The organism is Halogeometricum sp. S3BR5-2, from assembly GCF_031624635.1.
Taxonomy (GTDB): Archaea; Halobacteriota; Halobacteria; order Halobacteriales; family Haloferacaceae; genus Halogeometricum; species Halogeometricum luteum.
Map to the genome: position 1 here is coordinate 658,456 of NZ_JAMQOQ010000002.1, position 54,136 is coordinate 712,591.

General features: G+C 69.2%; 62 protein-coding genes and 1 tRNA gene (2 of these 63 running past the window's edge). 32 read left to right on the forward strand and 31 right to left on the reverse strand.

The features are described 5' to 3' along the window. The 4 genes from NDI79_RS09865 to NDI79_RS09880 form a co-directional block, all read right to left on the reverse strand. On the reverse strand, window positions 1-652 hold the 5' portion of the coding sequence (locus tag NDI79_RS09865) for an RNA-guided pseudouridylation complex pseudouridine synthase subunit Cbf5 (protein ID WP_310928296.1). Its footprint begins 221 nt before the window's first position; only the first 652 of its 873 coding nucleotides appear in the window; it begins with the start codon at window positions 650-652; its stop codon lies beyond the left edge, outside the window. A gap of 3 nt (window positions 653-655) precedes the next feature. Continuing rightward, window positions 656-1,234 carry a (d)CMP kinase gene (gene cmk / locus NDI79_RS09870; protein WP_310928297.1) on the reverse strand — a complete coding sequence of 193 codons (579 nt, stop codon included), beginning with the start codon at window positions 1,232-1,234 and terminating at the stop codon, window positions 656-658. A 102-nt stretch (window positions 1,235-1,336) separates the two neighbouring features. Continuing rightward, window positions 1,337-2,269 carry a DUF106 domain-containing protein gene (locus NDI79_RS09875; RefSeq protein ID WP_310928298.1) on the reverse strand — a complete coding sequence of 311 codons (933 nt, stop codon included), beginning with the start codon at window positions 2,267-2,269 and terminating at the stop codon, window positions 1,337-1,339. 110 nt (window positions 2,270-2,379) lie between these two features. Next, entirely contained in the window at window positions 2,380-3,009 is a 630-nt protein-coding gene (locus NDI79_RS09880) for an adenylate kinase (RefSeq protein ID WP_310928299.1), read from the reverse strand. A 216-nt stretch (window positions 3,010-3,225) separates the two neighbouring features. On the opposite strand from NDI79_RS09880, the gene NDI79_RS09885 reads away from it, so the two are divergent. The 5 genes from NDI79_RS09885 (at window position 3,226) to NDI79_RS09905 (ending at window position 8,743) form a co-directional block, all read left to right on the forward strand. Beyond that, the gene (locus NDI79_RS09885; protein ID WP_310928300.1) at window positions 3,226-4,242 is read left to right on the forward strand and encodes a YeiH family protein; all 1,017 of its coding nucleotides are present in this window, start codon (window positions 3,226-3,228) and stop codon (window positions 4,240-4,242) included. An 89-nt stretch (window positions 4,243-4,331) separates the two neighbouring features. Continuing rightward, window positions 4,332-4,730, forward strand: a complete 399-nt coding sequence (locus tag NDI79_RS09890) for a DUF7975 family protein (RefSeq protein WP_310928301.1) — start codon at window positions 4,332-4,334, stop codon at window positions 4,728-4,730. 250 nt (window positions 4,731-4,980) lie between these two features. After that, on the forward strand, window positions 4,981-5,463 hold the full coding sequence (locus NDI79_RS09895; RefSeq protein WP_310928302.1) for a universal stress protein: 483 nt from the start codon (window positions 4,981-4,983) through the stop codon (window positions 5,461-5,463). A 52-nt stretch (window positions 5,464-5,515) separates the two neighbouring features. Continuing rightward, a complete protein-coding gene (locus NDI79_RS09900; protein WP_310928303.1) occupies window positions 5,516-7,753 on the forward strand; it encodes an amino acid permease in 2,238 nt (745 codons plus the stop codon). A 66-nt stretch (window positions 7,754-7,819) separates the two neighbouring features. Beyond that, complete coding sequence (locus NDI79_RS09905; RefSeq protein ID WP_310928304.1) at window positions 7,820-8,743, forward strand: alpha/beta fold hydrolase; 924 nt, start codon at window positions 7,820-7,822, stop codon at window positions 8,741-8,743. Window positions 8,744-9,038: 295 nt separating this feature from the next. Here the strand turns inward: NDI79_RS09905 and NDI79_RS09910 are convergent, their stop codons facing one another. Continuing rightward, window positions 9,039-10,127 carry a PAS domain-containing sensor histidine kinase gene (locus NDI79_RS09910; protein WP_310928305.1) on the reverse strand — a complete coding sequence of 363 codons (1,089 nt, stop codon included), beginning with the start codon at window positions 10,125-10,127 and terminating at the stop codon, window positions 9,039-9,041. 222 nt (window positions 10,128-10,349) lie between these two features. Between NDI79_RS09910 and NDI79_RS09915 the strand changes: the two genes are divergently transcribed. The 3 genes from NDI79_RS09915 to NDI79_RS09925 all read left to right on the forward strand — a co-directional run bounded on the left by NDI79_RS09915 (window position 10,350) and on the right by NDI79_RS09925 (window position 12,482). Continuing rightward, entirely contained in the window at window positions 10,350-11,369 is a 1,020-nt protein-coding gene (locus tag NDI79_RS09915) for an AIR synthase family protein (protein WP_310928306.1), read from the forward strand. Between the two features lie 134 nt (window positions 11,370-11,503). Beyond that, a complete protein-coding gene (locus NDI79_RS09920) occupies window positions 11,504-12,175 on the forward strand; it encodes a hypothetical protein (protein ID WP_310928307.1) in 672 nt (223 codons plus the stop codon). Window positions 12,176-12,272: 97 nt separating this feature from the next. Then, window positions 12,273-12,482 (forward strand): hypothetical protein, encoded by a 210-nt coding sequence (locus NDI79_RS09925; RefSeq protein ID WP_310928308.1) that lies wholly within the window; start codon window positions 12,273-12,275, stop codon window positions 12,480-12,482. Between the two features lie 20 nt (window positions 12,483-12,502). On the opposite strand, the gene NDI79_RS09930 is transcribed toward NDI79_RS09925, so the two are convergent. Continuing rightward, on the reverse strand, window positions 12,503-13,480 hold the full coding sequence (locus NDI79_RS09930) for an alpha/beta hydrolase (RefSeq protein WP_310928309.1): 978 nt from the start codon (window positions 13,478-13,480) through the stop codon (window positions 12,503-12,505). 88 nt (window positions 13,481-13,568) lie between these two features. Between NDI79_RS09930 and kynU the strand changes: the two genes are divergently transcribed. Continuing rightward, window positions 13,569-14,885 carry a kynureninase gene (gene kynU / locus NDI79_RS09935; RefSeq protein ID WP_310928310.1) on the forward strand — a complete coding sequence of 439 codons (1,317 nt, stop codon included), beginning with the start codon at window positions 13,569-13,571 and terminating at the stop codon, window positions 14,883-14,885. Window positions 14,886-14,896: 11 nt separating this feature from the next. On the opposite strand, the gene NDI79_RS09940 is transcribed toward kynU, so the two are convergent. The 4 genes from NDI79_RS09940 to NDI79_RS09955 all read right to left on the reverse strand — a co-directional run bounded on the left by NDI79_RS09940 (window position 14,897) and on the right by NDI79_RS09955 (window position 17,796). Then, the gene (locus NDI79_RS09940; protein ID WP_310928311.1) at window positions 14,897-15,610 is read right to left on the reverse strand and encodes an SDR family NAD(P)-dependent oxidoreductase; all 714 of its coding nucleotides are present in this window, start codon (window positions 15,608-15,610) and stop codon (window positions 14,897-14,899) included. A gap of 72 nt (window positions 15,611-15,682) precedes the next feature. Further along, entirely contained in the window at window positions 15,683-16,171 is a 489-nt protein-coding gene (locus NDI79_RS09945) for a desampylase (protein ID WP_310928312.1), read from the reverse strand. Beyond that, on the reverse strand, window positions 16,122-16,748 hold the full coding sequence (locus NDI79_RS09950; RefSeq protein WP_310928313.1) for an NUDIX hydrolase: 627 nt from the start codon (window positions 16,746-16,748) through the stop codon (window positions 16,122-16,124). The genes NDI79_RS09945 and NDI79_RS09950 overlap by 50 nt, the downstream gene beginning before the upstream one ends. 94 nt (window positions 16,749-16,842) lie before the next feature. After that, window positions 16,843-17,796: a diacylglycerol/lipid kinase family protein gene (locus tag NDI79_RS09955; protein WP_310928314.1), complete on the reverse strand. Its 954-nt coding sequence runs from the start codon at window positions 17,794-17,796 to the stop codon at window positions 16,843-16,845. Between the two features lie 5 nt (window positions 17,797-17,801). Here NDI79_RS09955 and NDI79_RS09960 point away from each other — a divergent pair, with 5 nt between their 5' ends. Next, a complete protein-coding gene (locus NDI79_RS09960) occupies window positions 17,802-18,518 on the forward strand; it encodes a PHP-associated domain-containing protein (protein WP_310928315.1) in 717 nt (238 codons plus the stop codon). 14 nt (window positions 18,519-18,532) lie between these two features. On the opposite strand, the gene NDI79_RS09965 is transcribed toward NDI79_RS09960, so the two are convergent. After that, entirely contained in the window at window positions 18,533-18,706 is a 174-nt protein-coding gene (locus tag NDI79_RS09965; RefSeq protein ID WP_310928316.1) for a hypothetical protein, read from the reverse strand. A 41-nt stretch (window positions 18,707-18,747) separates the two neighbouring features. Next, window positions 18,748-19,170: an Lrp/AsnC family transcriptional regulator gene (locus NDI79_RS09970; protein WP_310928317.1), complete on the reverse strand. Its 423-nt coding sequence runs from the start codon at window positions 19,168-19,170 to the stop codon at window positions 18,748-18,750. A gap of 97 nt (window positions 19,171-19,267) precedes the next feature. On the opposite strand from NDI79_RS09970, the gene carA reads away from it, so the two are divergent. Next, window positions 19,268-20,347 carry a glutamine-hydrolyzing carbamoyl-phosphate synthase small subunit gene (carA, locus tag NDI79_RS09975; protein ID WP_310928318.1) on the forward strand — a complete coding sequence of 360 codons (1,080 nt, stop codon included), beginning with the start codon at window positions 19,268-19,270 and terminating at the stop codon, window positions 20,345-20,347. Between the two features lie 235 nt (window positions 20,348-20,582). Here carA and NDI79_RS09980 read toward each other — a convergent pair whose 3' ends face one another. Then, a complete protein-coding gene (locus NDI79_RS09980; protein ID WP_310928319.1) occupies window positions 20,583-21,596 on the reverse strand; it encodes a GNAT family N-acetyltransferase in 1,014 nt (337 codons plus the stop codon). Between the two features lie 7 nt (window positions 21,597-21,603). Then, on the reverse strand, window positions 21,604-22,857 hold the full coding sequence (gatD, locus tag NDI79_RS09985) for a Glu-tRNA(Gln) amidotransferase subunit GatD (protein WP_310928320.1): 1,254 nt from the start codon (window positions 22,855-22,857) through the stop codon (window positions 21,604-21,606). Window positions 22,858-22,967: 110 nt separating this feature from the next. Here gatD and NDI79_RS09990 point away from each other — a divergent pair, with 110 nt between their 5' ends. Together NDI79_RS09990 and NDI79_RS09995 are read left to right on the forward strand one after the other, a co-directional pair. Further along, window positions 22,968-23,468 carry a hypothetical protein gene (locus NDI79_RS09990; protein ID WP_310928321.1) on the forward strand — a complete coding sequence of 167 codons (501 nt, stop codon included), beginning with the start codon at window positions 22,968-22,970 and terminating at the stop codon, window positions 23,466-23,468. A 172-nt stretch (window positions 23,469-23,640) separates the two neighbouring features. Continuing rightward, window positions 23,641-23,970, forward strand: a complete 330-nt coding sequence (locus NDI79_RS09995; RefSeq protein WP_310928322.1) for a DUF8100 family protein — start codon at window positions 23,641-23,643, stop codon at window positions 23,968-23,970. Window positions 23,971-24,027: 57 nt separating this feature from the next. On the opposite strand, the gene NDI79_RS10000 is transcribed toward NDI79_RS09995, so the two are convergent. Then, window positions 24,028-24,699, reverse strand: coding sequence for a metalloregulator ArsR/SmtB family transcription factor (locus tag NDI79_RS10000; RefSeq protein WP_310928323.1), 672 nt, complete (start codon window positions 24,697-24,699; stop codon window positions 24,028-24,030). 61 nt (window positions 24,700-24,760) lie between these two features. Further along, window positions 24,761-25,468, reverse strand: a complete 708-nt coding sequence (locus tag NDI79_RS10005) for a DUF1405 domain-containing protein (protein WP_310928324.1) — start codon at window positions 25,466-25,468, stop codon at window positions 24,761-24,763. Window positions 25,469-25,686: 218 nt separating this feature from the next. Between NDI79_RS10005 and gpmI the strand changes: the two genes are divergently transcribed. Then, complete coding sequence (gene gpmI, locus NDI79_RS10010) at window positions 25,687-27,201, forward strand: 2,3-bisphosphoglycerate-independent phosphoglycerate mutase (RefSeq protein ID WP_310928325.1); 1,515 nt, start codon at window positions 25,687-25,689, stop codon at window positions 27,199-27,201. Window positions 27,202-27,211: 10 nt separating this feature from the next. On the opposite strand, the gene NDI79_RS10015 is transcribed toward gpmI, so the two are convergent. Next, window positions 27,212-27,877 (reverse strand): TVP38/TMEM64 family protein, encoded by a 666-nt coding sequence (locus NDI79_RS10015; protein ID WP_310928326.1) that lies wholly within the window; start codon window positions 27,875-27,877, stop codon window positions 27,212-27,214. A 275-nt stretch (window positions 27,878-28,152) separates the two neighbouring features. On the opposite strand from NDI79_RS10015, the gene NDI79_RS10020 reads away from it, so the two are divergent. Next, on the forward strand, window positions 28,153-28,515 hold the full coding sequence (locus tag NDI79_RS10020; RefSeq protein ID WP_310928721.1) for a DUF5830 family protein: 363 nt from the start codon (window positions 28,153-28,155) through the stop codon (window positions 28,513-28,515). A gap of 46 nt (window positions 28,516-28,561) precedes the next feature. Here the strand turns inward: NDI79_RS10020 and NDI79_RS10025 are convergent, their stop codons facing one another. Next, window positions 28,562-29,758, reverse strand: a complete 1,197-nt coding sequence (locus NDI79_RS10025; protein ID WP_310928327.1) for a DUF7115 domain-containing protein — start codon at window positions 29,756-29,758, stop codon at window positions 28,562-28,564. A 131-nt stretch (window positions 29,759-29,889) separates the two neighbouring features. Between NDI79_RS10025 and NDI79_RS10030 the strand changes: the two genes are divergently transcribed. Next, window positions 29,890-30,044, forward strand: a tRNA-Met gene (locus NDI79_RS10030). Between the two features lie 102 nt (window positions 30,045-30,146). Here the strand turns inward: NDI79_RS10030 and NDI79_RS10035 are convergent. Beyond that, window positions 30,147-30,545: a hypothetical protein gene (locus tag NDI79_RS10035; protein ID WP_310928328.1), complete on the reverse strand. Its 399-nt coding sequence runs from the start codon at window positions 30,543-30,545 to the stop codon at window positions 30,147-30,149. 374 nt (window positions 30,546-30,919) lie between these two features. On the opposite strand from NDI79_RS10035, the gene NDI79_RS10040 reads away from it, so the two are divergent. Further along, a complete protein-coding gene (locus NDI79_RS10040) occupies window positions 30,920-31,354 on the forward strand; it encodes a type IV pilin domain-containing protein (RefSeq protein ID WP_310928329.1) in 435 nt (144 codons plus the stop codon). 6 nt (window positions 31,355-31,360) lie between these two features. Further along, entirely contained in the window at window positions 31,361-31,852 is a 492-nt protein-coding gene (locus NDI79_RS10045; RefSeq protein ID WP_310928330.1) for a type IV pilin domain-containing protein, read from the forward strand. A 117-nt stretch (window positions 31,853-31,969) separates the two neighbouring features. On the opposite strand, the gene NDI79_RS10050 is transcribed toward NDI79_RS10045, so the two are convergent. The 3 genes from NDI79_RS10050 to NDI79_RS10060 all read right to left on the reverse strand — a co-directional run bounded on the left by NDI79_RS10050 (window position 31,970) and on the right by NDI79_RS10060 (window position 33,255). Beyond that, window positions 31,970-32,158, reverse strand: a complete 189-nt coding sequence (locus NDI79_RS10050; RefSeq protein WP_310928331.1) for a DUF8178 family membrane protein — start codon at window positions 32,156-32,158, stop codon at window positions 31,970-31,972. 62 nt (window positions 32,159-32,220) lie between these two features. After that, window positions 32,221-32,802 (reverse strand): DUF1684 domain-containing protein, encoded by a 582-nt coding sequence (locus NDI79_RS10055; RefSeq protein ID WP_310928332.1) that lies wholly within the window; start codon window positions 32,800-32,802, stop codon window positions 32,221-32,223. 171 nt (window positions 32,803-32,973) lie between these two features. After that, window positions 32,974-33,255: a DUF8028 family protein gene (locus tag NDI79_RS10060; RefSeq protein ID WP_310928333.1), complete on the reverse strand. Its 282-nt coding sequence runs from the start codon at window positions 33,253-33,255 to the stop codon at window positions 32,974-32,976. Between the two features lie 267 nt (window positions 33,256-33,522). Between NDI79_RS10060 and NDI79_RS10065 the strand changes: the two genes are divergently transcribed. From NDI79_RS10065 to NDI79_RS10075, 3 genes are all read left to right on the forward strand, one after another. Further along, window positions 33,523-34,512 (forward strand): asparaginase, encoded by a 990-nt coding sequence (locus NDI79_RS10065; RefSeq protein WP_310928334.1) that lies wholly within the window; start codon window positions 33,523-33,525, stop codon window positions 34,510-34,512. A gap of 68 nt (window positions 34,513-34,580) precedes the next feature. Further along, window positions 34,581-35,195 (forward strand): (d)CMP kinase, encoded by a 615-nt coding sequence (cmk, locus tag NDI79_RS10070; protein WP_310928335.1) that lies wholly within the window; start codon window positions 34,581-34,583, stop codon window positions 35,193-35,195. A 53-nt stretch (window positions 35,196-35,248) separates the two neighbouring features. After that, window positions 35,249-35,533, forward strand: a complete 285-nt coding sequence (locus NDI79_RS10075; RefSeq protein ID WP_310928336.1) for a DUF8072 family protein — start codon at window positions 35,249-35,251, stop codon at window positions 35,531-35,533. A gap of 23 nt (window positions 35,534-35,556) precedes the next feature. Here NDI79_RS10075 and NDI79_RS10080 read toward each other — a convergent pair whose 3' ends face one another. Together NDI79_RS10080 and NDI79_RS10085 are read right to left on the reverse strand one after the other, a co-directional pair. Next, entirely contained in the window at window positions 35,557-36,522 is a 966-nt protein-coding gene (locus NDI79_RS10080; protein WP_310928337.1) for a DMT family transporter, read from the reverse strand. 57 nt (window positions 36,523-36,579) lie between these two features. After that, entirely contained in the window at window positions 36,580-37,101 is a 522-nt protein-coding gene (locus tag NDI79_RS10085; RefSeq protein ID WP_310928338.1) for a CBS domain-containing protein, read from the reverse strand. Window positions 37,102-37,199: 98 nt separating this feature from the next. On the opposite strand from NDI79_RS10085, the gene NDI79_RS10090 reads away from it, so the two are divergent. Then, window positions 37,200-37,865, forward strand: a complete 666-nt coding sequence (locus NDI79_RS10090; protein ID WP_310928339.1) for a ribonuclease H family protein — start codon at window positions 37,200-37,202, stop codon at window positions 37,863-37,865. 116 nt (window positions 37,866-37,981) lie between these two features. Here NDI79_RS10090 and NDI79_RS10095 read toward each other — a convergent pair whose 3' ends face one another. After that, complete coding sequence (locus tag NDI79_RS10095; RefSeq protein WP_310928340.1) at window positions 37,982-40,228, reverse strand: NADP-dependent malic enzyme; 2,247 nt, start codon at window positions 40,226-40,228, stop codon at window positions 37,982-37,984. Between the two features lie 115 nt (window positions 40,229-40,343). Further along, the gene (locus NDI79_RS10100) at window positions 40,344-41,504 is read right to left on the reverse strand and encodes a M24 family metallopeptidase (protein ID WP_310928342.1); all 1,161 of its coding nucleotides are present in this window, start codon (window positions 41,502-41,504) and stop codon (window positions 40,344-40,346) included. A gap of 96 nt (window positions 41,505-41,600) precedes the next feature. Between NDI79_RS10100 and NDI79_RS10105 the strand changes: the two genes are divergently transcribed. The 5 genes from NDI79_RS10105 (at window position 41,601) to NDI79_RS10125 (ending at window position 45,383) form a co-directional block, all read left to right on the forward strand. Then, complete coding sequence (locus NDI79_RS10105; RefSeq protein ID WP_310928343.1) at window positions 41,601-42,425, forward strand: COX15/CtaA family protein; 825 nt, start codon at window positions 41,601-41,603, stop codon at window positions 42,423-42,425. Between the two features lie 184 nt (window positions 42,426-42,609). Beyond that, entirely contained in the window at window positions 42,610-43,533 is a 924-nt protein-coding gene (locus NDI79_RS10110) for a basic amino acid ABC transporter substrate-binding protein (RefSeq protein ID WP_310928344.1), read from the forward strand. A 39-nt stretch (window positions 43,534-43,572) separates the two neighbouring features. Next, entirely contained in the window at window positions 43,573-44,403 is an 831-nt protein-coding gene (locus NDI79_RS10115) for an amino acid ABC transporter permease (RefSeq protein WP_310928345.1), read from the forward strand. Further along, window positions 44,400-45,131: an amino acid ABC transporter ATP-binding protein gene (locus tag NDI79_RS10120; protein WP_310928346.1), complete on the forward strand. Its 732-nt coding sequence runs from the start codon at window positions 44,400-44,402 to the stop codon at window positions 45,129-45,131. Before NDI79_RS10115 ends, NDI79_RS10120 begins: the two co-directional genes overlap by 4 nt. A 57-nt stretch (window positions 45,132-45,188) precedes the next feature. After that, window positions 45,189-45,383 (forward strand): DUF8106 domain-containing protein, encoded by a 195-nt coding sequence (locus NDI79_RS10125; protein ID WP_310928347.1) that lies wholly within the window; start codon window positions 45,189-45,191, stop codon window positions 45,381-45,383. Window positions 45,384-45,390: 7 nt separating this feature from the next. Here the strand turns inward: NDI79_RS10125 and NDI79_RS10130 are convergent, their stop codons facing one another. From NDI79_RS10130 to NDI79_RS10140, 3 genes are all read right to left on the reverse strand, one after another. Further along, on the reverse strand, window positions 45,391-46,452 hold the full coding sequence (locus NDI79_RS10130) for a zinc-binding dehydrogenase (RefSeq protein ID WP_310928348.1): 1,062 nt from the start codon (window positions 46,450-46,452) through the stop codon (window positions 45,391-45,393). A 58-nt stretch (window positions 46,453-46,510) separates the two neighbouring features. After that, window positions 46,511-47,458, reverse strand: coding sequence for a TIGR03557 family F420-dependent LLM class oxidoreductase (locus tag NDI79_RS10135; RefSeq protein ID WP_310928349.1), 948 nt, complete (start codon window positions 47,456-47,458; stop codon window positions 46,511-46,513). 114 nt (window positions 47,459-47,572) lie between these two features. Continuing rightward, entirely contained in the window at window positions 47,573-49,069 is a 1,497-nt protein-coding gene (locus NDI79_RS10140; RefSeq protein WP_310928350.1) for a replication factor C large subunit, read from the reverse strand. 119 nt (window positions 49,070-49,188) lie between these two features. Here NDI79_RS10140 and NDI79_RS10145 point away from each other — a divergent pair, with 119 nt between their 5' ends. The 4 genes from NDI79_RS10145 (at window position 49,189) to NDI79_RS10160 (ending at window position 52,024) form a co-directional block, all read left to right on the forward strand. Further along, entirely contained in the window at window positions 49,189-49,971 is a 783-nt protein-coding gene (locus tag NDI79_RS10145) for an SDR family NAD(P)-dependent oxidoreductase (protein WP_310928351.1), read from the forward strand. Window positions 49,972-50,046: 75 nt separating this feature from the next. Continuing rightward, window positions 50,047-50,784, forward strand: coding sequence for a hypothetical protein (locus NDI79_RS10150; RefSeq protein ID WP_310928352.1), 738 nt, complete (start codon window positions 50,047-50,049; stop codon window positions 50,782-50,784). Between the two features lie 92 nt (window positions 50,785-50,876). After that, window positions 50,877-51,308, forward strand: a complete 432-nt coding sequence (locus NDI79_RS10155; RefSeq protein WP_310928353.1) for a pyridoxamine 5'-phosphate oxidase family protein — start codon at window positions 50,877-50,879, stop codon at window positions 51,306-51,308. Window positions 51,309-51,388: 80 nt separating this feature from the next. Then, on the forward strand, window positions 51,389-52,024 hold the full coding sequence (locus NDI79_RS10160) for a GNAT family N-acetyltransferase (RefSeq protein WP_310928354.1): 636 nt from the start codon (window positions 51,389-51,391) through the stop codon (window positions 52,022-52,024). On the opposite strand, the gene NDI79_RS10165 is transcribed toward NDI79_RS10160, so the two are convergent. Then, a complete protein-coding gene (locus tag NDI79_RS10165; protein WP_310928355.1) occupies window positions 52,025-52,555 on the reverse strand; it encodes a GNAT family N-acetyltransferase in 531 nt (176 codons plus the stop codon). It abuts the gene before it with no gap. Window positions 52,556-52,635: 80 nt separating this feature from the next. Further along, the gene (locus NDI79_RS10170; RefSeq protein ID WP_310928356.1) at window positions 52,636-53,316 is read right to left on the reverse strand and encodes a metal-dependent hydrolase; all 681 of its coding nucleotides are present in this window, start codon (window positions 53,314-53,316) and stop codon (window positions 52,636-52,638) included. A gap of 157 nt (window positions 53,317-53,473) precedes the next feature. Between NDI79_RS10170 and NDI79_RS10175 the strand changes: the two genes are divergently transcribed. Further along, window positions 53,474-54,136 carry the 5' portion of a helix-turn-helix domain-containing protein gene (locus NDI79_RS10175; protein WP_310928357.1) on the forward strand. It continues 45 nt past the right edge of the window, so only the first 663 of its 708 coding nucleotides appear in the window; the start codon lies at window positions 53,474-53,476; its stop codon lies off the right edge, out of view.

Sequence of the window (54,136 nt, forward strand, 5' to 3'; positions counted from 1 at the left end):
AGAGGGCGCGTTCGGCCGGCGCGACCACCTCGCGCAGTTCGGACTCGTCGCCCTCCTCGGCGAACGCGAGGGCGTCCGAGAGGTCGTACAGCGTCGAGAGCGCGGTGTCGTCGAACGGGTCCGTCGCGGTGCGGCGGAGGTGGCCCATGTGCGCGCCCGTGCCGGCCGCGAGGCCGATGTCGTGACAGAGCTTTCTGATATACGTCCCGCTCTCACAGCGGATGCGGAGCAGGGCCTGCCGGTCTCTGACCTCCAGCACGTCGAGGTCGTACACCTCGCGGGAGCGGAGGCGGCGCGAGACGGCGCTCTTCCGGGGCGGCTTCTGGTACACCTCGCCCTCGAACTCGGCGACGACGGCGTCGAAGTCCGACGGGACGGGCTTGTGCAGTTCCAGCACCGAGACGTACTCCTTCGAGCCCTCCAAGAACACCTGCGCCATGCGGGTGGCCTCACCCAGGAGCGTCGGCAGACAGCCCGTCACCTTGGGGTCGAGCGTGCCGGCGTGGGCCGCCCGTTCGACGTCCGTCATGTCCCGCACCCACGCGGCGACCTGGTGCGCCGAGGGGCCGGGCGGTTTGTCGAGGTTGACGACGCCGAACGACAGCAGGTCGTCGACGGAGCGCTCGCCGGGGGGACCGCGGAGGTCACTCACGGTTCAGAAGTCGTACTCGACGCCCTCGACGGGGAACTTCCCCTCGTCCTCGGCGGGGTCGTAAGCGTCGACGGCGGCTTTCAGGATGTCCGGGACGTCCGACTGGCTCCACCGGGCGGTGTTGAGCGTCACGTCGTATATCGCGAGGTCGGTGATGTCGATGTTGTAGTATTCTTGGTAGCGCAACGCCTCGCTCCGGGCGCGCGCGGCCGTCTCCTCGCGGGCGCGTTCGACCGACTTCTCCTCGCGGTCGGCGATTCGGGTCGCGCGGACGTCCAGGGGGGCGTCCAGCCACAGGCGGACGTCGGCGGCGTCGCCGGCCAACCACCCGGCGAGCCGCGACTCCAACAGCACGTCGTCGCGTTCTAGGGCGATGCTCCGGAGGCGACGGTCCAAGTCGCGGTCTATCTGTCCGTCCTCCTCGGCGAGTTTGTTGAACTCGACCGCCGTCATTCCGCGTTCGGCGGCGAGTTGGCGAAAGATGTCGCCGCCGGAGATGTGTTCGAGGTCGAACGCCTCGGCGAGCGTTTCGGCGGTCGTACTCTTTCCGGCGCCCGGTGGACCGGAGACGGTGAGCAACATAGAGACTCTCGGGCGGTCCCGCTAAAAGAGGTTGTCTTTGCCGACGGGTGTGGCGCTCCGTGTCGAACGCCGCGGCGGACGAATCGAGCGGTGCGGGCCCGATTACGACGCCGACGGCGAGATGTCGATGTTGAGGCTCTTGCGGATGATCTGGGTGAACCCCATCGAGCAGAGGAAGTACCAGACGATCCACGCCTGCATCGGTCCGACGACGCCGTCGGTCCACTCGACGCTCCCGACGAGGGGTAGCACGATGTTCCCCATCGTCACGTGCGCCTCGGCGTTGCCGCCGACGCCGATGGCCCAGTACATCCAGAGGAACGCCGGGATGGTGATGAACATGATCCACACCATCGGGCGGAACTGCTCTTTGAACATCCCCAACTGGTCGCCCATCGCCTCCATCTGCTCCTCCTGGATGGCGTCGAGCGCCTCGTCGTCGCCCGCCTCGCGGGCCTCCTTCTGCCGCTTCTGGATGTCCTTCATCCGCTCCTGGTAGGCTCCCATCTTCTCCATGTCCATGAGGTTCGCCTGCAGGAGCGTCGAGTACAGCCCCGTCGCCAGCGCGATGACCATGATGACCGCGTAGAACGGCAGCAGTTCGGTCAGCGGTCCGAGGACGACGTCCATCGCGGTGCCGATGACGTCGCGGAGGGGCTTCCAGCCGTAGGCGGCGAACAGACCCACCGTGACCACCGCCGCCATCTTGTCGTACTTCGACCACGAGGAGCCCTCGTCGTCGATGTCGGCCGAGGAGGACCCCGACGACGCCGAACTCGACCCCGACGACGACGCCGTGGCCTCCTCCAGACCGGCGCGCGTCGCCTCGGGGTCGGCGAGTTCGAAGCCCTCGTCGCCGTCGACGAGGATGCCCTTCTCGATGAGCCGACCCCAGTGGCCGCTCGTGATGTCTCCTTTCACGTCGACCCACCGGACGTCGCCGTCGTCGGCCCGTTCGAGGACGGTCTCGACGGCGCTCCGCATCTCCGGGTCCGAGGAGACGAGGTCCCGCACCTTCGCTTCGATTCGTGCCATTGCCGAGAGAGTAGTTACTCACCGGTAATCAAGCTTTTACTCTCCGTCTCCGCGCATCGTCGTCGAGAACTCGCGCGGGGGAGCGAGTCGCTCCGGCGCGTGCGCCCCTCTCAGGCGTCCTCGACCACGTCGGCCACGTCCTCGAACACTTCGTCCGGCGTCTGCTCGCCGTCCACTTCGACGAGGACGCCCCGGTCGCGGTAGTGTTCGACCACGGGCGAGGTGTTCTCGTGGTAGACGTTCAGTCGCTCCCGGACCGTCTCCTCGGTGTCGTCGTCCCGTTGGACGAGTCGGCCGCGAATCTCCTCGTCGTCGGGCATGTCGAACTCGGTGTGGTAGATGTCGCCCGTGTCGGGGTCGAGGCGGCGACCGGTGAGGCGGCGGACGAGTTCGTCCTCGTCGACGTCGAGGTAGACGACGGCGTCGAGGTCGGTGATCTCCGAGAGGTACTGGGCCTGGTCGAGGTTGCGCGGGTAGCCGTCGAGGACGTACCCGTCCGCATTCTGCAGGGCGGTCTTGACTATCTCGTTGACCACGTCGTCGGGGACGAGTTCGCCCGCGTCCATGTACTCCCGCGGCGTGTCGTACTCGAAGTCCATGTGACCGATGTCCATGTCCTTGTTCGCCCGGAGGGCGTCGCCGGTCGTCACGTGTTCGAGGTCGAACTCGTCGGCGAGTCGCTTCGACTGCGTTCCCTTCCCGGCGCCGGGGGCGCCGAGCAGCAGAATGTGCTTACCCATGTTCGACCCATCCCGGGCCGTTGGTATAACGTTGAAGAAAGCGTCCGTCCTTTCGCGTTCCTCCCGCCCGGCCGCGCGGCCGTCCGACCGGCGTCCGACACGACATCAACACAGTCAGGGTCCCGCGCGAACGAAGCCCGCACAGATGCCCAACGCGACGTTTCCGACCGCCCCCGCCGTCACGCGGGCGACCCTCGACCCGGTCGCCCGTCGCCCGTGAGCGACGGCGCGGTCGCCCGGCGCGCCGGGTCGCTCGCCGCCGCCGTTCCGGGACTGCTCCTCCTCGCGGCGCTGGCCGGCCTCGCCTCCCTCGTCGCCGGCGCGGTACCCGGACTGAACGCGCTCCTCCTCGCGGTAGCGCTCGGTGCGCTGGTCGCCAACACGGTCGGCGTCCCCGACCGGGCCGCCGCGGGGGTCGGGTTCCGCGGCGTCCTCCTCGAAGCCGGTATCGTCCTGCTCGGCGCGCGCGTCGCGTTCGCCGAACTCGTCGCGACCGGTCCCGTCGTGCTCGGCCTCGCCGTCGCGGCCGTCGTCTTCGGCGTCACGTTCGTCGAGTCGCTCGCCCGGCGAGCGTTCGGCCTCCGGCGCGAGACGGCGTCGCTGCTCGCCGCGGGCGCGAGCGTCTGCGGCGTCTCAGCCGCGACGGCCATCGCGGGCACCATCGACGCCGACGGGGAGTCGCTGGCGCACGTCGTCGCCGCCATCCTGCTGTTCGACGCGGTGACGCTGGTCGCCTTTCCCGTGGCCGGCGACCTGCTGAACCTCTCCTCCCGTCAGTTCGGCGTCTGGGCCGGCCTGAGCATGTACAGCACCGGCCCGGTCACCGCCGCCGGGTTCGCCCACTCCGCCGCGGCCGGACAGTGGGCGACGGTGACGAAACTGGCGCGGAACTCGCTGCTCGGCGCCGTCGCCCTCTGGTACGCGTTCCGCTACGCCGACCGCTCGGCGGGGTCGGGGTCGCGGGCGGCGTCGCTGCTCGACGGCGTTCCGAACTTCCTCGCCGGGTTCGCGTTCGTCGCCCTCGCTGCCAACGCGGGGCTGCTCTCGCCGGCGATGCTCGCCGCTCTCGAAACCGCGAGCGACGCCCTGTTCGCCCTCGCGTTCGCGGGTCTCGGACTCGACGTCCGCCTCGGCGCGATGCGGGAGGCCGGCCTCGCACCGGTTGCGGTGCTCGGCGTATCGCTCCTCGTCGTCTCCGCCCTCGCCCTGACCGCCGTGGTGACGCTCCTGTGACCCGTCTGCGACCGCCCGCGACTCCGCCGTGGCTCCGCCGTGACTCCGCTCCCGACCGTTTTTCTACGGACGGCGACGAAGGGGTGAGCATGACCAGATTCGACGCCGACGACGCGACCGAACGCCGAAAGCTGTTCGCGGAGGCGGTGACCGCTCACCGGGAGCGCGCGAGTCCGTTCTTCACCGTCGAAGTCGACTCGGACCCCGCGGCCGACGGCGAGAACGCGCCCGCGCCGTGGGTGCAGTTCGCCGACGGGACGTTCAACATGGACGTGACCGACGAGGAACTCGAACGGGCGAAGTCGCTGCTCTCGGAGTTCCCCGAGTTCCGCATCGACAAGATGGAGTCGCCCGAAGAGTCCGAGGGAACGAACCTCCGCGTCACCGCGCGGTCGGACGCGAACCGCCTCGCGGCGTTCGTCGACCGGGTCTTCCGCGAGGTGTACGGCCGCGGCGACGACTACCGCGCGTGGGTCGCCGCCGTCTGAACCGACGGGTCTCGGAGCGTTCGACGGGGCGCCGGGGCGCCAGCGGTTTGCGAACCCCTAAAGTCGATGGGGGAGAACATCTCATCTATGACCACACGGCACACCCGTTCACGCACGTCCCGTCCGAGCGAACCGAACCGAACGCGCGGCGGATCCCACCTCGGCGGCGATGGCTCGGGAGTGTTCCCGTCTCCGTCTCCGTCTTCGTCGACGACGCTCGGCCGCCCCGTGAGCGGCGGCGGTGGTCGACATGGCTGAGAACCCCGCGGCCGGTGACGACCCCGCCACACCGTCCCTGTTCGCCCGACCGCTCGTTCCCGTCGCGGGGACGGACGACGCCGCGGCGACGGCGAGCGCCCTCCTCCCGCGCGTCGCCGCCGTCGGCGGCCGACCCGTCTTCCTCCACGTCGTCGAGAAGGCCGGCGGCGCGCCCGACAAGGCCTCCGTCGAGCAGCGGGAGGAACTCGCCGCCGAGATGTTCGAGCACGTCGAAGCGGCGGCCGCGGACGCCGGCGTCGACGCGGAGACCGAACTCCGCTACGGCACGGACGTCGCCGAGACCATCGTCGACGCCGCGCACGACGCGGACGCGACGTGCATCGCGTTCACCCCGCGCGGCGGCAGCAAGTGGTGGGACCTGTTCTCCGGCGACGTCCGCGAGTCGCTCGTGGCCGAGAGCGACCTGCCGGTGGTCGTTCTCCCGGACGTCCGCGAGGAGGGACCCGACGCGTGAGCGGCGGTCGTTCTCAGCGATTCGCGCCCGCGCCGTGCGGGGGTGACGCGGCGTGAGCGGCGGAGACGAGGAACTCGCGAAGGACCTCGGGCCCCTCGCGGCCCTGACCATCGGCGTCGGGACGATGATCGGCGCGGGCATCTTCGTGCTGCCCGGCCCCGCCGTCGCGCAGGCCGGCCCCCTCGCCGCCGCGGCGTTCGTTCTCGGCGGCGCAATCGCCCTGCTGACCGCGCTCTCGGCCTCCGAACTCGGCACGGCGATGCCGAAGTCCGGCGGGGCGTACTACTACGTCAACCACGCCCTGGGCCCCCTGTTCGGCAGCGTCGCCGGGTGGGCCAATTGGATGGGGCTGGCGTTCGCCTCGGCGTTCTACATGACCGGGTTCGGCCAGTACGTCACGACGTTCCTGCCCGTCCCCGACCTGTCGCTCGGGTTCGTCACGGTGTCGGCGGTGAAACTCGTCGCCCTCGCGGGCGCGGCGCTGTTCGTCTTCGTCAACTACGTCGGCGCGAAGGAGACGGGCAAACTGCAGAACTACATCGTCGTTACCCTCGTTGGCATCCTCGCGGTGTTCACGGCGTTCGGCGCGATGAACGCGGACCTGTCGTCCCTCAGACCCATCGTCCCGCCGGACAAGGGCATCTCCCCGCTGCTTCCGGTGACGGGGCTGGTGTTCGTCTCGTATCTCGGCTTCGTCCAGATCACGTCGGTCGCCGAGGAGATTCAGGAACCGGGCAAGAACCTCCCGCGGGCCGTCATCGGGAGCGTCCTCATCGTCACGACGGTGTACGCCCTGGTCCTCGTGACCGTCCTCGCGGCGGTTCCGAACAGCGTCGTCGCCAACAACGACACCGCCGTCGTCGACGTGGCGCGGATGCTCATCGGACCGGTCGGCGCCGCCGCGATGCTGTTCGGCGGCCTCCTCGCGACCGCCTCCAGCGCCAACGCCTCCATCCTCGCCTCCTCGCGCATCAACTTCGCGATGGGCCGAGACCGAATCGTCAGCACCGAACTCAACGAGATCCACCCGCGGTTCGGGACGCCCTACCGCTCTATCGCCATCACGGGCGGGTTCATCTTCGCGTTCATCCTCCTCGCGGACGTGGAGACGCTCGCGACCGCCGGGAGCGTCCTCCACCTCATCATCTACGGCCTGCTCAACATCGCGCTCATCGTGATGCGGACGGCCGACCCCGAGGACTACCAGCCCGACTACACGGTCCCGCTCTACCCGTTCACGCCGATTCTCGGCATGATAACCTCGTTCGCGCTCATCTACTTCTTCGCGAGCAACGTCATCCTCCTCGCCGTCGGCTTCACGGTGTTCGCGGCGGTGTGGTATCTCGCCTACGCCCGCTCGCGGGCGACGAAGCAGGGTATCCTCGGGCAGTACGTCCTGAGCCGCCGCGAGGAGGTCCCCGACGCCGCCGTCTCGGCCGCCTCCTCGGTCCAACCCGACGGCGGCACCTACCGCGTGATGGTCCCCCTCGCCAACCCGGCGAACCAGACGGACCTCATCACGCTCGCCAGCGCCCTCGCGAAGGCCCGCGACGGCACCGTCGTCGCCGTCCACATCGAGCAGGTGCCCGACCAGACGGCGCTCGAATCCGCCCGCGAACGCGGGGACTTCGCGGAGGCGGACGAAATCCTCGAACGCGCCCGCGACAGCGCCGAGACGTTCGACGTGCCGATAGAGACGCACACGATTCTCTCGCACCGCTCGTTCGAGGAGGTGTTCGACGCGGCGCGGACGTACGACGCCGACCTCACCGTCATGGGGTGGGGTCCGGACTCCCACGGCGCCCCCGGGCGCGCCGAGTCCGCCATCGACGAACTCGCCAGTTCGCTCCCCTGCGACTTCCTCGTCCTGCGCGACAGAGGGTTCGACGCCTCGCGGATTCTGGTCCCGACGGCCGGCGGCCCGGACTCGGACCTCTCGGCCGCCGTCGCGGCGACGCTCCGCGAGCGGTACGACTCGACGGTCGCTCTCCTCCACGTCGCCGACGACGCCGCCGAGGGCGAGCAGTTCCTGACCGAGTGGGCCGAGGGGCACGGCCTCTCCGACGCCGAACTCATCGTCGAGGAGTCCGACGACGTGGAGGCGTGCATCGAACGCCACGCCGAGGACGCGACGATGCTCGTCATCGGCGCCACCGAACGCGGCCTGCTCTCCCGCCTCGTCCGCGGGACGCTCGTCCTCGACGTCGTCAACGACGTTGACTGCTCGGTCCTCCTGGCCGAACGCTCGCGGGAACGCTCGCTCCGCGAGCGACTGCTCGGGAGGGAGTGACGCGGGCGGGCACCGACGTTCCCGCTCCGCGGGAGGGTATTTCCCGGCGCGCGACGTACTCCGTTTATGCCATCGAGAGCCTCCGCTTCCGCCGTCGACGGCGGCGTCACGCCGGATGTGTTACAGCTACGAGCCGAGTCGACGCTCCTCGACGTCGGCGACGTTGATCTGCACGTCGTCACCGCCGGCCCGGAGGACGGCGAACCCGTCGTGCTCCTCCACGGCTTCCCGGAGTTCTGGTACGGCTGGCACGAGTACGTCGAACCGCTCGCCGCCGAGGGCTACCGCGTCGTCGTCCCCGACCAGCGCGGCTACCACCTGAGCGAGAAACCCGAGGCCGTCTCCGCCTACCGTCCGGACGAACTGGCGGGCGACGTGCTCGGACTCCTCGACGCCCTCGACCTCTCGCGGGCCCACCTCGTCGGCCACGACTGGGGCGCGTTCGTCGCGTGGTGGGTGAGCCTCCACCACCCCGAGCGCGTCCGGACGCTCTCGGCGGCGAACGTCCCCCACCCGACGGCGTTCCGGCGGGCGCTCCGAAACGACTGGGAGCAGCGGTTCAAGAGCTGGTACGTCCTGTTCTTCCAGCTTCCGCGGCTCCCAGAGGCGCTGGCGAGCGTCGGCGGCTACCGCGGCGTCTGCGACCTGATGCGCCGGACCAGCCAGCCGGGGACGTTCAGCGCCGCCGACTTCGACTGCTACCGCGCGGCGTGGTCGCAACCGGGCGCGTACCGGTCGATGCTCAACTGGTACCGCGCCATCGCCCGGACAAACCCCCGCCCGCGGACCGAACGCGTCGAGGTGCCGACGCTCGTGCTCTGGGGGGCGAAGGACGCCTTCCTCACCCGCTCGCTCGCCCTGCAGAGCGTCGAGTACTGCGAGCGGAGCCACCTCGTCGTCCTCGACGACGCGACCCACTGGATACAACACGAAGAGCCCGTCCGCGTCCGGCGGGAACTCACCGACCACTTCGAGTCGAACCCGGAGTGACCGGGTCGGGAGGCCGAAACTCGACGCCGGTCCGGCGGATTCGACGAAGTCGTCGGATTCGACGGAACCGCCGGAGACGTGCGTGAGTCTATATACCACCACCGAGGCGACTTAGCGACTTACTTAACCCAGGACGGAATACGTACACTTGAGGCGGAACCGAGGTCGCGTTCCCGGGACTGGATGACCCCGCACGATACTACCTCGTTCGCGTCTCCTTCATGAGTCGACCGGTCGCCCCCCGTGCGACCGGGAGCTTTTCTCCGTTCCGAGCGGCGGCGCTATCGGCTCCCGGCTACCGGTTCGCCGCGCGGTCGAAGACGACGTCGAAGCGCGCGCCGCCCGTCCCGCTCTCGTCGACGCCGATTCGCCAGTCGTGGGCGTCGGCGATGGCCGTGACGATGGCGAGACCGAACCCGGTGCCGTCGGCGCTGCCGGTGACGCCGTACTCGAACACCGAATCGCGGCGGTCCGGCGGGATTCCGGGGCCGTCGTCCGCGACGTAGAACCCCTCGTCGGTGCCGCCGATTTCGACCGTCACGCCGTCGCCGGCGTGCGTCTTGGCGTTGTCGAAGAGGTTCTCGAAGAGCCGACAGAGCCCTTCCTCGTCGGCCGACACGGTCTCCGGCGGGTCGACGAACCGCAGCGCTCCCCCCTCGGGGCCGGCCACCCGCCACGCCCGCTCTGCGGTCTCCCGGAGCGGAACCTGCGCTCGCTCCACGCCGCGGGCGCCCTCGCGCGCGAGCGTCAGCGCCTCGTCGATGCGGTCGTTCATGCGGAGCAGCGACTGGTAGGCGGTGTCGAGGTGGGGGTGCGCGTCGCCGGGGTAGCGCGCGCGAGCGACGTCGAGTTGCGCGAGCGCCGCGCTGAGCGGGTTTCGGAGGTCGTGGGAGACGCTGCTGGCGAACGCCGTCAGCCGCTCGTTGCGCCGTTCGAGCGACCGCGTCTCCGAGCGGTAGTCGGTCACGTCGCGGACGACGACGGCGTAGCCCTCCTCGTCGGTGACGCTCGGCGACATCGGCATCTCGGGGGCGCTCTCGTCGGGTTCGAGCGACGTGACCGCGACGTGGGCGTCGTACGCCTCGCCGTCGGCGTCGCGGGCGACGCACTCGACTTCGATCCGACCCGCCGCGTCGGCCTCTTCGAGGAGCGTGGCCGCCGGAATGTCGGCGTCGAGGACGGTGTCCAGGTCCGTTCCGCGGGCGCTCGTCCGGTCGTACCCCGTCAGTCGGCGGGCGCTCGCGTTCCACGTGGTCACGTCGCCGTCGGCGGCGAGGAGGACCACTGCCGCGTCGACGGCCCGTTCGATGAGCTTTCGGTAGTCCTCGTCGCTGCTCTCGCCGGCCGAGGGGCTGACGTCGGGCAGGGCCCCGTCGTCGCTCACGGCGTCCCTCCCGCGAGCGAGCGCCGTCGGGCGCTGCTGTCGGTGGGCGCCACGCGGGATTGCCGCCTCCGACCCTTCGTCGGGGCGTCGGGGACCGAGGCGCCCGGTTCGCGTCCGGATGACATCGAATTGTCCGTACCGAGGAAACATCGTACCGTATATTTTACGGCTGCTCCTGCGCTCTAACGGCACGTTGAAACCGCACGCCCCAGTCTCTCCGGTATGACCGACCTCGGAAAGGTGGACCGGGAGTTCTTCGACCGCTACGTCTTCTCGAACCTCGGCGCCGACCGCGAGGACGTCGCCGTCGGCCCGACTCACGGCGTCGACTTCGGCCTCCTGAACCTCGACGGCACGGCCGTCGCCGTCGCCGCCGACCCCGTCTCCGTCCTGCCGGGTCTCGGCCTCGCCCGCGCCGGCCGGTTCGCGCTCGATTTCGTCCTCGCGGACGTGGCCGTCTCGGGCCTGCCGCCGTCGCACCTCGCCGTCTCCTTTACGCTCCCGCCCGAGTTCTCCGACGACGACTTCGCCGAACTCTGGACCGCGATGCACGAGGAGGCCGAGGCGCTGGGTGTCAGCATCGTCACCGGCCACACCGCCCGCTACGCCGACTGCTCGTTCCCGTGGGTCGGCGGCGCCACCGCTCTCGCCGTCGGCGACCCGGCGGACGTCATCCGCCCCGACGGCGCCCGCGTCGGCGACGACCTGCTGGTCACGAAGGGGCCGGCCGTGGAGGCGACGGGGCTGCTCACGACGCTGTTCCCCGAGCAGTTCGACCTCTCGCCCGAGACGCTCGCGTCGGCGCAGTCGCGGGTGGACGAGACCGACTGCGTCCGCGACGCGATGACCGCCGCGGCCGCCGGCGGCGTCCACGCCATGCACGACGCGACGGAGTGCGGCCTGTTCGGCGCGCTCAACGAAGTCGCCGACGGCGCGGGCGTCCGCCTCGACGTCGATACGGACGCGGTTCCGTTCCGGCCGAGCGTCCGCGAGGTGTGCGACTATCTGGGCATCGACCCGTGGACGGCGACGACGGGGGGGACGCTCGTGCTCGCCGTCGACCCCGACGCGACCGACCGGGTCGTCTCCGCGCTCGAATCCGAGGGGACGCCCGTCGGCGTCGTCGGGACGGTGCGCGAGGGCTCCGGCGTCGTCGTCGACGGCGAGGCGGTTCCGCACCCGGACGTCGACCCCTCGTGGGCGGCGTACGAGGAGTTGGCGCGGCGGAGCGAGGTGCGGTGAGGTAACGGCGGTTCGACGGTCGCGGTCGCGCCCCGTTCACCCGGTTCACTCGTTGCGGCGTTTCGGTATCTCTCGGGGTCGAAACCCACCAGTTCGCCCGAACAACAGTGATTATCTCGCAGGTCGTCCGGGCAGTGAGTAGACAGTACTCGGAGGAGACGATGAACGAGGACAGTTCGGCGGAGAGCGGAGTATCGCGAACCCGGAGAACGTACCTGAAGGCTCTCGGCGCCGTCGCGGGGGCGGCCGTCGGTCTACGGACCGGGACGGGTTCGACAGCGGCTCAGAGCGCCGAGGCCATCTATCAGGGAGTCGCGGAGACGGCCATCGTCGTCGGCGACGGCATCTCGGTCGCGGAGCAGAACTACCGGCGGGACGTGATACTCGCGTTCGGTCCGCCGAAGCAGGGCGGACTGAGCGAGACGAACCCGTTCCACCTGTTCGTGGGCCCGGCGAACAGAAACGAGACGGGACTGCCGGGACACTACGAGATTCACTCGGCCGCGCTGGTGGGGACCGACCTGTTCCAGTACTGGGAGCTCCGCTCCGGGGACGGCGCGTTCGAGGGAACGCTCACCGACCCGCACGACGCCGAGGCTCTCGTCTGGAACGTCGTCAACGTCGAACGCGCGTTGGTTCCCGGTCGGTCGAGCCTCGGCGTGGTCACCACGACGCTCGGCATGGGCGCGGGAACTCGGCTCGTCGGCGCGGTGACCGAGGACACGGCGGACGTGCGGCTTCAGGGCGAGACCATCGACCGCTTCACCCGGTTCAGCTCGGTCATCTCGGCGGCGCGCCTCGCGTAACCGCGCCGAGAGTTCGGTACGTTCCGTGTGTTCCGCGCGTCCGGCGCGCCGTCGAAGGGACAACGTTCAACCCCGACTCCGTCGAACCCTCCCACGGATGAACCGGAGCGACTTCGTGAGACTCTCGTTTCTCGCGTTCGGGCTGATACTTCTGAGCTTCGTGATTCTCGGCCTCTCGCGCATCGCGCTCCCCTACCGCACCGCGCAACTGCTCTCGGCCCCGACGATGCTTCTCGCGGCGCTCCTGGTCGCCTACCTGTTCGTCCGCGCCGCCCTCTCTCGGGCCGGACTCTGGCGCATCGAGTGAGCGATAGTCGCGAACTCACTCTAGAACTCGGCGAGCCGTCCCGCGACCCGGTCGAGCGCCTCGTCCGCGGCCTCGACCTCCGCCGCGAGGCTGAGGAAGCCGTGGACCATCGCGGGGTAGTGCTGGTGGACGACGCCCACCCCCGCCTCGCGGAGCCGCGCGGCGTAGTCGGTCCCCTCGTCCCGAAGGGGGTCGAACCCGCCCGTCACGACGCACGCGGGCGGCGTCGCCGCGAGGAGTTCCTCGTCGGCCAGTCGCGGCGCGGCGAACGGGTTGTACCTGTCCACGTCGCTCCGAAGGTAGTGGTCGCGGAACCACGCCATGTCGGCGCGCGAGAGCAGCGGTCCGTCGGCGTTCTCCTCGTAGGAGTCGGCGTCGAACGTCTGCGCGAGGATCGGATAGAGGAGGAGTTGACCGCTCGGCGTCGGGACGCTCTCGACGTCGTCGTCGCCGTCTTCGTCCCCGCCCTCGCCGACGGCGGCGCGGAGAGAGACGACGGCCGCGAGGTTGCCGCCGGCGCTCGTCCCCCCGACGACGACGTTCTCCGCGTCTCCGCCGAGCGACCCGGCGCGCCCGCGGACCCACTCGTAGGCGGCGACGGCGTCGTCCAACGGTTCCGGGAACGGATGTTCGGGCGCGAGTCGGTAGTCGACGCTGACGACGAGGCGGCCCGACCGGTCAGCGAGGCGCCGGCAGATGCCGTCCGCGGAGTCGAGCGTTCCGAGCGTCCACCCGCCGCCGTGGTAGAAGACGAGGACGCCGCGGGTCTCTTCCGGTGCGGGGTGGTACGTCCGCACCGGAATCGGCCCGCGCGGCCCCGGAATCGAGAACTCCCGGACCCGCTCGACCGCCGGCGGGTCCGTCGCCGCGAACGCCTCGTCCTCGACGGTCCGGGCGCTCTCGACCGACAGCGAGTGCCACGGCGGCAGTCCCTCGCGCTCGAACGTCTCCACGGCGTCTCGGACTTGCGGGTCCATCTCGGGGGCGTGGCGCTCCATACCGGAGGGCCGCGGTGCGCGCGGAAAAAACGGCCGGACGGCGGCGAGGGGTGCGAAGGTCTTTGCGCCGCGCGGCGAACGGAGGGGCATGGACGACTCACGCGACGCCGACGACGCGGACGGGGGGAACGCCGCGGCCGACGGCCCGCCGACGCGCGCCGACGCCCGCGAACTCGACCGGGGCGACCCCCTCGCGGACCTCCGGGAGCGTTTCTTCGTTCCCGAGGGCGAGGCGTACATGGACGGCAACTCGCTCGGCCTCTGCTCCGCGGACGCGGTGGCGGCGCTCGACCGAGCGGTCGAGCAGTGGAAGACGCTCGCCGTCCGCGGATGGACGGACGCCGACCCCGAGTGGTTCTCCTACGGCGAGCGACTGGGCGACCGACTCGCCCCCCTCGTCGGCGCGGACGGCGAGGAAGTCGTCGTCGGTAACTCCACGACGGTGAACATCCACGCCCTCGTCGGGACGTTCTACGACCCCGACCGCGGGGAGAAAATCGTCGTGAACGGCCTCGATTTTCCCACGGACCACTACGCGATTCGCGCGCAACTCCGACGGGCGGGGAAGGACCCCGACGACTGTCTCCGAGTGGTCGAGAGCCGAGACGGGCGGACCATCGAGGAGGACGATATCGTCGCCGCCGTCGACGACGACGTGGGGATGGTGTTCATGCCCTCCGTTCTCTACCGCAGCGGACAACTGCTCGATATCGAGCGCATCACCGAAGCGGCTCACGACGCGGGCGCTCTCGCGGGGTTCGACCTCGCGCACTCCGTCGGCGTCGTGCCGCACTCGCTGTCGGAGCACGGGGCGGACTTCGCCGTCTGGTGTCACTACAAGTACCTCAACGCCGGTCCGGGGGCGCTCGCCGGCCTGTACGTCGACGAGCGCCACTTCGGCGTCACGCCGACCCTCGCGGGGTGGTGGGGCCACGAGAAGGAGACGCAGTTCGAGATGCGACGCACGTACACGCCCGCCGACGCCGCGGGCGCGTTCCAGATAGGCACGCCGCCGATTCTCTCGGCCGCGCCCCTCGACGGCGCCCTCGACGTGACCGAAGACGCCGGCATCGACGCCCTCCGCGAGAAGTCGCTGGCGCTCACCGATTTCTTTATCTCGCTCGTGGACGACCGACTCCCGGACTGCGAGGTGGGGACGCCGCGCGAGGCGTCGCGCCGCGGGGGCCACGTCGCCGTCGAGCATCCGGAGGCCTATCGAGTCACGGAGGCGCTGAAAGACCGCGGCGTCGTCGTCGACTTCCGGCCGCCGAACGTCGTCAGAGTGTGCCCGTCGCCGTACTACGTCGGCTTCGAGGACGTCTACGAGGTGGTCGACCGATTCGCGGCGGTTCTGGCAGATGAAGGGTACGAGCGGTACGAGGCGCGCGGCGGCGGGGTGACCTGAGTACGGTACGACTACCAGTCGATGACTTCCTTGTCGCGCCAGAAGTGGCCCGACGGCGACCCGGCCTCGAAGCGGGAGAGCCACACGGGCGTCTCCGCGCCGCGTTCCACCGACCGATCGGCCTCCTCGCCGCCCATGTCGGTGCGGACCCACCCGGGACAGACGGAGTTGACGATGAGGCCTTCGTCGCCGTACTCGCCGTCGAGGTACCTCGTGAGGCCGTTCAGCCCCGACTTCGAGACGCGGTAGGCCGGCGACCCGCCCGACTGCTCCTCGTTCAGCGCGCCCATCCCCGAGGAGACGTTGACGACGCGCCCGCCCTCGTCCTGTAGCAGGAGGGGGACGGTGTGCTTGCAGACGAGCATCGGCCCGCGGAGGTTCGTCGACAGCGTCCGGTCGATGTCCTCGGTCGACTCCGCGACGATGTCGCCGTCGCCGCCGGAGACGCCCGCGTTGTTGACGACGATATCGAGGCGGCCCGCGGCGGAGAAGACGTCGTCCGCGGCCTGCGAGATATCGCCCTCCTGCGTCACGTCGACGAGGAGGTGCGTCCACTCGTCGGGAATCTCGTGGGTGATGCTCCGCGTCGCGGCGAACACCGTCGCGCCCAGGTCGTGCAACCGCTCTGCTATCTCGCGGCCGATACCGCGGTTCGCGCCCGTCACGAGGGCGACCTGTCCCTCCAGGGAGTCGTACACGTCGGGTTCCGGAACGTCCTCGGTCATCGACTCGGGAGAGGGACCGGCGCCGCAAGGGGGTTGCGTTCTCGGCCGGCGCCGCCGGGTCGCGCCCCCCCCCTACTCCGAGGCGACGACCCGCAGTTCCTCGAACGCCTCGCCGGTCCACCGGTAGGCGTTCAGGCGGCCGTCCGGGTGGCAGAGTAAGTAGACGTAGCCGGGCCACCCCGCCCGCGCCTCGTCGGTCGGACTCGGAGTCGGGTGGCTCTCCGGATGGCTGTGGTAGAAGCCGACGAGGTCCAGCCCTTCGGCTTCGAGGGCGTCGATGGTCTCCACCGTCGTCGCCGGGTCGAGTTCGTACTCGGTCCGCGGGTCGTCGGCGACGTTGGGGATGGGGACGGCTCGCTCGACGATATCGGTCTCGGTGCCGGAATCGGCATCGCTCGGCCTACCCGCCCGAGACCCGTCGGCCCGGTGCCCCGCGAGGACGCCGCACACCTCGCGCGGGACCGAGTCCGACGCGCCGTCTCGGGCGCGGGCGAGAATCGCGGCTCGCGCGTCAGTTGAGAGGCTGACTCGGTTCGTCGGCGGATTCGTCCTCGAAGTCACGGCGCATCGCTATCTCGAACCACGGGCACAGACGAAGCTGTCGGTACCACTGGGGGTGCTCGTGGAGGTGTTCGTAGTCCACCCACAGCAGGCCCGCTATCTCCTCCTCGTCGGGGTCCAGCGTCGTGTCGTCCAGCGTCACCTTGAGGACCGCACAGACCTCCCACTCCAGTCCGGCGTTCTCGTAGTAGCGTTTGTACTCGAACTTGTCCGTCACGCGCAGGTCGCCGTACTGGTCGGGGGTGATGCCCAGTTCCTCTTCGAGTCGCTGCGCCGTCGCGTCGACCTGACTCTGCCCCTCCACGGGGTGGGAGGCGACGGTGCCGTCCCAGGAGGTGTCCCACAGGCGCTTGGTCGGCGCGCGCTGTGCGAGGAGCAGGCGGCCCTCGCCGTCGAAGACGAGGCAGGTGAACGCGCGGTGTCGCGTCCCGTCCCCGGTGTGGGCGTCGAGGCGGTTGACGAGTCCCTGCTCGTTGTCGTCGGCGTCGACGGCGATGACGTCCTGTGCGGCGTTCTTGTGGAGTTCGCCCTCCTCCGCGGCGTCCGCGGCGGAATTGGCCCCCTCGTCCGTACTCATACCGTGGACCAAGGGAGAGGTGGGTCAAGGAGTCTTCGATGCGCGGTGGCCCCGCGACGCCCGTCGGCGCCCGTTGGCGCCGTCGATGCTCGACTCAAATGTCGCCGTTCGGGTCCGCCGGCGAGGGGTCGTACGCCTCGCCGACGGCGAACCGCATCGCGCCCGGGCGCGCGTCGACCCGCAGATGCCGCCGTTCGACCAGTTCGCCGTCGAGGCTGAACTGCCGCGGGGCGCCGGCGTCGACTTCGAGGTGACTCACTTTCAGGCGCGTGAGGTGCGAGGCGCCCCGACGCAGGAGTCGGTCGGCCGCCCCCTCGGTGAGGTAGTTCAGCGCCGGTCGGTTCCGGACGACGACGACGTTCAGGAGGCCGTCCTCCACGTTCGCCTGCCGCATCCGCTCGCCCGGGAAGCGACGGCCGTTGCCGACGAGGAGCATCAGCGCCTCGCCGGTCCAGACGGGGTCGCTCCGCGGGCCGGCGCGAACGTCCAGTCTGAGCCCCTCGAACGTCCGCGTTCGCTGGAGCGTCGAGAGCACGTAGGCGAGAACGCCGAGTCGGCGCTTCGCCTCGCGGGTCGTCCGCGCGCTGGCTTCGGCGGTGAGCCCGCAGACGCAGGAGTTGAGGAACGGGCGCTCGGGCGCCTCGGACAGCGAGTCGGCGGACGCCGCGGCGGTCCAGCGGACGCTCCCGAGGTCCAGTCTGCGGCGGCGACCCTCCGCCAGCACGTCGAAGGCGTGTTCGACGCCGCGGACGCCCACGTTGTCCGCGAAGTCGTTGCCCGTCCCGCAGGGGACGACGCCGAGCGTCGTCCCGTCGAGTCTCCCTTCCGAATCGACGCCGCGGACGACTTCGTTCAGCGTGCCGTCGCCGCCCGCGGCCGCGATAATCGAGGAACCCTCGCGGGCCGCCTCGCGCGCGAGTTCGAGCGTATCCCCCTTCTCCCCGCTCTCCCGCACGTCGTAGCCGCGGTCCTCGGCCATCGCCCGCGCGCGGGCGCTTCGTTTCCCGTCGCCGCTCCGCGGGTTGAGAACGAGGATTCGGTCGGTCACGGCCGGTGCTCCGGGGCAGAAGAACAAAGGCGTACCGCCCCCTCGAACGGGTCGTGTTCGCCGTCGACCTTCACACGCACTCTCGCTTCTTCCACTGGTCGCCCGGCCGACCGACGCGCTTCGACCCGGTCGGCCTCTCGCTGTCCGCCCTCGCGGGGCGCCTGCGCGGACTCGACGCCGTCGCGGTGACGAACCACGACTACGCCTACGCCTCGCAGCGGCGGTTCCCGACGATTCCGGGTATCGAGGTGTCGACGACGATGGGGCACCTCCTCGTCGTCGGCCCCGACCCGCCGAGTCGGACGCGGGCGGGGGAGTTGACGCCCGCCGAGGCGGTCGACGAGGCGCACGACAGGGGCTGTGCGGCCATCGTCGCCCACCCCTACCGAAACAGCAGTCTCCGGGACACCGAGGCCGACTTCGACGCCGTCGAACTGAACGGGAAGAACCCCGAGCACGTGGTGCAGACGCGCGAACTCGCGGAGCGACTCGACCTGCCGCTGACCGGCGGCAGCGACGCGCACTACCCCTTCGAGGTCGGGCGGGCGTACACGTTAGTCGACGCCGACGAACTCACGCCCGCCGCCGTCGCCGACGCCATCCGCTCGGGCGAGACGGAGGCCGTGGTGAACCTCAACCGGTTCGAGGAGGAACTCGACCGGGCGTACACGCGCATCCACCACGCGAAGGGCGCGATGGACGGCGGGTCGAGTCCGCAGTAGACGGCGGATGCAGGCTACCTCTCCGTTTCTCGGCCCGTCACGCGCCACACCTGTGCGACGGCGACGACGATGAGTGCGAAGGGAACCAGCGCGAACAGGCCGAAGTCCGTTCCCGAAACCAAGAGGAGCGACATCGCGATGATCGTCAGGAGGGGAGCCCGAACGTCGACGGCGTCGTCGGTTGCCATCGGCTGACACTGGAACTGACAACCGGATAACTGTTCTGCCGCTACGGGCTTCGACCGAGTCGCTCGTCCAGAATCAGGCGCGTCTTCGTGCTCTTGACCTCGTCGAGTTCGCGGGCCTGCGTGATGAGTTCGTTCACCGCGCGCGTGTCCGCGGCGTCGACGACGAGCACCACGTCCTCCTCGCCCGACACCTGCCAGACGAAGTCCACCTCGTCCCACTCGGCCATCAGTTCGGAAATCTTCGTCGTGTCGACGTCCACCTTGACCGACACCTCGATCATGGCCTTGATGTTGCCCGTGCGGGTGGAGACGGTGAACCGCTCGATGACGCCGTCGTCCGTCAGGCGTTCGACGCGGTTCCGGACCGTCCCCTCGGACGTTTCGACCTGCTCGGCTATCTCCGTGTACGGCGTCCGCGCGTCCCGTCGGAGGATGTCGAGAATCCGCCGGTCCAACTCGTCCATGTCTCCACTGCCCACCGCACGGCCTTACCGATTACGAAATTCGTAACTCAGCTTCGAAAGCAACATTTATAGACCCGGCTTCCGTGTGTTTCTCGTAATGTCGGACGCCTACTTGGCTCTGGAGGACGGCCGCGTCGTCGAAGCGCGCGGTCGCGCTCCGGGACGCACACGTGGCGAACTGGTGTTCACGACCGCGTACACGGGATACGAAGAGAGCCTCACGGACCCCTCCTACGAGGAGCAGGTCCTCACCTTCTCGTACCCCCTCATCGGAAACTACGGCGTCCGAGAGGAGCGGTTCGAGTCCGACCGGATTCACCCACGCGCCGCCATCGCCCGCGAGTTCACCGACGACGTCGTCGAGTGGTTCGAGAAGGAGGGCGTGCCGGCCATCGACCACATCGACACCCGTGACCTCGTGACCGCCGTGCGCGAGGAGGGGGCGATGAAGTGCGGCATCGCCGTCGGCGACGACGCGACGCCCGAGGACGCGAAGGAGGAACTCGCGCAGTGCAAGGGCATGAGCGAGCACACCGACATCGGCGCGCAGGTCAGCACCGTCGAGCACGAGACCTACGAGGGAGGCGGCGAGACCGACGTCGCACTCGTCGACTGCGGCGCGAAGATGTCCATCGTCGACTCGCTGAACGAACGCGGCGCCGACGTCCACGTCCTGCCGCACGACACCGACGCCGAGACCATCGAGGAACTCGACCCCGACGTGCTGTTCATCTCGAACGGCCCGGGCGACCCCGCGAACTTCACGGAGGCGCAGTCGCTCGTCGAGGAGTTCGTCGGCGAGGTTCCCCTCGCGGGCATCTGCCTCGGCCAGCAGGTCATCGCGCGCGCTCTCGGCGGCACCACCGAGAAGATGGCCTTCGGCCACCGCGGCGTCAACCAACCCGTCCGCGACCTCAACACCGGGAAAGTCGTCATGACCACGCAGAACCACGGCTACACCGTCGGCGAACCCGGCGACCTGAACGTCACGCAGGTCAACGTCAACGACGACACCGCCGAGGGACTGGAGAACGACGACCTGAACGTCATCACCCGCCAGTACCACCCCGAGGCCCACCCCGGCCCCAACGACTCGCTGGACTTCTTCGACGACGTGCTCGGCATGGCCGGCGTCGACGCCGGCGGGGACGAACCCCGAGTCGCCGCCTCGGACTGAACGCGATATCGGACTGACCACCTGCTGCGACCGCACCACCACCGAACCGCGCCTCGACACCGGAGGCGCACCCACCTGACGCCCACCGCGGCACTCTGCCGCCGTCCTCCGTTTCTTCTGACCCGCACCGCGAGCGCCGCCGCTCTCGGTCGGTTCGAGTTCGGAATCGAGCGCCGTCGAGTCGCATCGCCGGGCGCGCGGCGGTTCGGCGCCTGCGTTATCGCGTTAGGTTAGGTCACGTCAGGTCGGCGTCCATCACGAACGTCGGTTGTTCCGCGACGTCGACGCGCGCGCGGGCGGCGTCGGTGACCCACTCGACGCCCTCCGGAATCAGCACGCGCGTCCGGTCGGCGCCGACGCCGGCCGCGTCGCGGCCGATAGCGGCGAGGAGTGCCTCCGCGGCGTCTTCGTCCCCCCGCGCCCACGCGCCGACGGCGTACTCGACCCACGTTTCGCTCTCCCCGTCCTCGTTCTCCCGGTCGTACGACCGGCCGCGGACGGCGAACCCGCGGGTGGGACCGCCGCCGACGACGAGGAGTCCGCCCTCGCCGGCGGCCTCGCGCAGTCTATCCCGTGTCAGCGACGACACCGCCCACGACTCCTCGCTGTCGAGGGCCAGACCGGCCAGTTCGCTCCGCACCGCGCAGTCCGACCAGAACGCCCACGCGGCGTCCGGGTCGGCGTCCTCGCCGGTCCGGACGGGGACGTCGGCCGCCGGGTCGGTGTCCACGCCCGCGTCGGCGTCCGGTCGCGGGTGCACCCAGCGGAACTCGATTCCGGGGTCGTAGCCCGCCTTGCGGGTGAGTCCGAGGCTCTTCACGTTCCACGAGAACACCATGTTCCGGAGGACCGTCGCGCCCGCCTCGCGGGCGAAGTCGAACGTCGCCTCCGAGAGCGTCTTCGCCAGTCCGCGGCCGCGGTAGTCGGGGTTGACGCGCATCCCCTGCGCCCACGCCTCCCACGCCGAGAGCGTCGTCACCTGCACGATGCCGCCGAGGTCCTCGGAGGGGGCGTCGCCCAGGTCCGCGACGAGCGTCTGACGCGTCTCGCCGTCGTCGTCGGCGATCCAGTCGTGGTAGATGTCGGGGATGTAGTCGCTGCCACCGCGGTCGGCCCACGTGTCGGCGGTGAACGCGGCGACGGCGTCGTAGTCCTCGGGACGGGCGGCGCGGACGACGACTTCCGCGCCGGTCTCGTCCTCGACGCGCGCGTACTCGACGAAGTCGCTCGTCGTCCCTTCGTCGGTCACGGGACGCTCACTCCCACGGCACCGACCGCTGGGTCAGTTCGCCGGCCAGCGACCGCCCCATCGCCTCCGCCGGGTCCGCGAGGTTCGCCAGCGCCCACATGAGTTTCACCTTCGCGGTGCCGGGCAGGGTGTCGCCCGCCTCGACGACGCCCGCGTCCAAGAGGTCCCGGCCGGTATCGTACACCCGGTCGCAGACCCGCCCCTCGATGCACTGGGTCGTCATCGCCACGACGGTGCCCGACTCGACCAGTTCTTCGAGGACGGGGACGAAGTCGGTGTGGACGTGTCCCAACCCCGTACCCTCGACGACGAGGCCGTCGAGGTCCCGCCCGCGGAGGAACTCGGCGTAGGCGTCGACGTCCATGCCGGGCGTGAACTTCAGGAGGTCGACGCTCTCGTTCAGGTCGGAAGCGATGGCGAACTCGGTCCCGTCGCGGTCGGCGTGGTCGTGGCGGAAGGTGACCGCCTCCGTCTCGTAGTCCACCTCGCCCAGCGGTTTCGCGCCGACCGTCTCGAAGGCGTCGCGGCGGGAGGTGTGGTTCTTGCGCACGCGCGTGCCGCGGTGGAGGGCGCAGACGTCGTCGGACTCCGAGCCGTGCATGCACACCATCACCTCCGCGCAGTCGGCCTTCGCGGCCTCGACGGCGCAGACGGCGTTCATCACGTTGTCCGAGGAGGGGCGGTCCGCCGAGCGCTGACTGCCCGTGAACACGACGGGGACGGGCGTGTCGAGCACGAACGACATCGCCGCCGCCGTGAACTGCATGGTGTCGGTGCCGTGCATGACGACGACGCCGTCCGTGCCGGCCTCGATTTCGTCCTCGATGGCCTCGGCGAGGTCGCGCCACACGTCGGGCGTCATGTTTTCCGACAAAATGTTGGCGACGACGCGCCCGCGGTAGTTCGCCCGGCCCGCGAGGTCCGGGACGGCCCGGAGGACGTCCTCGGCGTCGAACTGCGCGGTCACGGCGCCCGTGCGGTAGTCGACGGTGGAGGCGATGGTCCCCCCCGTCGAGATGAGCGAGACGGTCGGCAGGTCGTCGTCGAAGGCGATTTCGGAGGTGCTCGACTCCGATTGGGCGTCCTCGACGTCGTACACGTCGGTCTCCAGTACGTCCACATCGGCCTCGGCGCGGTCGACGCCGACGTTGTAGCCGCCGTCGAGTTTGACGACGAGATGCTCCGGCGTCGACGACGGCATCAGGACGCCCTCGTTCGTGACGCCCGCGCGGTCGACGCGGACGCGGTCCCCTGGGTTCATACCGCGAGGTACCGCCGGACCGGACTTGAAATCTCCCTTTCTCCCTCCCGGCCGGGGCGCCCGCCCGGAACGGCGCAAGAGCCATACGCCCGGCGCGCGCACTCTCGGCCATGCAACGGACCGACGAGGAGGAGCGCTCCGCCACGGAATTCGCAGCCGATTCGGACCTCGACGGCTGGTCGGGCGCGGCGGACGCGTCGGGCGCGTCCCCCGAATCGTCCGCCGGAGGCAGTCGCCTCGGACGCCTGTTCGCCCCCAAGGCGTTCCTCGGCGTCCTCCTCGCGTCGTTCGCCGCCGCGGTCCTCGGAAACGGCATCCCCTTGGTCGGCCTCTTCGGCGGCCTCCTCGGTCTGCTCGCCGTCGGGTTCGGCGTCGGCCTTCTCTCCGAGCGCCGCCGGTATCTCGAAGTCGGCGCGGCCGGAGCGCTCGTCTCCGGTCTGCTGCTGGTCGCGAGCACGATGTTCTCCTTCTTCGCGCCGTTCGCCATCGACCTCGTGGCGCAGTACGGTCCGGCCATCGCGGGCGCCGGGGCGGGGGCGGGTCTCCTCGCGTCTGTTCTCGGCCACTACCTCGGCCGCGACCTGCGCGACGGACTGACGCGAGAGGTGTGAGTTCGTTCCGGACGACTCCGACAGCGTTTTAGTCGTATCGTTGCCACTTCTACCGATGGCCCTCCACCGGATACGCGGACTGCTATCCGCCGAGTCGGTCGACTTCACGGCGACGAAATCATTTGCCCTCGGTCTCGCGCAGACGGCGCTGTAGGCGGCCGGATTCGCCTCGGTGTTCGCCCTCGTCGCCGCGTCCCGACTCGCGGCGCTCGAACCCGAACCGTCGTCGGTCGTTCTCGCGGTGTTCGTCGGCACCGCTCCGGGTCTCGCGTTCGGCGCGGGCGTCCCGCTTCTCGTGCAGTTTCGGGCCTCGGTCGAGCGTCTCTTTCGCTCTCCGGGCGTACGTGTGGCCCATCTCTGCGCCGTGTTCGGCACGTACGCGGCGCTCTTCTCCTATCACCCGGTGGTGAGCGCGCTGTTCGCGGCGACGTATCTCGCCGGTCGGGTGACCGCTCTCGTCGGAATCTACGGCGGGTCGAGACTGGTCGGAGCACTCCGCTGAGGCGGTATCGAGTGGCGCGAGGATTCGGAGACGGTTCGTGTCCGCGGTCGGGTCGGCCTACGCCACGGTGCCGCCGGCGACGACCCAGCCTTCGCCCTTCTCTTTGTCGATCAGTCCGCGCTCCGCGAGTCGGTGCATCGCCTCGTCGACGGCCTCGTAGGAGGCGTTGAGTTCGCGCGCGACGCCCTCGACGGTCCCTTCGCCGCGGGCGACGGCCGCCAGCGCCTCCGCGTGGAAGCGGCTGTCGGCGTCGGCGCCGATGCGGTCGTTCAGGCGGTCGAGGACGTTCGTGATGCGGCCGTGCACCCAGCGCTGCGCGAGGGAGAGTTCGTTTTCGAGGTCGGCGAGGTGGCCGAGTTCCCGCGCGAGTTCGTCGAGGTCCTGGGCGTCCTCGCGCGGGATGTCGAAGGAGAGATGCGGACACCGGCCGCTCATGTCGAGGTTCGGGCTCGCGGGGTAGGCGCTCTTCGCCCCGAACCCGTACGGGGAGACGTTGACTTCGAGTCGGAGGTTGCGCGTTATGTGGAAGTACTTGCGCCGCTGGTCGTCGGTTCGGCTCTCGATGAGACCGGCCTCCTCCAGTTTCCGCAGGTGGTCGATGACCGCCTTCGGACTCACTCCGAGGTACTCGCTTATCTCGGTGACGTAGCAGGGCTTGTGCGACAGCAACCGGAGGATGCGCCGCCGGTTCTCGTTACCGAGTAGGTCTAACAGTACCGCGGAGTCCATAACCACAGGTAAATCACGGGACGTGATGAGGTTTACTGACTTGTCGGTCCGGATTCGGACCTCACCGCTCGGCCGCCGCGCCCGCCGACGCCCCCTCCTGCCGGTCGAACATCCACGCGGCCAGCGCCACCGACGCGAACGACAGCGCGACGGTGATGCCGGCCAGCAGTGCGCCCGCCTCGTAGCGGAGCGGCGGGTAGAACCCGAACCCGTAGTCGTACACGTCGTTGACGAGCGCCAGCGTCAGCGCCAGCGCCAGCGCGCCCGTCGTCGTCTTCCCGTAGTAGGGGATGGCCACCGCCTCGACGAGGAAGAACAGGTGCGTGAGCATGATGCCCCAGTACTCCCACAGCAGGTCGGGCGTGAAGCCGAAGTAGAGGTCCGGGCGGAGGTTGAGCGCGACGGCGGTCCAGACGCCGTACTTCACCAACCAGACGAACGCCAGCGTGTGAATCACGGCGAGCAGGCCGTTCGTCGGCGCGTCGGTGACTCGCTCGCCGACGCGCGGGGCGAGCGTGACGAAGGAGAGCGTCGCCAGCGCCAGCGCCGCCGGCGAGTCGCCGAACAGGGGGTACAGGAGAGAGCTGACGTCCGCGAGCGACGGGTCGGAGTGGACGTAGAAGCTGACGCCGAGGAAGAACGCCGAGGCGTTGACGAGGAGGAGCCATCCGAGACTCGGTCCGTTGCCGAGGTAGTACTGCACCCAGCGCTCCGGCACCGGCCGCCTGAGACTCGCGCCGTCCCCCGACTCCGTCGTCGCGTCGTCCATTCGATTCCCCCGACGCGCGGCTACCGAAAGTAGCTGTCGCGTCTCGGTCGGTCGTCGGCTCTTCTTTCGCGGTCGCGTTCCGGTCCGCGCTCGGAGGGGTCGCAACCGTGTCACTCACGTCGGCCCGAGCGTCGAAACCCGGAACCAGACCGAACGACCGTGAACGACCGTCCGCGCCAAGCGAAGCCTAGTTACCGCTCGCCGCCGTCGCCTCGGATATGCAGGCTGCGCTCGTCATCCTCGACGGCTGGGGACTCGGAGACCACGACAGACGCGACGCGGTGAAGGCGGCGGACACGCCGAACTTCGACCGCATCGCGGGGGCCGGCGCGTACGGGACGCTCGACGTGTCCGGTCGGAAGGTCGGCCTCCCCGACGGGCAGATGGGCAACAGCGAGGTGGGCCACCTCAACATCGGCGCGGGCCGCGTCGTCAGACAGGCGTACACCCGCGTCGAGGACGCCATCGACGACGGCTCCTTCTTCGAGAACGACGCCCTGGAGTCCGCGTTCGACCACGTCGAGGACACGGGCGGCCGCGTCCACTTCATGGGCCTCGTCAGCGACGGCGGCGTCCACTCCGAGCAGGGACACCTCCACGCGCTGGTCGAGATGGCCGCAGACCGGGGCGTCGAGGCCGTCACGCACGCGTTCACCGACGGGCGCGACACCGACCCGCACGGCGGCGAGGACTACCTCGCCGAACTCGAAGCCGTCGCCGAGGACCACGGAACGGGCGACGTGGCGACGGTCTCCGGGCGGTACTACGCGATGGACCGAGACCAGAACTGGGAGCGCACGCGCCGCGCCTACGACGCCATCGTGAACCGCGAGGCCGACCACGAGGCCGCCTCCGCCGTCGACGCCGTCACCGAGTCGTACGACCGCGGCGACACCGACGAGTTCGTCGAACCGACGACGATAGCGGGCGGGCCGGCCCTCCACGACGGCGACGCCGTCGTCTTCTTCAACTTCCGCCCGGACCGCGCGAGACAGCTCTGCCGAATGCTCACGAACACCGAACCCGAGTGGGAGTTCGACACGAACGCGCCGGAGATTCGGCTCGTGACGATGACCGAGTACGACGAGACGTTCCCGTTCCCCGTCGCGTTTCCGCCGCGCGAACCGCAGGACACGCTGGGCGAGACGCTGTCGAAGGCGGGGAAGACGCAACTCCGACTCGCGGAGTCCGAGAAATACGCGCACGTGACCTACTTCCTCAACGGCGGCCGCGAGGTGGAGTTCGACGGCGAGATTCGGCGGATAATCGAGAGCCCCGACGTGGCGACGTACGACCTCGAACCGGCGATGAGCGCCGAGGAACTCACCGACACCGCCATCGACCTCATCGGCTCGGAGGACCCCGACGCGATGGTTCTCAACTACGCCAACCCCGACATGGTCGGACACACGGGCGTCTTCGACGCCGCCGTCGCGGCGGTCGAAGCGGTCGACGCGCAACTCGGTCGCCTGATCGGGGCCGTGCGGGAGGCGGGCGGACACCTCCTCGTCACCGCCGACCACGGCAACGCCGACGACATGGGGACGCCCGAGTCGCCGCACACCGCCCACACGACCAACCCCGTGCCGTTCGTCTACCTCACGCCCGAGGGCGACGACGGCGGGCGGACCGTCCGCGCGGGCGGGTCGCTCTGCGACATCGCGCCGACGATGCTCGAACTGATGGGCGTCGAACAGCCCGAAGCGATGACCGGGCGGTCGCTGCTCGAATGAGGTAAGGCGCTCACGCCGCGTCGCCGTCGTCGACCCGTTCTCCGCGCTCGTCGTACCACTCGTACAGCGCCGGCGCCGCCAGCAGCGCCGCGGCGAGGAGGGCGGCGGCGACGAGTCTCGGGTCGACGACGGCCCCGAGGTCGCCGGCCGCGAGCGTCTCGGCGGACGCGCCGGCGAGGACGCCCGCGACGGCCCACGGAATCTCCCCGATGGCCGTCCCGAGGGCGAAGGCGCCGAGGCGGACGCCCGCCACGCCGGCGCCGACGGAGACGACGTCGGAGGGGGCGGGAATCAGGCGGCTGAGGACGACGCTCCGCACGTCGCCGGTTCGCTCGACGAACGACTCGCCCGCCGCCGCGAGGCGGCCCGTCCGGCCGTAGCGGCGGGCGAACAGGTACGGCGGAATCGAGGTCAGGACGATGAGCGCGAGGGCGAACGGGAGGCCGGCGAGGCCGAACCCGAAGCCGACGACGAGGGCGAGCAGCGTCGTCGGCCACGCGAGGAACGGGCGGACGACGGCGAGGGCGAGCGTCGCGGCGACGAGGCGGACGGGGTCGGCGGCGACCCACGCCGCCTGCGAGAGCGCCGCGTCGGGCGAGAGGAGGACCGCGGCGGCGGCGACGGCGGCGAGCGCGAGTCCGACCGCGACGCGCGAGTCGACGCGAGGGCGTTTCATCGGACGCCTCTCTCGTACGCGGGGCTATACGCCTTGTGCCGCGCGGCCGGGAGCGGCGGGAGAGCGGACCGGCCGCGGTGCGTTTTTGTTCGTGCGCCGCCCACGTGCGGGCGAACGCCGTGGACGACGACCGGGAGACGCAGACGCAGTCGGACCTGTCCGCCTACGCCGGGAGCGACGGCTCCGCCGGCGGCGGACGCGAGAGCGGGACCGAGGACGGGAGCGACGAAGGGGCCGAACGCCGCTCCTCCGAGTCGCCGCCGACGGTCGCGGAGTTGGACCGGACGGAGCGGGTCGAACTCGGCGTCGACCTGCTCGCGCACGTGGAGGCGGACGACCTCTCCGTCGCGGAGGCCGTCGACCGCATCGAGACGGTGACGACGAACCCGACGCTCACGCGGGAGATTCTCGACGCCGCGGAACTCCGCGGCGTCATCGAGCGAGAGGGGGGCCGCATCCTGACCCGCCGCGGCGGGACGTTCGTCCGCTTCGACAGTCAGGTCGTCCGCCGCGAGGGGGAGTTCACCTGTCGGCGCTGCGGCGCCGGCCTCTCGACGGGCCACTTCGTCCGCTTCGAGTCGGGCGAACTCGGGCCGTTCGGCTCCTCCTGTATCGAGAAAGTGCTCGGTCGGTCGTAGGAAGCGAGGCCGACCCCGGGGTCGAACGCGCGACTCGACGGTCGGGTCAGCGACCGCGGCGCAGTTCCTCGATGAGTTGCTCGACGAGCGCTCGCTGTTCGCGTATCTCCTCGCCCTGCCGCTCGACGGTCGCGCGCAGTTCGGCGAGTTCCTCCGCGACGCGCTCGTTCGCGTCGGTCGCGGCCGACTGGAACCCCGACCCCTCGAAGCCGCTCGCGTCGTCGGCGGCGTCAGCGTCGGCGTCGAATACGTGCTCTCTCTCGGCGTCGACGTCGACATCGACGCGGGTGGAACCCACGGTATCGGTATCGGCCGACGCGTCGGCCTCCGCGACGTCGTCGGCGGACGCGGCGGCGGCCGATACCGACTGCGCAGGCGCTTCGACCCGCCGAGCGGTGCCGCCGGCGTCCGCCGAGGGCTCCGCGGTCGAGTCGGCCGATTCGGCCGATTCGGTCGGGCCGGACGGTTCGGATGGTCCGGTGCGCGTGGCGTTCGCCGGCGCCTCGGCGAGTTCCGACGGGTTGGCGCTCAGCGGTTCCGGGCCGTCGCCGAACGAGACGTTCCTCGCCTCCACCGGCTCGTCGCCATCCGTCGCGTCCGCCTCGGGTTCGCTCGCGGCGCGGAGTTCGTCGACCGAGGCGACCCCGCGGTGGGCGAGAAGCGCCGATTCGAGCGTCTCGCGGAGCTGTCGGGCGTCTTCGTTCGGCGCCTTGAACCGCTCCTGACGGCCGCCGACGGTCAGCACGACCGACGTGGCGACGCTGCCGCCCTCGAACCGGAGGTCGGTCACGTCGTCGAAGCGGTACTCCTCGAAGTCCTCGTCCCACAGCGACGCGCCGATGTGCTTGACGACGCGCCCGCCGGCGACGACCAGCGTGAGTTCGCTGAAGCGGAACAGCCGTTCGACCGATTCGTCGTCCGCGAGGATGCCGTTCGCCTTCAGGACGCCTTCGAGGACCGGGTGGAGGGCCCGGTCGAGGTGCTTGTTGGAGAGCGCGAACGTCCGCTCGCCGTCGAGGCCGTAATCGAGCGCGACCTTCGTCTTCCGTCGCCCCTCGGAGACGGCGACTCGTTCGGCCTCGTGCGGGTACTCCTCGACCGTCTCGTCGGAGAGCAGTCCCTCGGAGCGGTAGACGAGGGTTCGGGTCGGGGTGGCGTACAGTTCGTCCTCCCCGCCGAGGGCGACGCGGGCGACCACGGGTTCGCCGTCGAGGGCGGACTGGACCATCTGCGGTTGACTCATACGGGGGTGTATTCGTCTTCGCTGATAAATCCGCGGGTGGCTGGAGACCTCTCCCGTGGCGCGTGCTGGCACACCTGCCGGCGGGTTCAGATGAGAAGGTTAAAGAACTTCATCGGACAACGAAATAACGAGCCCGGGTGGCTTAGCTGGACATAGCGCCGCACTCATAGGGTTTCTGAGATTCGGTGCGGTATGCCTTGGAAGCCTCCGCCCGCTCCCGAAGAGGCCCGCCGAGCCTCAGACCTGGGACATGCGGAGATCGTGGGTTCGGAGCCCACCCCGGGCACTTCGAATTTTCACGGAGACGATACGAGTTCGGAGCGACGGCGCTCGCCGTCCACCGTCCGACCGACCCGCGAACGCGACGTAAAAACCGTTCTCTCGACCTTCAGACGCGGGTCTCGGAGTCCAATTCGGTCTCGAACGCCGAGTCGTCCGACGCCGACACCGACGAGGACGACTCCGACCGCGACTCGAAGACGGCCGCACCCGGTATCTCCCGCCGGTCCGTCTCCGGTCCGTCCGGGAGGACTACGCCGAGGGCGGCCAGAAGGGCGAACCCGACGCCGGCGCCGACGCCGGCGGCGACGACGCCGCCCTCGCCGACTCCCGGGAGCGCGGACAGTCGGTCGGCCGCGCCGCAGACGTTGAGGCCGACGACCACCGCGAGTGCGGCCGGAAGGAAGGCGATAACGACCGGCAGGAGCCCCAGATACGCGACGGCGAGGAGGGCGTTCCGGACGGGCGACTCCGCTCGCATTCCGGGAACAGAATCCGTCAATGGCATACTCTTACGTGAGAAGCATCGCCCGGTAAGTATTCCGGCACAGGACGCCCGCGGAGGCGTCACGCGCGAGACGCTCCGTTCCCCGCTCGCCGTCGTCCGATTTGTTCGATAGATTCTGTCTAGCCTGTTCGGCGTCACCGAGCGAACGACTACCCCGTCTTAAACACTACTTAAAGAGGATATGAACCGACTATCTCGTATATGACTGTTTGGTTATCGTGACCTTTAGATTTAAGTTACTGTAGTGTATGGAGACGAGTAGACACGCCACGGCAGGGATGGAATCAGTGGCCGCCCGTATCCGGTCGGTCGCCGGGGGGAAACACGAGAGCCGCCGACTCTCCTGTCGTCGGAGTGTGTCCGAGCAAGCAACCATGAAACTCAAACAACTGTTCACGGACGACTCCGCGGTGTCGCCGGTCATCGGGGTTATCCTGATGGTCGCCATCACCGTCATCCTCGCCGCAGTTATCGGCACGTTCGTCCTGAATCTGGGGGGAAGCGTTTCGCAGACAACGCCGCAAGCATCGTTCGGGTTTGACTTCGAAGATAGTTCGGTAACAGTCACGCACGAATCCGGTTCTTCGATAGACAAAGAACAACTTAGCGTCACGTCATCGGCTGGTCTCAGCGACGCCAGCGGCGATGACGACTGGCCCGATGAGACGGTGAGTGCAGGGGATACCTATACGGCTGTTCTTAACAACACCACCGCCGGCTGGCAAGGCGAAACTGTTCGTGTCGTTTGGAATTCCGAGAACAACGAGAACTCCGCAACGCTGAGCGAGGGTACAGCTCCCGACAACTGAACTACGATGAAACTCAAACAACTGTTCACGGACGACTCCGCGGTGTCACCGGTCATCGGGGTTATCTTGATGGTCGCCATCACTGTGATCCTCGCCGCAGTTATCGGGACGTTCGTCCTGAATCTGGGAGGCAGCGTCTCGCAAACGACGCCGCAGGCCAGCTTCGGTTTCGACTTTGAGGAGGGTGACGCCGTCGGAGATAACGTCACCATCACCCACGAGACAGGTGCGACGATTCAATCGGATCGGCTTAACCTGACTGCTACGAAAGCAGTGGATATCGCCACCGCGAAGGACGATATCAGCAGTGACGGAAGCAGGTCCAACTCTTTCGCCGATGACGATGCGTTCGGCTCTGGGGTTTCTGTGGGAGCCGGTGATACGCTCTTCGCGGGCGGAAGCGGCGATCTCAACGGTCAGACGTTCCGCGTCGTGTGGAACTCCGAAACCGGCGAAAGCTCCGCCACGCTGTCGGAGTACACCGCTCCGAGCAACTAATCCGTCCCTTTCCTTTATCGACGCTACACTGCCGAGCGACGGCGTTTTCGAGTGACTCAAACACCACAGCGGTAGCTCACACTCTCCCGTCAGAACTCGAAAATCGAAGAACTCGTTCTAAACCGGTCGGCCGTCGCCGGAGGTGCCGACCAGGTACGTCCCCGCCGTGAGGACGACGGCGGCCACCGCGAGTCCGTACACCGAGAGAGCCTCCGCGCCTGCGGATAGACCCGGCAGGAACGCGAGCGTACCGACGACCATCAGCACCAGACCGACGAGCGCTTTCTTGCTACTGAGCAGTCCCATGGCTGTCCCTGCGGAGGCGCCGAATATGTGTATTGCGCTTTCGTCCCCCGATTCTAGAATTATTAATTACTATTGTTCCAGTCGCGTTCGCCCGCCGCGACGGCCACGTCGAGCCAGTTCTCCTCGGGCGGGAGCGGGCAGGCGAACGTCTCGCTGTACGCGCAGAACGGCGTGTAAGCGAGGTTGAAATCGAGGACGATCGTCTCGCCGTCCGCGAGCGGTTCGTCGGGGTGGAGTTCGATGTACCGGCCGTTCCGGTAGCTCTGCTGGCCGGTCGTCTTGTCTCGGAAGGGGACGAACACCGCCTCGTCGTCCTCGCGTTCCTGCTGGTAGCCGTGGAGTTCGACCGCCTCGTCACCGAGTTCGAAGGAGAAGGTGACCAGACGGAGGTATCTGACCTCGTTGCCCGCCGTCGTCTCCATCGGCACCGGTTCGGGGTCGTCGTGGACCTCGACCGTCGCCTCGACGCGCGCGGCCGGGTTCGGGTCGAAGTAGTCCAGTCCGTCGAAGTCGTCGCGCTCCTCGGGCGGAATCGGAGACTGCGGGTGCGACCCGAAGAAGTCGTCTTTCTCCTCGCGCTTGCGTCGCAGTTCGTCGGCGTACGACTCGGGGTCGACGTCCGCGGAGGCGTCCTGCTCGGTCATACCGCCGCCTACGGCGTGGTCCCCGGTACCTCTGACGGTTCGAGGCGCGACGCTCGCTCGTCGCTCGTCGGGCGGCGGTCGGCGCGTCGAGGGCGCTCGCGGGTCCGAAGCGTCGAAGAAAAGGAGGGCGGGCGGCGAGAGAGCGGTCGCGTGCGGGTCGAAGCGGTTCGGTCAGCCGTCTCCTCGGTCGCTGCCGTGACCGTGCCCGACGACGAGGGCGGCGGCGTTGAGCGCGAGAAGCGACCCGAACAGCGTCGCCTGCTCCCCTTGGACGCCGCCGTACAGGAGGGGCGGGTAGAGGAGGGGCAGGGCGACCGCCAGCCAGAACGCGGCGAACCGGACCGGATACGTGATCAGTCTCAGTCCGAGGCGGAGGGCGTTCGAAGTCGTCTCCAGCGCTTCGCGGAGACGGACGACGTGTTTGCGGGGGACCGTCGATGACGAGTTCGACATTGGATCTGTTACACCTTACATATTGGAACTGCAGACAGTCACATTAAGTCGCCAGAGAGTTTTGATCAGTTCGAGACAGTTCAACGAAACTGTAACAGTATCCGTACTGTTCCAAACTCGTTAATAACGTCCTACAGTGTCTTTAGACATCTCTAACCGATTATCTTCTGAAACAGTCAAAGTTTGTTTACATTATTTTTATTTTATACGTTGGGCGCGCCCGCCGGTGCGAAAGAGGTAATCGTGGCGGGGCCGTCGTCGCGGCCGATGCCTACGGTACACGTAGTCGGATGCGGCGGGACGATAGCGAGCGAACCGGCGGCGGACGGGGCGGCCCCGGCGAAGGCGGGCGAGGAACTCGTCGCCGCCGTCCCCGACGTGGCCGAGTACGCGGACCTGCGCGTGACCGACGTCGGGTCGCGTCCGGGGTTCGACATGGACTTCTCCGTCGTGGCGGCGGCCGCCGAGGCGATTCGTGACGCCGTCGCCGACGGCGCGGACGGCGTCGTGGTCACGCAGGGGACGGACACCATCGCCGACACCGCGTACGCGCTGGACCTCGCCTGTGAAGTCCCCGTTCCCGTCCTCGTCACCGGGTCGCAGCGCCGGTTCGACGAACCGGGTTCCGACGCGCCCGCGAACCTCCTCGCGGCGGTGCGGGCCGCGGTCGACGACCGGTTCGCGCCCGGCGCGCACGTCGCCTTCGACGACGAACTCCACGCCGCGCGCGACGCGGTCAAGACGCACACGAACGCTCTCGACACGTTCCAGTCGCCCGGCAAGGGCCCCGTGGCGGCGTTCACGCGCGCGACGACCCGCATCCACCGCGACCCCGCGCGGGCGACGTCCGAGGCGTCGCTCCCGGAGTCCGCGCTCGACCCGGCCCGCGACGCCGCCGACTACGCCGACGTCCCCGTCGTTCACTCGGGCACCGGCGTCGACGGGTCGCTCCTCGAACGGGTCGTCGCCGACGGCGCGGACGGCGTCGTCGTGGAGGGGACCGGACTCGGGAACGCGACGGCGCCGCTGGGCGAGGCCGTCGCCGACGCCGTCGAGACGGTCCCGGTGGTCGTCTCCTCGCGGTGTCACGCCGGACCGACCGAAGCGGTGTACGGCACGGCCGGCGGCGGCGTGACGCTCCGGGACCACGGCGTCGCCTACGCGGGCGACCTCTCGACGGCGAAGGCGCGGGTAAAACTCGTCCTCGGCTTGACCGCGGGGCTCTCCCGCGAGGCGGTCGAGGCGACGTTCGAGTGAGGCGCTCCCGCGCGGCGACGGGCCAGTTCAGCGGGTTTTTGTGCCCGTAGGGAGTGGGGCCGAACAAGATGCTGGAGGAGAGCCCCACGCCGAGGCGGTCAGTCGATAGCAACCTCTTTATCACCGTCTCCGGGCCGCCGGGATGCGGGGCGACGACGCTCTGCGAGGGGCTCTCGCGGGCCCTCGACTGCGGGTACGTCTCCGGCGGCGACATCTTCCGCGAACTCGCCGAGGACCACGAGATGTCGCTGTCGCAACTCATCGCGAAGGCCGACGAGACCGACGACATCGACCGCGCCCTCGACGAACGCCTCCGCACCATCGCCGAGCAGTGGGGGACGGCGAACAAGGCGTTCATCCTCGAATCGCGCCTCGCCGGGTGGCTGGCGGGCAACCGCGCCGACCTGCGCATCTGGCTCGACGCCCCCGAGGAGGTCCGCGTCGACCGGACCCGCGACCGCGAGGAGATGGAGGCCGAGATGCGCGTCCGCGAGGTGAGCGAGGCGGGCCGCTTCGAGTCCTACTACGGCGTCGACGTCACCGACCAGTCGTTCTACGACCTGCGTATCAACACCGCGCGCTGGAGCCCCGACTCCCTCCTCGAAATCGTCCTCACCGCCGTCGAGGAGTACGAGGCCGAGAGCGACGAGGGCGCGTTCCACACGCCCGACGTCGAACTGTGAGCGGACCGTAGCCGGACGGCGCCGCTTTTCACCGCCGCCGCCGTCGGTCCCGTATGGCGGATCTCAACCCGGTCGCAAAACGGATCCACAACGTCTCGCCGAAGCCCGTGCGCCTCACCCTCGACGGCGGCGACTCGGCGGTCTACCGGATGCACAGCACTCAGTTCTTCCAGCGGGAGTTCCAGGCCGAGGGCGAACGCCTCGACGAGGCGGGCGTCGAGTACCGACTCGTCACCACCGAGGACGCCGAGTCGGTGCTGCTCGGGCGGAAGGGGCCGGACGAGGAGGGGTGGACGATGGTCGGCGAGGTGACGGCCGCCGAACGCGCCGAGGAGTAGTTCTCCCTTCGAACGGCCTCGACTCAGTCGCGCGCGCCGAACGATTCGAGTCCCCGCCGCAGTCGGGGGAGTTCCCGGCGGATGCTCTCGCGCTTCAGGAGGAGGAAGCCGACGAAGATGAGCGCGAACCCGGCGACGGTGTAGACGGTCGGCAGTTCCCCGAGGAACGCCCACCCCGTCAGCGCCGCGAACACCGGCGCGACGTAGGAGACGAGGTTTATCTCGATGGGGCCGAGGCGCTCCAAGAGGACGAAGTAGACGAGGAAGCCGAGGGCGCTGGCGACGACGGAGAGGTAGCCGAGCGCCAGGAACGCGTCGGTCGTCCACGAGACGGCCGAGACGGACTCGCCGATTGCGACGCTCACGACGTGCATCAGGAGGGCGCCGCCGAGCATCGTCCACGCCTCCATCGTCTCGATGGGCATCTCCGCGTCGATGCGGCGGGTCAGCACCGACCCGAGTGCGAACACCGTCGCCGCGCCGAAGATGAGCAGTTTGGCGACGGCGCCGCCGGACAGCACGTCGTTGGGGTTCGGGTTCGAGAGGACGACGACGCCCGCGAGTCCCAAGAGGAGGCCGACGAGACCCGCGGGTGCGAGGCGTTCCGAGGGCAGGAACGCGCGCGCGAACCCGGTGGTGAGGATGGGGCTGAGGCTGACGATGACGGCGGCGGCGGCGGAGGTGACGGCGGGGTCCGTCTCGCCGACGAACAGCAGGGCGTGGTAGCCCGCCATGATGAGGACGGACCCGACGACGACCGTGGCCCACTGGTCGCGCCCGCGCGGGAGCGGACTGTCGGTCGCGTAGGCGGCGTAGCCCAGCATCAGCACGCCCGCCACGTCGTAGCGAATCGCCGCGAACAGCACGGGCGTCTCGAAGAAGCCGCCGGGGTCGGCGGGCGTGCCGAGGCCGGCCTTGATAGCCATGAACGCCGCCCCCCACGCGGCGGCGAGAAAGACGAACAGCGCGAGGTTTCGGTACCGGCTCACACCTGCGGTTTCTCGGTCGCCTCCCTCAACGTTTCGTTCGGGTGCGTGCGCTGCCCCTTATCGCTCCACGACGTCCGCTCCGGCGCCGCGCCGGAGGTCGCGCACCGCCCGGACGACGTCCTGCCGGGCGACGATGCCGACGAGTCGACCCTCCTCGACCACGGGCAGGCGGTTGATGTCGCGGTCGTCGCTCGACAGGAGGTCGAGAACCGTATCGAGGTCCGTGTCGGGGGCGACGGTCACCACGTCCGTCGTCATCACCTCGCTGATGGGTCTGTCGGCGTTCTTCGCCAGGTCGACGCCGAGGTCGAGGTCGTCCCACGACACGTCGACGGCGTAGGTGAGCGTCTCCGTGAACGGCGGGAGGCCGACGGGAATCCACAGCGTCCGGTCTTTCGTCTGGAACAGTTCCACGAGGTCGTGTTGGGTGACGATGCCGACGACGGCGCCGTCGTCGTCGACGACGGGGAAACCGTTGAACTTCACGCGCGCGAGGCGACCCAGCACCTCGCTCACGTCGTCGTCCGGGGCGACCGTCTGCACGTCCGTCGTCATCAACTCTCGAGCGGAGAGGTCCATACGCCTCCCTACGCGGACGCGGTCCATCTGTCTGTTCCTTTTCGTTCACGGCGCAAATGCGGGTTATATTTATATTTCTGCGTTTGGTAGGGACGAGCATGGCCGTTCACGGCCGTCAATCACTTCGAGACCTGTTCGACGAGTCTCCCACGCCGCACATCGCGCACCCGCCGCGCACCCACCACCGCCACTTCTACGTCGCCACCGACGGGTCGTATCGGTCCTCGGGCGACGGCGGACTGGGCGTCGTCATCGAGACGCGCGACGGTACGCGGGTGGCTCGGGTCGCCGTGCCCGACGCGGCGCCGAACAACAACGTCTCCGAGTACCGCGCGCTCCACCTCGGTCTGGACGTTCTCGCGGCCCGCGCGCCGCCGAACGCCCGCGTCGGCGTCCTCATCGACCACGACGCCCTCGCCGCGGACGTCAACACCGAGGTCCTCGCCGGGGCCGACCCGGACTGGCGCCGGACGCGCCGGCCCACGTCGCCGCCGGCCGGCAGCGAGAACCACTGGCGAGGCATTCGCGCCCGCATCGCCGGGTTCGCCGAACTCCGGGCCGCGCGCATCGACGGCCGGAACAACCCCGCACACCCCCTCGCGAACGCGCCGGGCGAGTACGCCCACGTCAACGGGCGGAACGACCGCTGCGTCATGCCCGACCCGCCGTCGTCGAACGCCGACCTCGGGACCGGAACCGGAACCGAGGCCGACGACCCGCAGTTCCCGCCGCCGTCGCGGTTCGAGAGTCACGCGAGCGACTGACCGTCGGCGGCCGGTAATCGGTAGTCGGCGTCCGCGCGTCGTCTCGGGTCGTGGTGAAGACCGAATCGGAGACGACGGAGATAGCGTAAAAGAGAGCGTCGGCTCGTATCGCGTCGTTACTCGTTCTGCGCGTCGACCACCGCGACGCCCGCGAGGTTGACGATGTCCTTGACCTCGTCGCCGCGTTGGAGGACGTGGACGGGTTTGCCCATGCCGACGAGCATCGGGCCGATGGCCTCCGCGCCGCCGAGTCGCTGGAGCAGTTTGTAGCCGATGTTGCCCGCTTCGAGGTTCGGGAAGACGAGGACGTTCGCGGGGTCGTCCAGTTCGGAGAACTCGTAGGTTCCCTGGAGGATATCCTCGACGACGGCGGTGTCGGCCTGCATCTCCCCGTCGACGGGGAAGTCGACCTCGGCGTCCTCGTGGAGCAGATTCACGGCGCCGCGGGGTTTCCTCGTCCCCTCGTTCTCGACGCTGCCGAAGTTCGAGTACGACAGCATCGCCGCGCGCGGTTCGATGTTGAACCGGCGGGCCAACTGGGCGGTGTGCTTCGTTATCTCCGCGAGCACGTCCGATTCGGGCTCGAGGTTCACCGTCGTGTCCGCGCAGAACACGACGCGGTTCTTGAACGTCAGCATGTAGACGCCGGCGGCGTAGTCGGCGTCGTCGGCCGTGCCGACGACCTGAAGCGGCGGACGGAGCGCCGAGGGGTAGTGGTGGGTCAACCCCGTCAACATCGCGTCGGCGTCGTCCTGTTCGACCATCACGCTGGCGAAGTAGTTCGTGTCGCGGCGGACGAGTTCGTGCGCCTCGTTCTTCGTCAGGCCCTTGCGCCGGCGGAGTTCGTACAGGCGGTCGGCGTAGTGGTCCCAGTCGCCGCTCTGCGGGTCGGCCACCTCGGGGTCGAAGTCGAGGCCCAGGTCCTCGGCGGTCTGCCGAATCTCGTCCTCGCCGCCGATGAGGACGGGGTAGGCGATGCCCTGCTCTTGAATCTGGTAGGCCGCGCGGATCATCTTCTCGTCGGTGCCCTCCGCGAGGGCGACGCGCTTGGGGTCGGACTTCGCCTTGTTGAGGACGACGCGCATCATCTCGCGGGACTTCCCGAGGCGCGCTTCGAGCGTCTCCTCGTACTCCTGCACGTCGAGTTCGCTGCGGGCCGACCCGCTGTCCATCGCCGCCTGCGCGACGGCGGGCGCCACCTCGAACAGCACGCGGGGGTCCAGCGGTTTCGGGATGACGTACTCGGGACCGTACTGTAAGGGCTGGTCGCCGTAGGCCTTGACGACAGCGTCGGGGACGTCCTTGCGGGCGAGTTCGGCGAGGGCCTCCGCGGCGGCGCGCTTCATCTCCTCGTTTATCTCCCGCGCGCGCACGTCGAGTGCGCCGCGGAAGATGAACGGGAAGCCGAGCACGTTGTTCACCTGATTCGGGTAATCGGAGCGGCCCGTCGCCATGATGACGGTGTCGTCGCGGGCCTGCTTCGCTTCTTCGTAGCCGATTTCGGGGTCCGGGTTGGCCATCGCGAAGAGGGCGGGGTCCTCGGCCATCGACGCCACCATCTCCTGGTCGACGAGGCCGCCGACGGAGAGACCGACGAACACGTCCGCACCCTCCATCGCCTCTTCGAGCGTGTCGGCCTCGACGTCGTTGGAGAACTCAGCTTTGAACTCGTTGACGTCGTCGCGGTCGGGTTTGATGACGCCGTCGGAGTCGCACATGACGATGTTCTCCTTCGACGCGCCGAGCGAGACGTAGAAGCGCGCGCTGGCGATGGCGGAGGCGCCGGCGCCCGAGAACACGATGTCCAGTTCGTCCAACTCCTTCCCGACGATGTCGGCGGCGTTCAGCAGTGCGGCGCCGGAGATGATGGCGGTGCCGTGTTGGTCGTCGTGGAAGACCGGGATGTCCATCTCGTCGCGCAGGCGCGACTCTATCTCGAAACACTCCGGCGCCTTGATGTCCTCCAGATTGATGCCGCCGAAGGTGGGTTCCATCGCGCTGACGATGTTCACGAACTCGTCGACGTCCTCGGGTTCGATTTCGACGTCGAACACGTCGATGTCCGCGAACCGCTTGAACAGCACGCCCTTGCCCTCCATCACCGGCTTCGACGCCTGCGCGCCGATGTCGCCCAGTCCGAGAACCGCCGACCCGTCCGAGACGACGCCAACGAGGTTCCCTTTCGCCGTGTACTCGTATGCCTTGTCCGGGTCCGCGTCGATGTCGCGGCACGGCGCCGCCACGCCCGGCGAGTAGGCCAACGAGAGGTCTCGCTGCGTGTTCGTCGGTTTCGTGGTCGAAATCTCGATCTTCCCCGGCGGTTCTTCGCGGTGGTACTCCCGCGCGTCGTCGTCCAATCCCATGCCCGAGGCCACCCGTGGCACCGTGAAAAAGCTACCGTACTGTCGAACTCCGACTTCGACAGACGACGAAACTATACTCGCCGGCGAGTACCGTTTTCGACTCGCGTCGCTCCCGCTACTCCGCGCCGAGGTGCAGTATCTCGTGTCGCTCGATGGCGAACTCGTGGTCCCATCCCTTCACGGGGCGGGTGGGCCACTCGCCCGTCGCCGTCAGCACCTCGGCGTCGTCCTCGGTGACGAGGACGGTGTCCTCCGATTTCGCCCCCTGTATCGTCGGGTTGTACGCGTACGCCATCGGCGTCTCCACCGGGGCGTCCTCGCCGGGCGAGGCGAACCACTCCCGGCCGGCGAACCCGGCCGCGCCCCCCTGGTGGTGTTCGCGCCACTCCTCGGGGTAGTCGAGGTGTTCGTAGGCGGCCGTGATGTTGTCGAAGACCCCGTCGGCGGTGCCGCCGAGTCGCGCGACGGCCTGTGTCGCCGCCAGCGCACTCGTCTCCACCTGCTGGGCCTTCGCGTGACGCTCGGCCAGCCACTCCGGCGGGTCGAAGGCGACGGTCCGGGTGGTGCTCGCGTGCAGACCGCCGCGTTCGGCCGTCACCGAGAGCAGCGCGTAGTCGCCCAACTCCGCGTACGTCGGAGTGTAGTGGCGGTACTTCTGCGCCCGTTCGGACCCGCCGACGAGGACGACGGGCGCCTCGATGCCCCGCGTCGCCAGCGCTATCTTCAGCGCGGCGGCTACCTCGTGTTCGGTGTCTCCGGGTTCGAGTTCGCGCGCGACCCGTTCGACGGCGTCGGCCGCCTCCCGCCCGAGTTCGCGGTAGCGCTCGATATCGGTCTCCGAGAGCGGTTGTCGGAGTTCGCTTGCGTCCACCGAGTCGAGTCCGGGCACCTCGAAGTCCGCCGCCCCCGCCCCGTCGGTTTCGGCGGCGACGCCGTCGGCCAGCGACGACTCGTACCAGTTGGTCTGCCGCACGTCGAACGCGTCGGGCACCTCCTCGTCGGCGAGGCGGTTCGCCTCGATGTTGTCCGTGACGACGACCCACCCGTCCTCGCGGGTGTAGCCCGCGGCGCCGACGCCTGCGCCCGCGCCCCGACTGACGACGTTGTTTCCGCCCGTGAGCCACGAGAAGGAGTTCGGTTCGGCGAACCAGACCGCGTCGAGTTCCTCCCGGTCGAGGTACTCCTCCAGTCGCTCCCGCCGGTCGTCGAGGTGGTCGGTGACGATGTCGTGTCCGCCCTCGGCCGCGTCGGAACCGGGGTCGCTCTCCTGTGTCATGCGTGACCGTTCCCGCGGGAGCCATTAGAAACGTTCCGGTGGTTCGCGCGTCTGCGGAGAGAGGGGTTCAAGTGGACGCGACCCCGAGAGCGGAACATGAACACTCGCCTCCGACGCCTCGTGGCACTCACCGTGCCGCTCACGGGCTTTCTGATGGTACTCGGGGTGTACACCGCCGCCGCCGGCGCCGGCCTCACCTGCGCCGGGCGGTGGCCGTTCTGCGACGGCTTCCTCGGCCTGTTTCCGGCCAACTGGAGCAGTTTCATCGAGTGGTTCCACCGACTCGTGGCGATGCTCGTCGGCTTCCTAATCCTCGGCACCACGGTACAGGCGTGGCGGGCCGGCGCCGACCGCCGCGTCCGCCGGTCGCTCGCTCTCGCCACCATCCTCCTCCCCTCCCAAATCATCCTCGGCGCGCTGACCGTGACGACCTACGAGTGGGTCATCCTCTCGGCGCACTTCCTCACGGCGTCGATAATCTTCACCGCCGTCGTCCTCGCGTTCGCGCGGGCGTACGACCCCCCGGCGGCCGACGAACTCCGGCGCGGCCTCTGGGGGGCCGCCGCCGGCGTCGCCGCCCTCGTCGTCCTCGCCCCCCACGCGTTCCTCCCGTTCGGCGCGAACCTGCAGGCGATTTACTACACGGTCGGACTCGTCGCCTACGGCGTCCTCGTCGCCGCCACCGCGTGGCTCGGTCCCGCGGCCGGCGGCGACGCCGGGCGCGCCCGCCTCCTGACGGGCGGCGCGGCCCTCCTCCTCGTCGGTCTCCTCGTCCTCGGCCGGCAGGTGTACACGGGGGGCCTGGAGTACGTCTCCGTCGGCGGCACCCTCCTCGTCCTCGGTCTCGTCGCTGCCGCGGCGTACGCCCTCCGCGACCGCCCGACGCGGCGGTCCCGGGGCGTCCCGGGCGGGAGCGACTGACCGGCGCGCGGGCGTCCCCGACCGACCACCGACGCCCGCGGCCACGAAGGGACGCCGGGTCCCCGGACGTCCACTCCTGCTCGCAGAGAGTGACGGTTACTCCCGAGAGGCGGGATATTTTCCCACGAGACGCGTTCTCCGAACCGAAGAGGTGTTATACCACGGTCGGTTACGGACGGGTGTCATGGACAGACGTGCCTATCTGAAGACCGGTGCCGGAGTGGTCGCTGGCGGCCTCTTCGCGGGTTGTACGGGCGGTAACGGAGGAGGCCAGGAGGCGACCGAGACGGCCACGTCGGAGGCGGCGGCCACCGACGGCGAGGGAACGACGGAGGGGACGGAGACGGGAACCGAGTCCGGAAGCGAAGGCGACGTGGTGCCGGACAACGTCGTCATCGGGTCGGACATCCCGTACCGGCCGTTCGAGTACAACACCGCCTCGGGCGAACTCACCGGCTTCGACGTCGACATCGCGCGGGCCATCTTCGAAGAGCAGTTGGGGACGAGTTACGAGTTCAAGCCGACGAGCTTCGACTCCATCATCCCCTCGCTGAAGAACAACAACTTCCGCATCATCATGTCCGCGATGACCATCAACGACCAACGCGCGCAGGAGGTCGACTTCTCGGACCCCTACTTCACCGCGTACCAGACGGTCATCGTCCGACAGGACAGCGACATCCAGTCCCGGGAGGACCTCCGCGGGGCGACCGTCGGCGTCCAGAAGGGGACCACCGGCGCCGACGCCGCCCAGCAGTTACAGGAGGAGTTCGACGGCGAGTTGGAACTCAACCAGTACGACCAGGTCAACGGCGCGTTCCAGGCGCTCGTCAACGGACAGGTCGTCGCCGTCATCAACGACAACACGGTCAACGCCGAGTTCGTCAACAATCAGGGCGAAGGCCAGGTCCGGTTCCTCCAGGGCGAGGGCGCGGCCGCCGAGTCCGGCGAGAACGCCCCCGACTACCTCACGCTCACCGTCGAGAACTACGGCATCGCGTTCCGGCAGGACGACGACGAGTTCCGCCAGCGGGTGAACGAGGCGCTCGCGGCCATCAGAGAGGACGGGACGTACGACGAGATATACGCCGAGTACTTCGAGGGCTGAACGCTCCTTCTTTATCTTCCGACGCAGATACCCGAACTCATGGCTGATTCATACTCCGGCGTGACGGCCGACGAGGGCGACCGCGGGAGCGGCGGGTTCGTCGACGACGCGACGCTGAAGTGGCTCGGCGTGGGGGTGTCGAGTCTGTTCGCGCTCGCCGTCCTGGCGCTCGTCGCCTACATCGTCGCCACGCAGGTCGACTTCGAGTTGATGCGGACCATCGTCCCGCAGTTCGTGGACGCGTACCTCCTGGTGCTCCAAATCGTCGTCATCGGAGGGCTCCTCTCGGTGACGGCGGGCGTGTTCGTCGGCCTCGCGCGCGTCTCGAAGACGTCGATAACGAGCGGCATCGCGACGGCGTACGTTCAGTTCTTCCGCGGAACGCCGCTTCTGTTCCAACTGTTCGTCGTCTACTTCGGCATCCCGACGCTGTGGCCGGGGACGTTCCCCGTGCAGGACTGGGGGTTTCCGACGGCCATCATCGCGCTGACGCTGAACCACGCCGCCTACGTCGGCGAGGCGGTCCGCGGCGGCATCGACGCCGTCCCCGACGGGCAGATGGAGGCCGCCCGCTCCTTGGGCATGGGCTACATCCAGGGGATGCGAGAGGTGGTCGTCCCGCAGGCGTGGCGCAACGCCCTCGCGGCCATCGGCAACGACCAGGTCATCCTCGTGAAGGACACCTCGCTTCTCACCATCATCGCCATCCCCGAACTGATGCAGGCGTTCCGGAGCGTCAACAGCGCGACGTTCGACCCGTGGACGCCGCTGGTCCTCGTCGCCATCGCGTACCTCTCCATCACGCTGCCGCTGATGCGACTCGTGACCTACATGGAGGACCGCTCGGACTGGGGAGGTGACAGCCAGTGAACCCCCTCTTGGAGTTCGACCACGTTGACAAGTACTTCGGCGAGACGCACGTCCTCAAGGACGTCTCGCTCGACGTCGAAGACCAGGACGTGACCGTCGTCGTCGGCCCTTCGGGGTCCGGGAAGTCGACGCTCCTCCGCTGTGCGAACCGCCTCGAAGAGATTCAAGGCGGCGAGATTCGCCTCGACGGCGAGTCCATCTCCGACCCGAAGGCGGACATCAACCGCCTGCGCCAGCGCATCGGGATGGTGTTCCAGTCGTTCAACCTCTTCCCGCACAAGACGGCGTTGGAGAACGTGACGCTCGCGCCGCGGAAGGTCCGCGGACTCGACGACGACGCGGCCGAGGCGCGCGGCGAGGAACTCCTCGAACGCGTCGGCCTCGGCGCCCAACTGAACTCCTACCCGAATCAGCTCTCGGGCGGCCAACAACAGCGCGTCGCCATCGCCCGCGCGCTTGCGATGGACCCGAAGGTGATGCTGTTCGACGAGGTGACGAGCGCCCTGGACCCCGAACTGGTCGGAGAGGTGCTCGAAGTGATGCGGACGCTCGCCGACGAGGGGATGACGATGATGGTCGTCACCCACGAGATGGGGTTCGCCCGCGAGGTGGGCGACCGAATCGTCCTCATGGCCGACGGCCGCGTCGTCGAGACGGGCGACCCCAAGCAGTTCTTCGAGAGTCCGGAGACGGACCGCGGCAAGCGGTTCCTCTCGAAGCTTCTCTGAATACACAAAGTAATAATCTGCGACACGTTCATCTTCTCGGGCGACGATAGCTCGCCTATGAACGCCCTCACACCCCGCTCGCCCCCCGAGCGGCAGATGTCGACGCTGAGAAAATCCGTCCTGTTCTGTCCCGACTGCGACCGCGCGGCGCCGCTGGACGACTGGTCGCACGGCGTCGAAGCGGACGCCGGCGACGAGACGGTCTCGTGTCCCGACTGCGAGGCGTCCCTGGCCGTCGTCCGCATCGCCTGACCGATTTTTATTTCGTCATCACTTCGACGCCGACGGTGTCGTAGTCGCTCATCGCCGCCAGCCTGCTCGGTACCTCGTCTAAGGACACCTCCCGCGTCACGAGCGCACCGGGGTCGACGGCGTCCGAGGCGAGTAGCGACAGCAGGTCGTCGGCGTCCGTCGGCGGCATCCCGCGCGCGCCGAGGAAGGACACCTCGTGTCTGGTCATCCAGTCGGTCGGCAGCGACACCTCGCCCTTCTCCTCGTCGGTGGTGAGCCCCACCTGCACGTGCGCTCCGCGCGGCCTGACGCAGCGGACGGAGTTGCGACAGGTCTCGGCGACGCCTAGAGCGTCCAGCGAGACGTGCGCCCCTCCCTCGGTGGCCTCGCGCACCTCCTCGACGGGGTCTGTTTCCGAGGCGTCCACGAGTACCTCCGCGCCGAGGTCCGCCGCCGCGTCCAAGGCGGACTCCCGCACGTCGACGGCGACGACGCGGGCGCCGAGGGCGCGGGCGATCTGAATCGCGGAGAGGCCGACGCCGCCGCAGCCGTGGACGGCCAGCCACTCGCCCGCGGCGAGGCCGGCGCGGGCGTCGAGGGCGTTGTAGGCGGTCATGAACCGACAGCCGAGGGCGGCCGCGTCCCGCGGGTCGACGCCCTCGGGGAGGCGGATGGCGTTGTAGTCGGCCGAGGGAAGGTGAACTCGCTCCGCGAACGCCCCCTGCGCCGACCGCTCGAACCCGAGTGCGTGGGGGTGGTCGCCGGTGCAGACGTTGCCGTGGCCGGCCCGACAGTGGCCGCAGGACCCGCAGGCGAGGTTGAACGGGAGGGCCACCCGGTCGCCCTCGGCCAGCGTCTCCACGCGGTCGCCCGCCTCGACGACGCGGCCGGCGGGTTCGTGACCCAGAATCTGGCCGGGGTCCACCGCGTCGTCGGCCCACTCGCCGTGGCCCATCCACGCGTGCCAGTCGCTCCGGCAGATGCCGCAGGCCTCCACGTCGACGACGACGCCCTCGGGGTCGGCCGTCGGTTCGGGCACGTCTTCGATGCTCAGCGGTTCGCCGTGTTCGCGGAGGACTGCGGCGCGCATACGCGGGAGTGGGGCGGCGGGCTGAAAAAGGGTCCCCGCTCCGGAAGAGGGGAGAGACCTACCGGAACGACGGGAGGACTTCCTCCTCGTAGAACTCGAAGAACGCCTCCTGGTCGTCGCCGATCTGGTGGAAGTAGACGTGGTCGTAACCGGCGTCGAGGCACTGCTGGATGTTGTCGATGTGCGTCTGCGGGTCCTGGTCGGTTATCGTCGACCCCTCGCGGACCGTCTCCTCCGTCACCATCTGACTCGCCTCGTCGAAGTGCTTCGGCGTCGGGAGAATCTGGTTCAACTCGCCCGGCAGCGCCGACTGCCGCCAGTTCTCGTGGGCCGTCTTCACGGCCTCGTCTTCGGAGTCGGCGACGCACATCGTCAACTGCGTCATCTTCGGGCCGTCGCCCTCGTACTCCTCGACGACGTCCTGCGGACCGACCGACCAGAAGCCGTCGCCGATGTCGCTCGCCCGACGGGCGGACTCCTCGCCGAACGCCGAGACGAGGAGCGACGGCAGTTCCTCGGGCAGGGTGTACAGGCGGGCGTTCTCGACGGTGTAGTGCTTCCCGCGGTGGCTCACCTGCTCGCCCGTCCAGAGGCTCCTGATGACGTCGACGGCCTCCTCGAGCATCTCCATCCGCACGTCGTGCTCGGGCCAGTGCTCGCCCGTAACGTGTTCGTTCAGCGCCTCGCCCGACCCGACGCCGAAGTAGAACTCCCGGCCCTCGAGCATCTCCTTCGTCGTCGCCGCCGCCTGCGCGACGTTCACCGGGTGGATGCGGACCGTCGGGCAGGTGACGCCGACGCCGAGGTCGATGTCGTCGGTCGCCGCCGCGACGCCACCGAGCGTGTTCCAGACGAACGGCGACTCGCCCTGCTCGGCCAGCCACGGGTGGAAGTGGTCAGACACCGACAGAAAGTCGTAGCCCCGCGATTCGGCCTCCCGCGCGGACTCGACGAGTTCGCTCCCCGCGAACTCCTCGCTCGACAGCGTGTATCCGAACTCTGGCATATCTGCGGCTTCTCGCGGGGTTGAAATAAACGACGTGGCAGAACACTCATGCGTCGCCGCCGGCCAACGCGGGGGTCGGTCCCTCGCCCTCAGTGGCGGAGCGCCGGCCGGCGCTCAGAAGAAGTCGTCCAGTCCGGACTGGCCGTCGTCCTCGGCGTCCGAGTCGCCGTCCGCATCGGCGTCGCCGCCGTCGCCGTCCAACACGTCCGCGTCGAGTTCGTCGCCGGCGTCGCCCTCGCTGCCGGCGTCGCTGGCGTCGCTCCCGCCGCCCTCGCCGTCCGCGTCCTCCGGGACGGACCCGGCGAACGCGCCGCCGGTGTGCTCCTCCATCTCCGCCTCGCGCATCTCGGCGGCGTCCTCGACGATGGACTGCACCTTGTTCGTCGTCTCGCCGCTCCCGGTGACGAAGGAGACGGCCGACTCGTCGAGGTCGTACCACGCGGCCATGGCGACGGTCACGTCCCGCGGCTTGCAGTGGTGGGTGACGGCCGCGAGGAAGGGGAGCACCTCGCGGCGGGCGGTGCCCATCGAGAAGCCGCCCGCCTCGGCTATCTTGCGGACCACGTCGTCGCGCGTCTTGTCCCGCGTCGACCGGTACGGCGCGCCGCCGTAGCGCGTCCACCCGCCGTAGGTGCCGTCCCGCGCGGCGGCGACGCCGGCGGCGACGTTGTCCGTCGCGTACCGCCAGTAGGAGTACTCCTGCGTGGCCAGCACGCGACCCAGCCACACGTCCGCGTTGGCGAGGAACTCGTAGGCGCGGGCGAGTTCCGCGTCGTCGTAGACCAGGGAGACCTTGTCCTCGATCCACTTCACCTGGTCGTCGGGCGTCTCGTCCACCGCGTACGCCGACTGGATGGCGTCGCGCGCGGAGTCCTCCTTCAGCACCGAGTCGATGTACTCGAACAGGCCGATGCCGCGGTCCCGCGAGGCGGTGACCACGTCCTCGACGGCGAGGCGTTCCTTCCCCTCGGCGGCCGCCTGCAGGTCGTTGACGGCCGAGCGCAGGTCCCCGGAGTTCACCTCCGCGATTCTGTCGAGGGCGTCGTCGTCGAACTCGACTCCCTCCTTGCGGAGGATGTCGCGGAGGACGGGGACGATGGAGCGCGCGGAGACGTCGCGGAACTCTATCTCCTGTGTGGCGTTCCGCAGGCCGTTCGACATGTCGTAGTACTCGTTGGCGATGAGGACGACGGGCTGGTTCGACTCCTTGACGAGGCGGGTGACGGCGCCCGCGCCGCCGCGGTCGTAGTTGCCGTGGATGTTGTCCGCCTCGTCGAGAATCACTAGCTGTCGCCCCTCCCGTGTGCCGCTCGCATCGCCCGCCGACGCGCCCGCCAGCGTCGCGTTCTTCGCGGCCCGGCCGGCGAAGCGTTCGATGACGTCGGCCGTCCGCTGGTCGGAGGCGTTCAACTCGACCGTCTCCCACCCCATGTCCGCGGCGAGGGCGTGCGCGGCGGACGTCTTGCCGACGCCGGGCGCGCCGTGGAGGACGACGGCCTCGCGGTGGTCGTCCCACGTCTTCCCCCACTCGGCGAACGCGTCGCGGGCCTTGTTGTTCCCGCGGACCTCCGCCAGCGTCGACGGCCGGTACTTTTCCGTCCAGTCTGCCATTGCCGGAGGGAGGGACGAGGCGCGGTTAGTGGTTTCGGAGCGTCGGTCGCGGCGCCGGAGTCGAAGGGCCGAACCGCGTACCGGCAGTTCTTTGCGACGGACGCGGCGAACCGGTTAGCGTGACGGACGACACGACGGACGAGCGAACGGCGATAGTCACCGGGTCGAGCAGGGGAATCGGAAAGCACGTCGCGAAGCGGTTCGCGGCCGACGGCGCGAACGTCGTGGTCTGTTCGCGGTCGCTGGCGGACTGCGAGGCGGTCGCGGAGGAGATAGAGGCCGACGGCGGGTCGGCGCACGCGGTCGAGGTCGACGTGAGCGAGAAGGAGTCGGTCGAGAACCTCGTCGACGAGGCCGTCGACCGGTTCGGCCGCCTCGACGTGATGGTGAACAACGCCGGCATCAATATCCGCGGCCCCGCCGAGGACATCACGCCCGAGGAGTGGCAGCAGGTCCTCGACGTCAACCTGACCGGCGTCTTCTTCTGCGCGCAGGCCGCCGGAAAGCGGATGATAGAACAGGGCGACGGCGGGAGCATCGTCAACATCTCCAGCATGATGGGCAGCATGGGCCAGCAGGACCGGACGCCCTACAACACGACGAAGGGCGGCGTCAACAACCTCACGCGCTGTCTCGCGGTCGAGTGGGCGGAGCACGACATCCAGGTGAACGCCCTCGCACCGGGCTACATCGAGACGGAGATGGTCGAACAGGCCCAGGAGGACGCCGACTTCGACAGGGAGGACGTGCGGAACCGGACGCCGATGGACCGGTTCGGAACGCTCGACGAAGTGGCGAACTGCGTCTCCTTTCTCGCCTCCGGGGACAACTTCGTCACCGGCGAGGTGCTCACCGCCGACGGCGGGTGGTCGGCCTTCGGATGGGGCTGTAAGGACGACTGAGGACGCCGTACCGTCGACGAGAGACGCCGGATTCGGCCCTCGGCCTTTTCAGCGGCGCCGGCGAACGCCCTCGACGTGCATCCGACGCTCGACGTCCTCTGCGCCGTCGGCTTCGCCGCGGTGCACGTCTTCGCCGGCAGACTCGACTTCCTACAGGTCGTCCCGCGCAGTCGGTGGCTCTCCGCCGCGGGCGGCGTCTCCGTCGCCTACGTGTTCGTCCACATCTTCCCCGAAATCACCCACCACCACGTGCAGTTGACCCGCGGGCCCGAGGCGACGAGCGCCCTCCTCGCGACGCTCACCGAACACGCCGTCTTCCTCGCGGCGCTCGCCGGATTCGTCGCCTTCTACGGCCTCGAACAGTTCGTCAGGCAGTCCGGCTCCGGTCGCGACGACTCGTCGACGGCGCCGACGGGCGTCTTCTGGGTTCACGTGGGGTCGTTCGCCGCGTACAACGCCCTCGTCGGCTACCTCCTCCTGCACCGCGAGACGGCGGGCGTCGCGAGCCTCCTCCTGTACGCGGTGGCCATGGGCGTCCACTTCGTCGTCACCGACTCCGGGATGCGCGACCACCACCGCGAGACGTACGACCGAATCGGCCGCTGGGTGCTCGCCGCCGCGGTGCTCGCCGGCGTCGGCGCCGGCTTTCTCGTCGGCGTCCCCGAGACGGTTCTCTCGCTCCTCTTCGCGTTCCTCGCCGGCGGCATCGTTCTCAACGTCATCAAAGAGGAACTCCCCGAGGAGCGGGAGAGCCGCTTCGGGACGTTCGCCGCGGGGGTGGTGGGCTACGCCACCGTGCTCCTCCTCGTCTGAATCCGAAACGCGCTCTCAGCGCGCGGGAGTCAGCACGGGCGGTTATGCTAGTCGAGCGCGTATTCCCCTCTATGTCGGATCAATCCGTTGCCATGAGTCGCGAAGAGGTGCGAGCGTTCCTCGGGTCCGGCGGCACCGGGGTGGTCGCGTTCGCCAAGGACGACGAGTCGTACGCGATTCCCGTCTCCTACGGGTTCGACGCCGAGGAGGAACGGGTGTACCTGCGCCTCGCGTTCGCCCCCGAGTCCGAGAAGCGGGAGTTCGTCAACGCGACGAGCCTCGTCTCCCTCGTCGTCGACGAGAAGACGCCGGACGGGTGGCAGTCCGTCGTCGTCCGCGGCCGACTCGCGGAGGTGACCGAAGCGGCCCTCGACTCGACCATCGTCGAGGCGATGCGGACGATGGACATCCCGTTCGTCACCATCTACGACCGCCCCTCCGCGGAGTTGGAGTTCGAGATGTACCGCCTCGACCCCGACGAACTCACCGGCCGCAAGGAGAAGCCGTCGCGCGGTATCGAGTGACGAGTGACGAGCGGGAGTCCCGAGCCACCGCGTGACACACACGGGACAGCTTCTTTTCGGCGGACTCGAATCTCGGAAGTGTGTTCCCCGTCGAGATTCGCACCGACCGACTCAGCCTCCGGCGCGCGACGCGCGAGGAGGTGCCCCCGCTGGAGTGCTACGACTACTGCCGCGAGGGCGCGGAGGGAATCGACGAGGTGACGGAGTACGTCACGTGGGACCCGCACGCGACACCGAAGGAGGCGTTCGACTTCCTCGCCGCCTGCGAGGAGCGGTGGGAGGAGGGCGAGGGAGTCACCTACGTCGTCCGCCCGCGCGAGGGGGAGGACGGCGCCGGCGAGTTCGCCGGGATGGCCGGAATCGACTTCCAGTGGGACCGCGACACCGCCGTCTTCGGCACGTGGCTCCGCAAGCCGTTCTGGGGCCGCGGCTACTCCGGCGAACGCGCGCGGGCGTTCTTCGAGGTGGCGTTCGGCGAACTCGACGTGTCGCTGTGCGCCGTCGAGCACGTCTCCGGCAACGAGAAGAGCGCGGCCGCCATCCGGCGGTACGTCGAGGCGGCCGGCGGGCGGCGCGAGGGCGAGTTCCGCAACCGCATCGAGCACGACGGCGACCCGGCGCCGGCCGTCCGCTACAGCGTCTCGCAGGAGGAGTGGCGCGAGGCGGACGGTGAACGGACGGCGACGCTCCGCTGGGCGGACGAGGCGGAGGGCTGATTACAACTCCCGCGCGACCATCTCCCCCCAGTGGGAGAAGCCGTACCGCTCGTAGAACGCCTTCGCCCGGTCGTTCTCGCGGTCCACGTCGAGCACCATCCGGTCTAAGGGGAGGTCCTGCCCGCGAGCGCAGTCGACGGCGGCGTCCATCAGGCCGTCGGCGACGCCCGTCCCCCGATGCTCGGGCGCGACGAATATCTCGTTGAGGACGGCGGCGTCCCACACGAACGACAGCGACTCGGGGAGCAGAAACGAGTAGCCGACGAGTTCGTCGCCCCCCGTCCCCGACTCCGTCGCGTCGGCGGCGACGGCGACGTTCACGCAGTTCCCGTCCTCGTCGACGCAGCGGTCCACCCAGTCGAGCCACCGCTCCCGGTAGCCGTCGGTGAGTTTCCCCTCGTACGCCGCCGCCTTCCCCTCGGGACCCGTCTCCGCGCCGATGCCGAGTTCGAAGCCGCGTTTCAGCTCCCACAGTCCCTCGCTGTCGCCGCCCTCGTACGGTCGAATCGTCGCAGTCGTCGCGTCGGTCATCGGTTCGTCGTCGTCGGTGGGAGGGAAGAACGCGCCGATACCGCGCGGATACCGACCCCAGCACCGGCGCGCCCGCGACCCTACTCGCCGAGCAGGCGCGCCAGATACCGGTCGCCGCCCAGCCGAACCGCCACCACGACGGCCGAGGCGAGCACCAGCGCGAAGCGGAAGCCGGCCATCGCCACCGGGAAGAGTCGTTCGACGCGTTCCTCCTCGACCGTCTGCTCGACGCCGCGCGTCGGCGCCGCGTCCAGCACCGTCCGGAACCGGAAGTTGGCCGTCGTCCGCACCGAGTTCGGTTCTGCGCTCGGTTCCGGCGGCGAGAGGTCGACGAACGTCTGCACCCACCCCCGGTCGGTGGAGTAGTACAGCTCCCCGTTGAACACGTAGAAACGGTCGTGCAGGGGGTACAGGGCGTTGACGCCGCCGAGGAACAGGTCCGGGAGGATGCCAGCCCCGAGGAGGCAGAACGCCCCTACCCACGCCACCTTCAGGCCGCGGACGCCGTAGCGGCGGGAGAGCGCGGAGGCGGCGCCGCGCCGGGTGTCCCAGAGGAGGACGGCGAAGACGAGCGCCGGAAGCAACAGCGTGTGGCCGAGCGAGCGGTGCGCGCCCGGCAACACCGGTTCGGCCAGCACGTCCAAATCCGGGAGGACGGTGAAGCCGGCGACGACGAGTGCGCTCCGCGCGTCGAACTCCTCGCCGAGGAGGGCGGCGGCGACGAGGCCGGCTATCGCGAGGTGGACGATAGTGGATGGCATGACAGTCTCTGTCGCGGACTCCTCTTGAACGTTTGCTCGGCGTGACCGTCGGCCGCGCTCGTCGTTCGTCGAACCCGACTTTCGATATTCTTTTGCGCCGGAGTCGCGGAGGTAGGGGTAGCATGGACCGGCACGACCGAGGCGCGGGAGGCGGCCGGTGACGGACGTCCCGCGCGACGAACTCGCGCGACGCATCGCCGGCGAGATAACGCTGAGCGACGACGCGGGCGCGACGCTCCGGAAGTGGCGCACGGACTTCGACATCTCACAGACCGTGCTCGCCGAGGAACTCGACGTCTCGTCGTCGGTCATCTCGGACTACGAGAGCGGGCGGCGCGAGAGCCCCGGTATCGGCGTCGTCCGCCGGATGGTCGAGGCGCTCCTCGACATCGACGAGTCGCGCGGCGGCAGTCGCATCCGTCAGTACGCCCGCGTCATCTCCGCGGGGTTCGAGAGCGACATCGTCCAGGACCTCCGCGAGTACCCGGCGTCGGTGCCGCTGGAACGCCTCTACGAGGTGATGGACGCGACCGAACTCGTCCGCGGCGACCACGACCAGGTGAGCGGCCACACCGTCATCAACAGCATCCAGGCCATCACGCGCCTCTCCTCTGAGGAGTTCTACCGCCTGTACGGCCAGTCGACGAGTCGCGCGCTCGTGTTCACGCACGTCAGCCGCGGGGAGTCGCCGCTCGTGGCGATGCGCGTCGTGAACCCGACGCCGAACGCCGTCATCCTCCACGGCCTGGAGGAAGAGGACCTCTGGGAGCACGCCCCCGCCCTCGCCGGCATCGACGGCTTCTCGCTCGCCATCGCGAAC

Bases quoted from the DNA above. Each gene is read 5' to 3' on its own strand.
- NDI79_RS10015 (WP_310928326.1), bottom strand. From the start codon at position 27,877: ATGAAACGCCCTCGCGTCGACTCGCGCGTCGCGGTCGGACTCGCGCTC.
- NDI79_RS10110 (WP_310928344.1), top strand. From the start codon at position 42,610: ATGGACAGACGTGCCTATCTGAAGACCGGTGCCGGAGTGGTCGCTGGC.
- NDI79_RS10065 (WP_310928334.1), top strand. From the start codon at position 33,523: ATGCCTACGGTACACGTAGTCGGATGCGGCGGGACGATAGCGAGCGAA.
- cmk (WP_310928335.1), top strand. From the start codon at position 34,581: ATGCTGGAGGAGAGCCCCACGCCGAGGCGGTCAGTCGATAGCAACCTC.
- NDI79_RS09990 (WP_310928321.1), top strand. From the start codon at position 22,968: ATGCAACGGACCGACGAGGAGGAGCGCTCCGCCACGGAATTCGCAGCC.
- NDI79_RS09895 (WP_310928302.1), top strand. From the start codon at position 4,981: ATGGCTGAGAACCCCGCGGCCGGTGACGACCCCGCCACACCGTCCCTG.
- NDI79_RS10170 (WP_310928356.1), bottom strand. From the start codon at position 53,316: ATGCCATCCACTATCGTCCACCTCGCGATAGCCGGCCTCGTCGCCGCC.
- NDI79_RS09880 (WP_310928299.1), bottom strand. From the start codon at position 3,009: ATGGGTAAGCACATTCTGCTGCTCGGCGCCCCCGGCGCCGGGAAGGGA.
- NDI79_RS10035 (WP_310928328.1), bottom strand. From the start codon at position 30,545: ATGCCATTGACGGATTCTGTTCCCGGAATGCGAGCGGAGTCGCCCGTC.
- NDI79_RS10140 (WP_310928350.1), bottom strand. From the start codon at position 49,069: ATGGCAGACTGGACGGAAAAGTACCGGCCGTCGACGCTGGCGGAGGTC.
- NDI79_RS09925 (WP_310928308.1), top strand. From the start codon at position 12,273: ATGAACCGGAGCGACTTCGTGAGACTCTCGTTTCTCGCGTTCGGGCTG.
- NDI79_RS10045 (WP_310928330.1), top strand. From the start codon at position 31,361: ATGAAACTCAAACAACTGTTCACGGACGACTCCGCGGTGTCACCGGTC.
- NDI79_RS10025 (WP_310928327.1), bottom strand. From the start codon at position 29,758: ATGAGTCAACCGCAGATGGTCCAGTCCGCCCTCGACGGCGAACCCGTG.
- kynU (WP_310928310.1), top strand. From the start codon at position 13,569: ATGGACGACTCACGCGACGCCGACGACGCGGACGGGGGGAACGCCGCG.
- NDI79_RS09890 (WP_310928301.1), top strand. From the start codon at position 4,332: ATGACCAGATTCGACGCCGACGACGCGACCGAACGCCGAAAGCTGTTC.
- NDI79_RS10075 (WP_310928336.1), top strand. From the start codon at position 35,249: ATGGCGGATCTCAACCCGGTCGCAAAACGGATCCACAACGTCTCGCCG.
- NDI79_RS10135 (WP_310928349.1), bottom strand. From the start codon at position 47,458: ATGCCAGAGTTCGGATACACGCTGTCGAGCGAGGAGTTCGCGGGGAGC.
- NDI79_RS09965 (WP_310928316.1), bottom strand. From the start codon at position 18,706: ATGGCAACCGACGACGCCGTCGACGTTCGGGCTCCCCTCCTGACGATC.
- NDI79_RS09940 (WP_310928311.1), bottom strand. From the start codon at position 15,610: ATGACCGAGGACGTTCCGGAACCCGACGTGTACGACTCCCTGGAGGGA.
- carA (WP_310928318.1), top strand. From the start codon at position 19,268: ATGTCGGACGCCTACTTGGCTCTGGAGGACGGCCGCGTCGTCGAAGCG.
- gatD (WP_310928320.1), bottom strand. From the start codon at position 22,857: ATGAACCCAGGGGACCGCGTCCGCGTCGACCGCGCGGGCGTCACGAAC.
- NDI79_RS09930 (WP_310928309.1), bottom strand. From the start codon at position 13,480: ATGGAGCGCCACGCCCCCGAGATGGACCCGCAAGTCCGAGACGCCGTG.
- NDI79_RS09970 (WP_310928317.1), bottom strand. From the start codon at position 19,170: ATGGACGAGTTGGACCGGCGGATTCTCGACATCCTCCGACGGGACGCG.
- NDI79_RS10090 (WP_310928339.1), top strand. From the start codon at position 37,200: ATGGCCGTTCACGGCCGTCAATCACTTCGAGACCTGTTCGACGAGTCT.
- NDI79_RS10115 (WP_310928345.1), top strand. From the start codon at position 43,573: ATGGCTGATTCATACTCCGGCGTGACGGCCGACGAGGGCGACCGCGGG.
- NDI79_RS09915 (WP_310928306.1), top strand. From the start codon at position 10,350: ATGACCGACCTCGGAAAGGTGGACCGGGAGTTCTTCGACCGCTACGTC.
- NDI79_RS10100 (WP_310928342.1), bottom strand. From the start codon at position 41,504: ATGACACAGGAGAGCGACCCCGGTTCCGACGCGGCCGAGGGCGGACAC.
- NDI79_RS10055 (WP_310928332.1), bottom strand. From the start codon at position 32,802: ATGACCGAGCAGGACGCCTCCGCGGACGTCGACCCCGAGTCGTACGCC.
- NDI79_RS09875 (WP_310928298.1), bottom strand. From the start codon at position 2,269: ATGGCACGAATCGAAGCGAAGGTGCGGGACCTCGTCTCCTCGGACCCG.
- NDI79_RS10165 (WP_310928355.1), bottom strand. From the start codon at position 52,555: ATGACCGACGCGACGACTGCGACGATTCGACCGTACGAGGGCGGCGAC.
- NDI79_RS10095 (WP_310928340.1), bottom strand. From the start codon at position 40,228: ATGGGATTGGACGACGACGCGCGGGAGTACCACCGCGAAGAACCGCCG.
- cmk (WP_310928297.1), bottom strand. From the start codon at position 1,234: ATGTTGCTCACCGTCTCCGGTCCACCGGGCGCCGGAAAGAGTACGACC.
- NDI79_RS10000 (WP_310928323.1), bottom strand. From the start codon at position 24,699: ATGGACTCCGCGGTACTGTTAGACCTACTCGGTAACGAGAACCGGCGG.
- NDI79_RS10050 (WP_310928331.1), bottom strand. From the start codon at position 32,158: ATGGGACTGCTCAGTAGCAAGAAAGCGCTCGTCGGTCTGGTGCTGATG.
- NDI79_RS10040 (WP_310928329.1), top strand. From the start codon at position 30,920: ATGAAACTCAAACAACTGTTCACGGACGACTCCGCGGTGTCGCCGGTC.
- gpmI (WP_310928325.1), top strand. From the start codon at position 25,687: ATGCAGGCTGCGCTCGTCATCCTCGACGGCTGGGGACTCGGAGACCAC.
- NDI79_RS10130 (WP_310928348.1), bottom strand. From the start codon at position 46,452: ATGCGCGCCGCAGTCCTCCGCGAACACGGCGAACCGCTGAGCATCGAA.
- NDI79_RS10125 (WP_310928347.1), top strand. From the start codon at position 45,189: ATGAACGCCCTCACACCCCGCTCGCCCCCCGAGCGGCAGATGTCGACG.
- NDI79_RS09905 (WP_310928304.1), top strand. From the start codon at position 7,820: ATGCCATCGAGAGCCTCCGCTTCCGCCGTCGACGGCGGCGTCACGCCG.
- NDI79_RS10105 (WP_310928343.1), top strand. From the start codon at position 41,601: ATGAACACTCGCCTCCGACGCCTCGTGGCACTCACCGTGCCGCTCACG.
- NDI79_RS10085 (WP_310928338.1), bottom strand. From the start codon at position 37,101: ATGGACCTCTCCGCTCGAGAGTTGATGACGACGGACGTGCAGACGGTC.
- NDI79_RS09950 (WP_310928313.1), bottom strand. From the start codon at position 16,748: ATGAGTACGGACGAGGGGGCCAATTCCGCCGCGGACGCCGCGGAGGAG.
- NDI79_RS10060 (WP_310928333.1), bottom strand. From the start codon at position 33,255: ATGTCGAACTCGTCATCGACGGTCCCCCGCAAACACGTCGTCCGTCTC.
- NDI79_RS10155 (WP_310928353.1), top strand. From the start codon at position 50,877: ATGAGTCGCGAAGAGGTGCGAGCGTTCCTCGGGTCCGGCGGCACCGGG.
- NDI79_RS10005 (WP_310928324.1), bottom strand. From the start codon at position 25,468: ATGGACGACGCGACGACGGAGTCGGGGGACGGCGCGAGTCTCAGGCGG.